This window comes from Streptomyces sp. NPDC059371, from assembly GCF_042751995.1.
In the GTDB taxonomy this organism is placed as follows: domain Bacteria; phylum Actinomycetota; class Actinomycetes; order Streptomycetales; family Streptomycetaceae; genus Streptomyces.
The window spans coordinates 14,537-71,814 of record NZ_JBHYXD010000038.1; the positions used below are offsets into that span (position 1 = coordinate 14,537).

45 protein-coding genes and 1 pseudogene are annotated in these 57,278 nt (G+C 71.4%); 21 read left to right on the forward strand and 25 right to left on the reverse strand.

All coding sequences use genetic code 11. The features are described 5' to 3' along the window. Nucleotides 1–236: 236 nt before the first annotated feature. On the reverse strand, nt 237–1,307 hold the full coding sequence (locus tag ACFXGX_RS21900) for a M4 family metallopeptidase (protein ID WP_384793742.1): 1,071 nt from the start codon (nt 1,305–1,307) through the stop codon (nt 237–239). A 320-nt stretch (nt 1,308–1,627) separates the two neighbouring features. On the opposite strand from ACFXGX_RS21900, the gene leuA reads away from it, so the two are divergent. From leuA to ACFXGX_RS21930, 6 genes and pseudogenes are all read left to right on the forward strand, one after another. Then, entirely contained in the window at nt 1,628–3,370 is a 1,743-nt protein-coding gene (gene leuA / locus ACFXGX_RS21905) for a 2-isopropylmalate synthase (RefSeq protein ID WP_384793745.1), read from the forward strand. Between the two features lie 217 nt (nt 3,371–3,587). Beyond that, a complete protein-coding gene (locus ACFXGX_RS21910; protein WP_384793748.1) occupies nt 3,588–4,283 on the forward strand; it encodes a TerB family tellurite resistance protein in 696 nt (231 codons plus the stop codon). A gap of 166 nt (nt 4,284–4,449) precedes the next feature. After that, the gene (locus ACFXGX_RS21915; protein WP_384793750.1) at nt 4,450–6,531 is read left to right on the forward strand and encodes an MMPL family transporter; all 2,082 of its coding nucleotides are present in this window, start codon (nt 4,450–4,452) and stop codon (nt 6,529–6,531) included. 89 nt (nt 6,532–6,620) lie between these two features. Continuing rightward, nucleotides 6,621–7,805 (forward strand): annotated as a pseudogene (locus ACFXGX_RS21920) (sensor histidine kinase); the annotation flags it as partial. A 356-nt stretch (nt 7,806–8,161) separates the two neighbouring features. Continuing rightward, nucleotides 8,162–8,839 (forward strand): response regulator, encoded by a 678-nt coding sequence (locus ACFXGX_RS21925; RefSeq protein WP_384793753.1) that lies wholly within the window; start codon nt 8,162–8,164, stop codon nt 8,837–8,839. Between the two features lie 200 nt (nt 8,840–9,039). After that, complete coding sequence (locus ACFXGX_RS21930) at nt 9,040–10,251, forward strand: exo-alpha-sialidase (RefSeq protein WP_384793756.1); 1,212 nt, start codon at nt 9,040–9,042, stop codon at nt 10,249–10,251. Nucleotides 10,252–10,265: 14 nt separating this feature from the next. Here ACFXGX_RS21930 and ACFXGX_RS21935 read toward each other — a convergent pair whose 3' ends face one another. Genes ACFXGX_RS21935 through ACFXGX_RS21955 form a run of 5 tightly spaced genes read right to left on the reverse strand, consistent with a single transcriptional unit; the run spans nt 10,266 to nt 16,848 of the window. Next, entirely contained in the window at nt 10,266–11,201 is a 936-nt protein-coding gene (locus ACFXGX_RS21935; protein ID WP_384793759.1) for a dihydrodipicolinate synthase family protein, read from the reverse strand. Then, nucleotides 11,198–12,268: an oligopeptide/dipeptide ABC transporter ATP-binding protein gene (locus ACFXGX_RS21940; RefSeq protein WP_384793762.1), complete on the reverse strand. Its 1,071-nt coding sequence runs from the start codon at nt 12,266–12,268 to the stop codon at nt 11,198–11,200. Before ACFXGX_RS21940 ends, ACFXGX_RS21935 begins: the two co-directional genes overlap by 4 nt. After that, nucleotides 12,265–14,241: a dipeptide/oligopeptide/nickel ABC transporter permease/ATP-binding protein gene (locus tag ACFXGX_RS21945; RefSeq protein WP_384793764.1), complete on the reverse strand. Its 1,977-nt coding sequence runs from the start codon at nt 14,239–14,241 to the stop codon at nt 12,265–12,267. The genes ACFXGX_RS21940 and ACFXGX_RS21945 overlap by 4 nt, the downstream gene beginning before the upstream one ends. Next, nucleotides 14,238–15,200 carry an ABC transporter permease gene (locus ACFXGX_RS21950; protein ID WP_384793766.1) on the reverse strand — a complete coding sequence of 321 codons (963 nt, stop codon included), beginning with the start codon at nt 15,198–15,200 and terminating at the stop codon, nt 14,238–14,240. The genes ACFXGX_RS21945 and ACFXGX_RS21950 overlap by 4 nt, the downstream gene beginning before the upstream one ends. A gap of 19 nt (nt 15,201–15,219) precedes the next feature. Further along, entirely contained in the window at nt 15,220–16,848 is a 1,629-nt protein-coding gene (locus ACFXGX_RS21955) for an ABC transporter substrate-binding protein (RefSeq protein ID WP_384793768.1), read from the reverse strand. 270 nt (nt 16,849–17,118) lie between these two features. Between ACFXGX_RS21955 and ACFXGX_RS21960 the strand changes: the two genes are divergently transcribed. Together ACFXGX_RS21960 and ACFXGX_RS21965 are read left to right on the forward strand one after the other, a co-directional pair. Then, nucleotides 17,119–17,859 (forward strand): FadR/GntR family transcriptional regulator, encoded by a 741-nt coding sequence (locus ACFXGX_RS21960; RefSeq protein ID WP_384793876.1) that lies wholly within the window; start codon nt 17,119–17,121, stop codon nt 17,857–17,859. Nucleotides 17,860–17,986: 127 nt separating this feature from the next. Next, complete coding sequence (locus ACFXGX_RS21965) at nt 17,987–18,463, forward strand: protein phosphatase (protein ID WP_384793879.1); 477 nt, start codon at nt 17,987–17,989, stop codon at nt 18,461–18,463. A 119-nt stretch (nt 18,464–18,582) separates the two neighbouring features. On the opposite strand, the gene ACFXGX_RS21970 is transcribed toward ACFXGX_RS21965, so the two are convergent. Together ACFXGX_RS21970 and ACFXGX_RS21975 are read right to left on the reverse strand one after the other, a co-directional pair. Then, the gene (locus tag ACFXGX_RS21970) at nt 18,583–18,804 is read right to left on the reverse strand and encodes a DUF397 domain-containing protein (RefSeq protein ID WP_384793771.1); all 222 of its coding nucleotides are present in this window, start codon (nt 18,802–18,804) and stop codon (nt 18,583–18,585) included. Further along, a complete protein-coding gene (locus ACFXGX_RS21975) occupies nt 18,786–19,619 on the reverse strand; it encodes a helix-turn-helix domain-containing protein (protein ID WP_384793774.1) in 834 nt (277 codons plus the stop codon). The genes ACFXGX_RS21970 and ACFXGX_RS21975 overlap by 19 nt, the downstream gene beginning before the upstream one ends. A gap of 307 nt (nt 19,620–19,926) precedes the next feature. On the opposite strand from ACFXGX_RS21975, the gene ACFXGX_RS21980 reads away from it, so the two are divergent. From ACFXGX_RS21980 to ACFXGX_RS21990, 3 genes are all read left to right on the forward strand, one after another. Further along, the gene (locus tag ACFXGX_RS21980) at nt 19,927–20,151 is read left to right on the forward strand and encodes a hypothetical protein (protein WP_384793777.1); all 225 of its coding nucleotides are present in this window, start codon (nt 19,927–19,929) and stop codon (nt 20,149–20,151) included. A gap of 68 nt (nt 20,152–20,219) precedes the next feature. After that, complete coding sequence (gene recO / locus ACFXGX_RS21985; protein ID WP_384793779.1) at nt 20,220–20,966, forward strand: DNA repair protein RecO; 747 nt, start codon at nt 20,220–20,222, stop codon at nt 20,964–20,966. Between the two features lie 129 nt (nt 20,967–21,095). Next, entirely contained in the window at nt 21,096–21,941 is an 846-nt protein-coding gene (locus tag ACFXGX_RS21990; protein WP_384793782.1) for an isoprenyl transferase, read from the forward strand. A gap of 148 nt (nt 21,942–22,089) precedes the next feature. Here ACFXGX_RS21990 and ACFXGX_RS21995 read toward each other — a convergent pair whose 3' ends face one another. From ACFXGX_RS21995 to ACFXGX_RS22010, 4 genes are read right to left on the reverse strand one after another with little or no spacing between them, the layout of a single operon-like run. Next, nucleotides 22,090–22,506, reverse strand: a complete 417-nt coding sequence (locus ACFXGX_RS21995) for a transcriptional repressor (protein WP_328555661.1) — start codon at nt 22,504–22,506, stop codon at nt 22,090–22,092. A gap of 58 nt (nt 22,507–22,564) precedes the next feature. Next, complete coding sequence (locus tag ACFXGX_RS22000) at nt 22,565–23,464, reverse strand: metal ABC transporter permease (RefSeq protein WP_384793785.1); 900 nt, start codon at nt 23,462–23,464, stop codon at nt 22,565–22,567. Next, entirely contained in the window at nt 23,464–24,249 is a 786-nt protein-coding gene (locus tag ACFXGX_RS22005) for a metal ABC transporter ATP-binding protein (protein WP_384793882.1), read from the reverse strand. The genes ACFXGX_RS22000 and ACFXGX_RS22005 overlap by 1 nt, the downstream gene beginning before the upstream one ends. Next, the gene (locus ACFXGX_RS22010) at nt 24,249–25,211 is read right to left on the reverse strand and encodes a metal ABC transporter solute-binding protein, Zn/Mn family (RefSeq protein WP_384793788.1); all 963 of its coding nucleotides are present in this window, start codon (nt 25,209–25,211) and stop codon (nt 24,249–24,251) included. The genes ACFXGX_RS22005 and ACFXGX_RS22010 overlap by 1 nt, the downstream gene beginning before the upstream one ends. Before the next feature lie 197 nt (nt 25,212–25,408). Between ACFXGX_RS22010 and ACFXGX_RS22015 the strand changes: the two genes are divergently transcribed. Further along, complete coding sequence (locus ACFXGX_RS22015; RefSeq protein ID WP_384793791.1) at nt 25,409–26,791, forward strand: glycine--tRNA ligase; 1,383 nt, start codon at nt 25,409–25,411, stop codon at nt 26,789–26,791. Between the two features lie 130 nt (nt 26,792–26,921). On the opposite strand, the gene ACFXGX_RS22020 is transcribed toward ACFXGX_RS22015, so the two are convergent. The 4 genes from ACFXGX_RS22020 to ACFXGX_RS22035 form a co-directional block, all read right to left on the reverse strand. Beyond that, on the reverse strand, nt 26,922–27,974 hold the full coding sequence (locus tag ACFXGX_RS22020) for a chitinase (RefSeq protein ID WP_384793794.1): 1,053 nt from the start codon (nt 27,972–27,974) through the stop codon (nt 26,922–26,924). A gap of 117 nt (nt 27,975–28,091) precedes the next feature. Then, on the reverse strand, nt 28,092–28,298 hold the full coding sequence (locus ACFXGX_RS22025) for a hypothetical protein (RefSeq protein WP_355763986.1): 207 nt from the start codon (nt 28,296–28,298) through the stop codon (nt 28,092–28,094). A gap of 116 nt (nt 28,299–28,414) precedes the next feature. Beyond that, complete coding sequence (locus ACFXGX_RS22030) at nt 28,415–29,815, reverse strand: M14 family zinc carboxypeptidase (RefSeq protein WP_384793797.1); 1,401 nt, start codon at nt 29,813–29,815, stop codon at nt 28,415–28,417. Nucleotides 29,816–30,085: 270 nt separating this feature from the next. Then, on the reverse strand, nt 30,086–31,504 hold the full coding sequence (locus ACFXGX_RS22035) for an MFS transporter (RefSeq protein ID WP_384793800.1): 1,419 nt from the start codon (nt 31,502–31,504) through the stop codon (nt 30,086–30,088). A gap of 110 nt (nt 31,505–31,614) precedes the next feature. Between ACFXGX_RS22035 and ACFXGX_RS22040 the strand changes: the two genes are divergently transcribed. Next, nucleotides 31,615–32,604: a helix-turn-helix transcriptional regulator gene (locus ACFXGX_RS22040; RefSeq protein ID WP_384793885.1), complete on the forward strand. Its 990-nt coding sequence runs from the start codon at nt 31,615–31,617 to the stop codon at nt 32,602–32,604. A 22-nt stretch (nt 32,605–32,626) separates the two neighbouring features. Here ACFXGX_RS22040 and ACFXGX_RS22045 read toward each other — a convergent pair whose 3' ends face one another. Beyond that, nucleotides 32,627–34,090, reverse strand: a complete 1,464-nt coding sequence (locus ACFXGX_RS22045) for an MFS transporter (protein ID WP_384793803.1) — start codon at nt 34,088–34,090, stop codon at nt 32,627–32,629. A gap of 96 nt (nt 34,091–34,186) precedes the next feature. On the opposite strand from ACFXGX_RS22045, the gene dusB reads away from it, so the two are divergent. Further along, on the forward strand, nt 34,187–35,353 hold the full coding sequence (gene dusB / locus ACFXGX_RS22050; RefSeq protein WP_384793806.1) for a tRNA dihydrouridine synthase DusB: 1,167 nt from the start codon (nt 34,187–34,189) through the stop codon (nt 35,351–35,353). A 114-nt stretch (nt 35,354–35,467) separates the two neighbouring features. Here dusB and ACFXGX_RS22055 read toward each other — a convergent pair whose 3' ends face one another. Both ACFXGX_RS22055 and ACFXGX_RS22060 read right to left on the reverse strand, forming a co-directional pair. Continuing rightward, nucleotides 35,468–37,405, reverse strand: coding sequence for a glycogen debranching N-terminal domain-containing protein (locus ACFXGX_RS22055; protein WP_384793809.1), 1,938 nt, complete (start codon nt 37,403–37,405; stop codon nt 35,468–35,470). Next, complete coding sequence (locus ACFXGX_RS22060) at nt 37,402–39,072, reverse strand: hypothetical protein (RefSeq protein ID WP_384793812.1); 1,671 nt, start codon at nt 39,070–39,072, stop codon at nt 37,402–37,404. The genes ACFXGX_RS22055 and ACFXGX_RS22060 overlap by 4 nt, the downstream gene beginning before the upstream one ends. A 119-nt stretch (nt 39,073–39,191) precedes the next feature. On the opposite strand from ACFXGX_RS22060, the gene ACFXGX_RS22065 reads away from it, so the two are divergent. The 4 genes from ACFXGX_RS22065 to ACFXGX_RS22080 all read left to right on the forward strand — a co-directional run bounded on the left by ACFXGX_RS22065 (nt 39,192) and on the right by ACFXGX_RS22080 (nt 47,209). Beyond that, complete coding sequence (locus tag ACFXGX_RS22065; protein WP_384793815.1) at nt 39,192–40,418, forward strand: ROK family protein; 1,227 nt, start codon at nt 39,192–39,194, stop codon at nt 40,416–40,418. Between the two features lie 508 nt (nt 40,419–40,926). Next, on the forward strand, nt 40,927–43,668 hold the full coding sequence (ppdK, locus tag ACFXGX_RS22070; RefSeq protein WP_384793818.1) for a pyruvate, phosphate dikinase: 2,742 nt from the start codon (nt 40,927–40,929) through the stop codon (nt 43,666–43,668). Nucleotides 43,669–44,000: 332 nt separating this feature from the next. After that, complete coding sequence (locus ACFXGX_RS22075) at nt 44,001–45,467, forward strand: hypothetical protein (protein ID WP_384793821.1); 1,467 nt, start codon at nt 44,001–44,003, stop codon at nt 45,465–45,467. A 236-nt stretch (nt 45,468–45,703) separates the two neighbouring features. After that, nucleotides 45,704–47,209 carry a hypothetical protein gene (locus tag ACFXGX_RS22080; RefSeq protein WP_384793824.1) on the forward strand — a complete coding sequence of 502 codons (1,506 nt, stop codon included), beginning with the start codon at nt 45,704–45,706 and terminating at the stop codon, nt 47,207–47,209. On the opposite strand, the gene ACFXGX_RS22085 is transcribed toward ACFXGX_RS22080, so the two are convergent. Then, on the reverse strand, nt 47,176–48,180 hold the full coding sequence (locus ACFXGX_RS22085) for a hypothetical protein (RefSeq protein WP_384793827.1): 1,005 nt from the start codon (nt 48,178–48,180) through the stop codon (nt 47,176–47,178). The two genes, ACFXGX_RS22080 and ACFXGX_RS22085, sit on opposite strands and share 34 nt — an antisense overlap. A 217-nt stretch (nt 48,181–48,397) precedes the next feature. Between ACFXGX_RS22085 and ACFXGX_RS22090 the strand changes: the two genes are divergently transcribed. Continuing rightward, nucleotides 48,398–48,532 carry a hypothetical protein gene (locus ACFXGX_RS22090; RefSeq protein WP_384793830.1) on the forward strand — a complete coding sequence of 45 codons (135 nt, stop codon included), beginning with the start codon at nt 48,398–48,400 and terminating at the stop codon, nt 48,530–48,532. Nucleotides 48,533–48,882: 350 nt separating this feature from the next. Beyond that, nucleotides 48,883–49,812, forward strand: a complete 930-nt coding sequence (locus ACFXGX_RS22095; protein ID WP_384793833.1) for an oxidoreductase — start codon at nt 48,883–48,885, stop codon at nt 49,810–49,812. A gap of 75 nt (nt 49,813–49,887) precedes the next feature. On the opposite strand, the gene nirD is transcribed toward ACFXGX_RS22095, so the two are convergent. The 3 genes from nirD to ACFXGX_RS22110 are packed head-to-tail and all read right to left on the reverse strand — an operon-like array spanning nt 49,888 to nt 54,145. Next, nucleotides 49,888–50,250 (reverse strand): nitrite reductase small subunit NirD, encoded by a 363-nt coding sequence (nirD, locus tag ACFXGX_RS22100; protein WP_384793836.1) that lies wholly within the window; start codon nt 50,248–50,250, stop codon nt 49,888–49,890. After that, nucleotides 50,247–52,853, reverse strand: a complete 2,607-nt coding sequence (gene nirB, locus ACFXGX_RS22105; RefSeq protein ID WP_384793839.1) for a nitrite reductase large subunit NirB — start codon at nt 52,851–52,853, stop codon at nt 50,247–50,249. Before nirB ends, nirD begins: the two co-directional genes overlap by 4 nt. Continuing rightward, complete coding sequence (locus ACFXGX_RS22110) at nt 52,853–54,145, reverse strand: NAD(P)/FAD-dependent oxidoreductase (protein WP_384793842.1); 1,293 nt, start codon at nt 54,143–54,145, stop codon at nt 52,853–52,855. The genes nirB and ACFXGX_RS22110 overlap by 1 nt, the downstream gene beginning before the upstream one ends. A 254-nt stretch (nt 54,146–54,399) precedes the next feature. Here ACFXGX_RS22110 and ACFXGX_RS22115 point away from each other — a divergent pair, with 254 nt between their 5' ends. Continuing rightward, entirely contained in the window at nt 54,400–55,182 is a 783-nt protein-coding gene (locus tag ACFXGX_RS22115; protein WP_384793845.1) for a sulfite exporter TauE/SafE family protein, read from the forward strand. A gap of 244 nt (nt 55,183–55,426) precedes the next feature. Here ACFXGX_RS22115 and ACFXGX_RS22120 read toward each other — a convergent pair whose 3' ends face one another. Together ACFXGX_RS22120 and ACFXGX_RS22125 are read right to left on the reverse strand one after the other, a co-directional pair. Then, complete coding sequence (locus ACFXGX_RS22120) at nt 55,427–56,050, reverse strand: class F sortase (RefSeq protein WP_384793848.1); 624 nt, start codon at nt 56,048–56,050, stop codon at nt 55,427–55,429. A 168-nt stretch (nt 56,051–56,218) separates the two neighbouring features. Continuing rightward, nucleotides 56,219–56,737 (reverse strand): hypothetical protein, encoded by a 519-nt coding sequence (locus ACFXGX_RS22125; protein WP_384793850.1) that lies wholly within the window; start codon nt 56,735–56,737, stop codon nt 56,219–56,221. Nucleotides 56,738–57,278: the final 541 nt, after the last annotated feature.

Consider the following 57,278-nt stretch of genomic DNA (forward strand, 5'->3'; position numbering starts at 1 on the left):
GGGTGGGGGGGTGCGTGTCTGTGGGGGGGGTTTGGGGGGGGGGGGGGGGGGGGGCGGGGGGGGGGGCGCTGGGGGGGGGGGGGGGGGGGGGGGGGCCCCCCCCCCCCCCCCGGCGCTCGATGCCCGCGAATCCGCCCGTACGCCGCACTTCGATACGCATGGTGTCCTGTCCGGTACGAGTCGGGCGCCCGGGGCTGCGGCGCTTTCCGTCGGGGCTGCGGCGCTTTCCGCCGGGCCTACGCGGACGGCACCCCGACCTGTTCCCAGGCCTTCGACACCGCCTGCAGTTCCTCCCCCTCGTTGTACCGGGTCCGCGCCGCGGCGAGGGTGAGCCGCGCGAAGTCGGAGAAGAGGGCCTGCTGCGGCAGCTCCCCGCCGGTCAGCACGTCGTACCAGATCTGTCCGGCCCGCTCCCACGCGTTGCCGCCGAGGGCCTGGGCGACGAGGTAGAAGGCGTGGTTGGGGATGCCGGAGTTGATGTGGACACCGCCGTTGTCCCGGCCGGTGCGGACATAGCCGTCCATCGTCCCGGGCTGCGGGTCCTTGCCGAGCACGTCGTCGTCGTACGCGGTGCCCGGCGCCTTCATGGAGCGCAGCGCGGTGCCGGTGACCCGCGGGGCGAGCAGCCCGGCGCCGATCAGCCAGTCGGCCTCGCCGGCGGTCTGGCCGAGTGTGTACTGCTTGATCAGCGAGCCGAAGACGTCCGACATGGACTCGTTCAGGGCACCCGGCTGACCGAAGTACGTGAGGTTCGCCGTGTACTGGGTGACACCGTGGGTCAGCTCGTGGCCGATGACGTCGACCGGGAGGGTGAAGTCGAGGAAGATCTCGCCGTCGCCGTCGCCGAACACCATCTGCTCGCCGTTCCAGAAGGCGTTGTTGTAGTCCTTGTCGAAGTGCACGGTGGCGTCGAGCGGCAGTCCCTCGCCGTTGATCGAGGTGCGCTGGAAGGCGTTCAGGTAGAGCTCGAAGGTCGCGCCGAGGCCGGCGTACGCGCGGTTGACGGTGGCGTCCTTGCCGGGCCTGTCGCCCTCGCCGCGGACCTTCCTGCCGGGGAGGTCCTGGCGGTGGCGGGCGTCGTAGATCGTGCGGTGCGGCGCGTGGTCGTCGGCCCCCGCAGGCGCGGCGACGGCGGGCGCGCCGATGACGGTGGTCAGCCGGCGGTGGGTGCGCTCGTACGCGTCGCGCTCCAGGGTCTGGCGCGCGGGACCGGAGAGCGCGGGGTCCTCGTGCTGGGCGAGCTTGTCGAGGACATGGGGCGGAACGATGGTGCAGTGGACGGGCTCGTGGCCCCCGTTGGTCGTCATGCCCGGCACCCTTGCACTGAGTGATCTGTATGTCACTACGTGCAACCATGATTGGTGAAATGCGAGGATAAGGAGCCGGGGATTCCGGCTGGAAGTGGTATGGCGCACTCTTTGTCCCTTTTGGGGCGCGCGATCCCGCATACTGATACAGCCCTCCGTACGGAGCGCGGCTCCGCTAGGCTGCGGAGCATTATGCGTTTCGGGCTGCTTCTTCTTAGCTGCCGCGGCGAGGGCCTGTAGTCGAGGCCGACCCCCTCCCCGCGGAGTCTGGCGTTGCGCCGTCGGCCGTCCTTTCGGACATCCTGAGGAGCCTACGCATCATGGCGGACAGCCAGCACGCCCGCATCAACCGTCAGCAGCCCACGTCGATGCCGGTCCACAAGTACGGCCGGTACGACCAGGTCGACATCCCCGACCGCGACTGGCCGAACAACCGGATCACCGTCGCCCCCCGTTGGCTCTCCACGGATCTGCGCGACGGCAACCAGGCCCTGATCGACCCCATGTCGCCCGCGCGCAAGCGCGAGATGTTCGACCTGCTGGTCAAGATGGGCTACAAGGAGATCGAGGTCGGCTTCCCGGCGTCGGGCCAGACGGACTTCGACTTCGTCCGCTCGATCATCGAGGACGAGAGCGCGATCCCGGACGACGTGACGATCTCCGTACTGACCCAGGCCCGCGAGGACCTGATCGAGCGGACCGTCGAGTCGCTGAAGGGCGCCAGGCGCGCCAACGTGCACCTGTACAATGCCACCGCGCCGGTCTTCCGCCGCGTCGTCTTCCGCGGCTCGAAGGACGACATCAAGCAGATCGCCGTCGACGGCACGCGTCTGGTCGTCGAGTACGCGGAGAAACTGCTGGGCCCCGAGACCGAGTTCGGGTACCAGTACAGCCCCGAGATCTTCACCGACACCGAGCTGGACTTCGCCCTGGAGGTCTGCGAGGCGGTCATGGACGTCTGGCAGCCCGGTCCGGGCCGCGAGATCATCCTCAACCTGCCCGCCACGGTGGAGCGTTCGACCCCCTCCACGCACGCGGACCGCTTCGAGTGGATGGGCCGTCACCTGTCCCGCCGCGAGTACGTCTGTCTGTCGATCCACCCGCACAACGACCGCGGCACCGCCGTCGCCGCCGCCGAGCTGGCGCTGATGGCCGGCGCCGACCGTGTCGAGGGCTGCCTGTTCGGGCAGGGCGAGCGCACCGGCAACGTCGACCTGGTCACCCTGGGCATGAACCTGTTCTCGCAGGGCGTCGACCCGCAGATCGACTTCTCCGACATCGACGAGATCCGTCGTACGTGGGAGTACTGCAACCAGATGGACGTCCACGCGCGCCACCCGTACGTGGGCGACCTGGTCTACACGTCCTTCTCCGGCTCCCACCAGGACGCCATCAAGAAGGGCTTCGACGCCATGGAGGCCGAGGCGGCCGCCAAGGGCGTCACCGTCGACGACATCGAGTGGGCCGTCCCGTACCTGCCCATCGACCCCAAGGACGTCGGCCGTTCCTACGAGGCCGTCATCCGGGTCAACTCGCAGTCGGGCAAGGGCGGTATCGCGTACGTCCTGAAGAACGACCACAAGCTGGACCTGCCGCGCCGGATGCAGATCGAGTTCTCGAAGATGATCCAGGCGAAGACCGACGCCGAGGGCGGCGAGGTCACGCCGAAGGACATCTGGGCGACCTTCCAGGACGAGTACCTGCCCAACCCCGGCAACGCGTGGGGCCGTATCCAGGTCAGGACCGGCCAGTCCACCACGGACAAGGACGGCGTCGACACCCTGACCGTCGAGGCCACGGTCGACGGCACCGACACCGTCCTGAGCGGCACCGGCAACGGCCCGATCTCCGCCTTCTTCGACGCCCTGCAGTCCATCGGCATCGACGTCCGCCTCCTGGACTACCAGGAGCACACGATGAGCGAGGGCGCCTCCGCGCAGGCCGCGTCGTACATCGAGTGCGCGATCGGCGACAAGGTCCTGTGGGGAATCGGCATCGACGCGAACACGACACGCGCTTCGCTGAAGGCCGTCGTCTCCGCCGTCAACCGCGCGGCCCGCTGACCCCGTTCACCTGGTTCTTTCCGGCCCCGTCCGCCTTTCGAGGCGGGGGGGGCCGGGTCATATCCCGGCCAAATCGTGTGCAGGTCACAAGCAGGTCTCGTCCCAGGTACTGACTACACCTCAACAATGTGGCTAACATCACGCCAGCGCGGCGATGTTGCCGTGGGGGCACCGCCCACGCCTTTGAGGCTGTGGGGGAATTACGGAGGTGTGCGACGTGCTGCCAGGATGGGGACGAAACGGTCGTGCAGTTCAGGTTCCCCGCATCCTGGGCACCCGTACGGCGTGGAGCACCGTCGGCGACGGGGAGTTCTTCTGCCCCGGCTGCGGCGGCGACCGCAACTACCAGCGGCTCACCGGCCGGCGCCGCTTCACTCTTCTGGGTGTTCCCGTCCTCCCGCGCGGCGAGACGGGGCCCGTCGTGGAATGCGCGGCCTGCGGCCGCCACTACGGCGCGGACGTCCTCGACCACCCCACCACCACCCGCTTCTCCGCGATGCTCCGCGACGCCGTCCACACCGTCGCCCTCGCGGTCCTCGCGGCGGGCGGCGGCTGCGCCCGCTCCTCCCTGGAGACCGCCGCCGCGACCGTCCGCTCGGCCGGCTTCGACGACTGCACCGAGGACCAGCTCAGCGCCCTCGTCGAGGCCCTCGCCGCCGACACCGGCCGCTTCTTCGGCGAGCCCTGCGGAGCGAGCCTGGCCATAGAGCTCCACGAGGCCCTGGACCCGCTGGCCCCGCACCTCGCCGCGACGGGCCGCGAGGCGATCCTCCTCCAGGGCGCCCGCATCGCCCTCGCCGACGGCCCCTACACCCCCGCCGAACGCGACGTCCTCGCCACCGTCGGCGCGGCCCTGACGATCTGCTCCGACGACGTGACCCGCCTCCTGGCCGCGGCCCGCACACCGTCGTAGCGGACCGGAAGCCCACCGCCGCACTACTCCCCAGGGAGTAACGACCGCCCCGGCACACCCCGCGCAGTAGGGCCCGGCTCGCTCCCGCGAGCGACGAAAGGCGTCCGACGGGCCGGAAGTCTGGAACTCGGTAACCAGACATCCGGACCGAAGGGAGGCCCTGTCCATGGGGGCCGGAGAGACAAGTACGCCGTCGCGACGGCGGGCCGTGCCGTGGGCGGTGCTCGCGCTGTGGATCGGGCTGCTGGCAGTCGTCGGCCCGTTCGCGGCGAAGCTGTCGGACGTGCAGCACGACCGTGCCGTCGACTATCTGCCGTCGAGCGCCGACTCCACGCGGGTCGCGAAGATCGAGGACCGCCTGCCCGGCGGCGAGACCACCGAACTGGTGCTCGTCTACCACCGCGAGGGGGGACTCCGGCCGGCCGACCGGGCCACCGCGGCCCGCCAGGTCGCCGCGATCACCCGGGTGAACCCGCTCACCGGCACCCCCAGGGCCGTGCCGTCCGCCGACGGCAGCACCCTGATGTATCCGGTCGCCAGCAACGCGCCCGGCACCGACGAGAAGAAGCGCGACGCGTTCGTGAACGACGTCCGCGACGTGGCCCGGGACACCGGCGCGATGAGCGTCGTAGTCGGCGGGCCCGGCGCCCTGGCCACCGACGCGGGCGAGGTCTACAACTCGCTCGGCGGGCCGCTGCTCTACACCACCGTCGCCGTCGTCGCCGTCCTGCTCATCCTCATCTACCGCAGCCCGCTGCTGTGGCTCGTACCGCTCGCCGTCGCGGGCGTCGCGGACTATCTGTCGATGGGCGTCGCCTACGGCCTGAACCAGGCGTTCGGCACGGTCGTCTCCGGACAGAGCTCGGGCGTGATGACGATCCTCGTCTTCGGCGCCGGAACCGACTACGCCCTGCTGATCATCTCCCGCTACCGGGAGGAACTGCGGCGCGTGGAGCGGCCCTACGACGCCATGAAGGAGGCCCTGCGCGGCTGCGGGCCCGCCGTGCTCGCCTCCTCCGGGACCGTCGCGGCCGGACTGTTCTGCCTGCTCGCCGCCGACCTCAACAGCAGCCGGGGCATGGGCCCGACCGGCACCGTCGGTGTGCTGTGCGCCCTCCTCGCCATGCTGACCCTGCTGCCCGCCGTGCTCGTCCTGCTCGGCCGGCGGGTGTTCTGGCCGCTCGTCCCCGCCTACGGCAGCGAGCCCCGGCAACGGCGGAGCCTGTTCGCCGCGATGGGGTCCTCGGCCGGCCGCCGGCCGCTCGTCGTCCTGGCGAGCGGAGCCGCCCTGCTCGGGGCGCTCGCCCTCGGCACCCTGAACCTGCCGGGCGCGCTCAAGCAGGAGGACTCCTTCGTCCACCGGCCCGACTCGGTCACCGCGATGGAGACACTCGCCCGCGCCTACCCCGGGCAGGGCACCCAGCCGATCACCGTGATCACCCCCACCGGACGGGCGGACGCCACGCTGTCCGCCGCGCGCGGCCACACAGGCGTCGCGAGCGCCGAACGCGGACGCAGTGGCGGAGGCTGGACCGAGATCTCCGTCATCGCCCGCGGCGCCCCGCAGTCGGCGGCCGAGACGGCCACCATCAAGGCCCTGCGGGCGGACCTCGGCGGATCGTACGTCGGCGGCCCCAGCGCCCAGCAGCTCGACCTCCAGGACACGAACGCCCGCGACCGGCTCGTCGTCGTCCCGATCGTGCTCGTCTCGGTGCTGCTGATCCTGATCCTGCTGCTGCGCTCGCTCGTCGCGCCGCTGCTGCTCGTCGCCGCCGTCATCGCGGTGTGGGGCGCGGCCCTCGGCATCGGCGGCCTCGTCTTCGGCCCGCTGTTCGGGTTCGAGGGAACCGATCCCGGCCTCGGCCTGCTGTCCTTCGTGTTCCTGGTCGCCCTCGGCGTCGACTACGGCATCTTCCTCATGCACCGGATGCGGGAGGAATCCCGCTCCGGCGCCGAACCGGCCGCCGCCGCGCTCACCGCGCTGCGCACCACCGGAGGCGTGATCGCCTCGGCCGGCCTCGTCCTCGCGGCCACCTTCGCGGTGCTCACGAACATGGGGCTCCTCCAGCTCGTCGAGCTCGGCTTCGTCATCTCCGTCGGGGTGCTGCTCGACACCTTCCTCGTCCGTACGTACCTGGTGACCAGCGCGAGCGTGGCACTGGGACGGAAGGTGTGGTGGCCGGGCGGCCTCTCCCGCGAGCCGGACCCCGAGAAGGCCGGACGACAGGACCCCGTCCCCGTCGGCTGACCCGCAGCCACCGGACGACGGACATCGGGCGCCCCCGCCTCCCGCGGGGGCGCCCCCTCACGGAAGATGAAGCGGTGGACGTCAAACGCATGCTGCACCTCACCGGCTTCGGACACCGGGGCACCACCGATCCGGCGCGGGTCCTGCGCCAGGACGCGCTGCTCGCGGGCGTGCTGCTGCTCCTCGACGTCGCCGTGGCGCTCACCCTGAACACGGACGGCCGCCGGCCGGACGCGCTCGGCTGGAGCCTGCTGGTCGCCGCCCACCTTCCGATGATCTTCCGGCGGCGTGCCCCGCTCGCCGCGTTCCTCGGACTCGTCGCCTGCGTCGCCCCGTACCACGCGCTCGACTTCGACCACAGCGCGCCGCTGCTCGTCTCGATGACCGCGCTGTTCACCGTCGCCGTCACCGGGAGCCCGCTGCGCTCCCTGGTCGTCGGCGGCGGTGTCATCGGGATCATGCTCGCGGTCGAGTTCGGGCATGGCACCGCCGAGGGCACCGAGGCGCTGCGCGTCACCGGCTGGATCGTCGCGTTCATCGTGCTCGGCGTCTACGTCCGGGTGCACGGGCAGTACTTCGCCTCGGTCGTCGAACGCGCGGAGCGCGCCGAGCGCACCCGCGAGGAGGAGGCCCGCCGCCGGGTCGCCGAGGAGCGGCTGCGCATCGCCCGGGACCTGCACGACCTGCTCGCCCACAGCATCACCCTGATCGGCGTGCAGACCTCCGTCGCCGCGCACGTCCTGGCCGCCGACCCCGGCCGTCTGGACCGTGCGGCCGTCGCCAAGGCCCTCGACGACATCTCCGAGACCTGCCGGACCGCACGCGGCGAACTGCGGAGCACGCTGGAGGTGCTGCGCGACACCGAGCACACCGAGCACGGCGGCGGCGACGGCCGGGGCCCGCTGCCCGGCCTCGACGGCGTACCCGATCTGGTGGCGGCGGCCCGTTCGGCGGGCACACGGGTGGAGGCCTCGTCCGTGGTGGGGGCCGACGGTGTGCCCACCGCCGTGGGCGCCGCCGCCTACCGCATCGTCCAGGAGGCGCTGACCAACGCGGTACGGCACGCGGGCCCCGGCGCGAGCGTCCGCGTGGAGCTGGACACGGACGGCTGGGCGCTGCGCGTGCGGGTCACCGACGACGGCATCGGGGACGCGGGGGGCCCGCCCGGCTTCGGTCTGGTGGGGATGCGGGAGCGGGCCCGCAGCGTGGGCGGCACGGTGGAGAGCGGGACACGGGAGGAGGGCGGATTCGCGGTGCTGGCCGTCCTGCCCCTGCGCACAGCGGTGCCGGACCAGAGGCCGGACCCCGACCGTGGATCGGTTCCGGACCGGCGACCCGACCCCGACCGTGGATCGGTTCCGGACCGGCGACCCGACCCCGACCGTGGATCGGTTCCGGACCGGCGACCCGACCTCGACCGTGGATCGGTGCCGGACGGGCGACCCGACCCCGACCCCGACCGTCGATCCGTGCCGGACCAGCGGCCCGACCCCGACCCCGACCGTCTGCCGGTGCCGGACCGGCGCCCGGCGCCTCTGTCCGTACGTGACGCCGGCGCCGTACGGGACGACCGTCACGCACCCGGGAGCGGTCCCGCGGGCGTGGCCGAGCCGGGAGAGGACGGGCTCCGATGACCATCCGGGTGGTGCTCGCCGACGACCAGAACCTCGTACGGGCCGCGTTCGCCATGCTCGTGGAGTCGGCGCGGGACATGGAGGTCGTCGGGCAGGCGGCCACCGGCCGGGAGGCCGTCGAGCTGGCCCGCGCCGCACGCGCCGACCTGGTCGTCATGGACATCCGCATGCCCGACCTGGACGGCATCGAGGCCACCCGGCTCATCGCGGCCGACGAGAACCTCGCCGGGGTCAGGGTGCTCGTGCTCACCACGTACGACACCGACGAGCACATCGTGGAGGCACTGCGCGCGGGCGCCTCCGGCTTCCTGGTGAAGGACACCCGGCCCGCCGAACTACTCGACGCGATCCGCACCGTGGCCGCCGGGGACGCGCTGCTCTCGCCGGGCCCCACAGCCCGCCTGGTCGCCCGCTTCCTGCGCGCCCCCTCCGTCCCCGCGCTCGCCGCGGGCGGTCCCGAGGGGCTCTCCGAGCGCGAGCGCGAGGTGCTCACCCTCGTCGCACGCGGCCTCAACAACACCGAGATCGCGGCGGCGTTGGGGCTCAGTCCGCTCACCGCGAAGACCCACGTCAGCCGCATCATGGGCAAGCTGGGCGCCCGCGACCGGACCCAGCTCGTCATCGTGGCGTACGAGTCGGGCCTGGTGACCCCCGGAGACACGGGCCGGTCCTGACCGGCGGCGGCCGAGAGCCGGGGCCGGGCCCGCCCCGGCGGCAGCGGCCGAAAGCGTGACCGGAACCGACTGACGTCCCATCAGCACACCCTGAAAGCACGGGTATCGCCGCGGCGCGCTGGGCACATTAGGTTCACCGGGACATCCCACGTCCCACGTCGTTCCGTGTCCGATGCAGTCGACGTTGTCCAGGGAGTGTCATGACCAGCATGAGCCGCATGGTCGCGTTCGCCGCCACCGCCGGACTGTTCACCGCCCTCGCCGCCACAGGCCACGCCGCCTCGGCCGCGCCCCGGGGCGCCGGGGGCTGCACCTCCTCCGTCCCGTACACCGCGGGCCAGGACGGGTACGACACCTACCGCATCCCGGCGACCGTCACGACCGGAGCCGGCACGCTGCTCGCCTTCGCCGAGGGGCGGCACAGCGGCGCGGGCGACACCGGGAACATCGACGTCGTCCTCAGGCGCTCCTTCGACGGCGGCTGCACCTGGAGCCCGATGCGGGTCGTCGCCTCCGGAGACGGCGACACCCGCGGCAACCCGGCTCCGGTGGTGGACCCGAAAACCGGCCGGATCGTCCTGCTCACCTCCTACAACAGCGGTGCGGTCACCGAGGCGCAGATCATGCGCGGCGAGGTCACCGCGGAGCAGAGCCGGCGCGTCTTCGTCCAGACCAGCCGTGACGACGGGCGCCACTTCACCGCCCCGCGGGACATCACGGACCAGGCGAAGCTGCCGGGCTGGCGCTGGTACGCCACCGGGCCCGGCCACGCGATCGCACTGCGCCATGGACCGCACGCGGGACGCCTGGTCGTGCCCGCCAACCACTCCGCCGCCCCGCCCGCCGGGTCCACGGACACCGGCCAGGAGGCCAGGTACTACGGGGCGCACGCGCTCTACAGCGACGACGGCGGGCGCACCTGGCGGCTCGGCTTCGTCGACGACTCCTACGACGGGACCGACAACGCCAACGAGAGCTCGGCCGCCGAACTGCCCGACGGCAGGCTCTACTTCACCTCGCGCGACCAGAACGGCACGAGCACGGGCAACCGCCTCGACTCCTACTCCAGTGACGGCGCCGAGACCCTGGACCGCCCCTTCGCCGTCCAGCCCGACCTGAACGACGTCCCCGTCGTCCAGGGCAGTGTCCTCCAGCTCACCGGCCGCTTCGCCCCGCTCCTCTTCTCGGGCCCCTCCGTCCCCACCGTCCGCCAGTCCATGGCCGTCTGGCGCAGCGCGACGGCGGGCGCGGACTTCGACAAGGCGACCACCCTGTCCACGCGGCGGGCCGCCTACTCGGACCTCGTCCAGCTCGGTGCCTCCCGGGTCGGCATCCTCTACGAGACCGGCGACGCGGGACCGTACGAGACCATCGAGTTCCGGCGGCTGCCGCTGAGCGGGCTGCTCGGGTGACGGCGGGCCCTGGCTCAGAGCAGTCCCGCCGAGGCCAGATACTTCCCGACGCGTTCGACCTCGTCCGGCGACAGCGGCACCTGGGGTTCCGCTGTCGCGGCGCAGTCGATGACGCCCCGCAGGGACAGCGCGGCCTTGAAGGCGCCGAGCGCCGAGGAACTGCCGCCCATCCGGGCCGGGTCGCCGACGTCCACCAGGCCGAACAGCTCGCACAGCCGTTCCTGTTCCGCCCGCGCCCGCTGCCAGTCGCCCGCCGCGCACAGCTCGTACAGCCGTACGTAGCCCACCGGGTCCACGTTGGCCAGGCCGGGGACCACGCCGTCCGCGCCGAGGGCCAGCGCCGAGTCCACGACCACCTCGGAGCCGGTGAGCGCGGTGAAGCCGCCGGCGCCCGGGCGGGTACGGGCGCCGGTGACGACCGCGCGGAAGGCGCCGAGGTCGCCGCTGGAGTCCTTCAGGCCGGCCAGGACACCGTCGGCGGCGAGTTCGAGGACCAGTTCGGGGCTCAGCTTGGTGTGGACGGAGGCGGGGAGGTCGTACGCGAACAGGGGGAGCGAGGCGCGGGCGGCGACGACACGGAAGTGCCGGGCGATCTCCGCGGGATGGGTGCGGGTGTAGAAGGGGGCCGTGACGACGATCGCGTCCGCGCCCGCGGCACGGGCGGTGCGCGCGTGGTCCAGGACGCGGGGCGTCGTCATGTCGATGGCGCCCGCCAGGACGGGGAGCTGACCGGCCACGTGCGCCACCGTCGTCTCCACCACCCGCTTGCGCTGCGCGTCCGTCAGATAGGCCACCTCGGACGTCGAGCCGAGGACGAACAGGCCGTGCACCCCGGCGTTCACCAGGTGGTCGATCAGCCGGGTGAGCGACGGGACGTCCACCTCGCGGTCCGGTGTCAGGGGCGTGCAGACGGGCGGTACGACACCGGTCAGCGGGGCGGGGAAGGTCATGAAGGCTCCCGGATGTGCTGCTGGAACGGAACATCGGCCAGTGCGGCGGACTCGGCCTGCGCGACGAGGGTGCGCGTCGACCGGCCCTCCTCGACAGGATGGTGGCACCGGAAGCGGTGGCCGGGTGCCGACGCGGCCGTGAAGTCCGGCATCCGGGTCGCGCACTGCGTGTCCGCCTTCCAGCAGCGGGTGCGGAAGGGGCAGCCGCTCGGCGGGCGCGTCGCCGAGGGCACGGGCCCGGTCAGCGGGATCGGCTCGATGGGATCCAGCAGGCCCGGGGTCGCCGAGAACAGCGCCCGGGTGTACGGGTGACGCGAGCCGTCGGTGACCTCGCCCGCCGGGGACTCCTCGACGATCCGGCCGAGGTACATCGTGATCACCCGGTCGCTCATCCGGCGCACCGTCTGGATGTCGTGGGACACGAACACCAGGGCCAGGCCGAGGCGTTCCTTCAGGTCCAGCAGGAGATTGAGGATCTGCGCGCGCACCGACACGTCCAGCGCGCTCGTCGGCTCGTCGGCCACCACCAGTCCGGGATCCAGGGCCAGCGCGCGGGCGATCGCCACCCGCTGGCGCTGGCCGCCGGAGAGCTGGCCGGGCAGCGCGTCCGCGAGCGCCCGGGGCAGGCCGACCAGGGACATCAGCTCCCTCACCCGGTCGGCCCGTTCGGCCGCGCTGCCGCGCCGGTGCACATCCAGCGGGTCGCGCAGGATCCGGCGCACGGACAGCCGGCGGTTCAGGGCCGTCGACGGGTCCTGGAAGATCATGCCCGTGCCGGCGCCGACCACCGTGCGCCGCTCGTCCGGCGTCAGGGACCACAGGTCACGGCCGCGGAAGGTCACCGTGCCGGACGTCGGCCGCTGCACCCCCACCAGCACCTTCGCGAGCGTCGACTTGCCGCAGCCCGACTCGCCGACGACGCCGATCGTCTCGCCGGGCGCCACGGCGAGATCGGCGCCCGTCAGCGCGTACACCCGGTCGCGGGTGAACACACCGCCGCTGCGCGCCTTGTGGACGACATGCGCGTCGGTGAGCCGGACGAGCGCGTCCCCCGGGGATGTGCTCATTTCACGGCCTCGCTCTCCGTCGTCACCAGGTCGACGGCCGGGTGGTGGCAGGCCGCCGTGTGCGTGGGCGTGCCGAGGAGGTCCGGCGCCGTGGCCCGGCACACCTCGTCGGCCATCGGACACCGGTCGGCGAACCGGCAGCCGGCCGGGAAGTCGGCGGGGGAGGGGACGACTCCCCTGATCTGCGTCATGCGCTCGGCCGCCGACTCCAGGGACAGGACACCGCCCAGCAGTCCGCGCGTGTAGTGGTGGGCCGGGGACTCCACCAGGTCCGCCGTCACCCCCGTCTCGACGATCTGGCCGCCGTACATCACGACCACCCGGTCGGTGACCGCCGAGATCAGCGCCAGGTCGTGCGAGACGAGGACCAGGGCGAAGTCCAGTTCCGCCCGCAGCCGCAGCAACAGCTCCATGACCTGCGCCTGGACCGTCACGTCCAGAGCCGTCGTCGGCTCGTCCGCGACGATCAGAGCCGGCTCGCGGGACAGCGCCATCGCGATCAGCACCCGCTGGCGCTGGCCGCCGGAGAGCTCGTGGGGGTAACTGCGCAGGGTCCGCTCGGGATCGAGACCGACCAGGGCGAGGAGCTCGGCCGCCGGCCGCCTGCCGCCCCGCCGTATCACCTGCTTGAGCTGCGCCCTGATCGTCATCGCCGGGTTCAGGGACGACAGCGCGTCCTGGTAGACCATCGCCATCTCGTGGCCCAGCAGCCGGCGTCGTACCCGCATCGGCTCGCCGACCAACTGGCGCTGCCGGAACCGGACCTGGCCGCGCACCCGGGCGTCCTTGGGCTCCAGGCCCATCACCGTCAGGGCCGTCAGCGACTTCCCGCAGCCCGACTCGCCCACCAGGCCCAGGACCTCGCCCGGGTGCACCTCGAAGCTGATGCCGTCGACGATGTCCACACCGCTGTGCCGGTGGTCGAAGCCGATGGCCAGACGCTCGACGGCGAGAACGGGCTGCCCGTCCGTGACGGGCGGGCGGGCCCGCGCGCGCAGCCGGGCCGCGGCCTGTGCCAGACCGGGCAGTTCGACGACCGTGCCGCTGCCCGGCTCCGGGGCTTCGAGCCGGTCCTCGGCGGGCGGCACCGACACCTCGCGGCCGGCCGGCGCGGCCCATGCGTCGGAGACGCCCTCGGAGAGGATGTTCAGCGACAGCACGGTGACCAGCATCAGCAGGCCGGGGAAGACGGTGGCCCACCAGCCGCCGGTCAGCACCATGTTCTTGCCGTCGGCGATGACACTGCCCCAGGACGGGTCCGGGGGCCGTACGCCCGCGCCGATGAAGGACAGCGAGGCCTCGAACACGATCGCCTCGGCGACCTGCACGGTGCAGAACACCAGGACCGGGGCCGCGCAGTTGACGGCCACGTGCCGGAGCACGATGTGCGGGGTGCGGGCGCCGATCACCTGCTCGGCGGTGACGTAGTCCTCGCCGTACTGGTCGAGCACGTTCGCCCGCACGACCCGGGCCACGGGCGGGGTGAACAGGAACGCGATCGCGCAGATCAGCACGGTGATGCCGCCGCCGAAGACGGCGACGAGCACGGCGGCGAGCGCGATGCCGGGGAACGCCATCACCACGTCCAGCGTGCGCATCAGCGTCTCGTCGACCGCCTTGCGCGAGGTCGCGGCGAGCGCGCCGAGCAGCGCGCCCACGACCAGGGCGAGCGCGGTGGCGCCGAGCCCGATGGCCAGGGACCAGCGGGCCCCGTACATCAGCCGGCTGAGGATGTCCCGGCCGAGGCTGTCCTGCCCCATCCAGTGCCCCGCCGACGGGTGCCCGGTGCCGTCCGTCTGCGGCTGCTGGTCGAGCGGGTCGTGCGGCGCGAGCAGCGGGGCGAACACCGCCGTCACGAGGACCACGGCCAGGAAGCAGACCGCGATCCTCGACAGCGGCGGCAGTCTGCGCCAGCCGCGCAGCCGGATACCGGGCCGGGCGAGGGCTCCCGCGAGTTCCTTCCGCGTGATCATCGGGTCGCTTCCCTCAGTCGTGGGTTGACCAGCAGATACAGGATGTCGATGACGAGGTTCACGACCACGAAGCCGATGGCCGTGGTGAGGACGACGCCCTGCACGACGGCCGGGTCACCGTTCTGCACGGCGTCGATCATCAGCTTGCCCATGCCGGGCAGCGAGAAGATCGTCTCGATGACGACCGCCCCGCCCAGCAGATAGCCGACCCGCAGCCCCAGCACGGTGAGCGGGTTCATCAGGGCGTTGCGCAGGACGTTGCGGCCGACGACCACCCGGGGCGGCAGCCCGCTTCCGATCGCGGTGCGTACGTAGTCCTTGTCGAGCTCCTCGACCACGGACGTCCGGACGATCCGGGTGAGCTGGGCGGCGACCGGCAGGGAGAGCGCGAGCGCCGGAAGCGCCATGGTCTTCAGCCAGCCGGTCAGCGAGTCGGCCGGGTTGATGTAGCCGCCGGTCGGGAACCAGCCCTGGTCGACGGCGAGGTACTGGATCATCAGCAGTGCCAGCCAGAAACCCGGTGCGGCGACCCCGGTCAGGGACACCACCCGGATGATCTGGTCGGGCAGCCGGTCGCGGTGGATCGCGGCCGTCACCCCGCCGAGCAGCGCCAGCACCACCGCGATGCCGAGCCCCAGGAAGGTGAGCTGGAGGGTGAGCGGCAGCGCGGTGGTGACCTGATCGACGACCGGCGCCCTGGTCAGGGCGCTGGTGCCCATCTCGCCGTGCAGCAGGTCCGCCACGAAGTGGATGTAGCGCACGGGCAGCGGATCGAGCAGCCCGCTCTGCTCTCTGAAGTCGTGCAGTTGCTCCGGGGTCGGGTTGGCGCCCTGGAAGAACGCGGACGCCGGATCGACGTCCGAGAACCGCATCACCAGGAACACGAACAGGACGATCCCGAGCATCAGCGGCACGAGCAGCGCGACGCGGCGCAGCAGGATCCTGAGGATGGCGACCACGTACGAACTCCCCTGACGCCTAGACCCACTTGGCTTGCAGCAGGTTGATGCCCGGATAGGGCTGCGGCCTTATCCCCGCGAGCCGGCGCGGATTCCACGCCGTCATCAGCTCGTTGTGCACGACCGGGTAGAGCACGGCCTGTTCGGCGACGACGTCGATGTAGTCCTGGATCATCGTCTTCTTCTTGTCGGCGTCCGGTTCCTGGGTCGCCCGGTCCATGTCCTTGAAGAGCTGCCTCGCGACCGGGTCGCCGGCCCAGCGGGCGTAGCCCATCCAGAGGTTCTGGGGGCCGTAGTTGTAGTGCATGATCAGGTCGGCGTCGAGGCCGAACTGGTTGGGGTTCGAGGCGGCGGCGACGACCTGGTAGTCCTGCTTCTGGTCCATCTTGGTGAACACGGCCGTGGTCTCCTGCGGGGACAGCGTCGTCCGCACGCCGATCGCGTCCCAGGACGCCTTGACGGTCGGCAGGCAGTCGACGATCCAGCTCACGTTCACCGACAGGATCTCGATCTCCAGCCCCTTGACCCCGGCCTCCTTCAGGAGCTTCTTCGCCTTCTCCGGGTCGTAGGAGTAGACGGTCTTCGCGGGCCGGTAGGAGGGGTTGGCCTCGTTGAGGAAGGAACTCGACGGCCTCCCGTGCCCCTTGAGCGCGACCTCGACCATCTTGCCGGTGTCGATGGCGTAGCGCAGCGCCTGACGGACGCGGACGTCGTCGAACGGCTTGTGCCGGGTGTTGAACATCAGGAACAGGTTGTTCATGCCGGCGCCGCCCTGGACGGTCATGCCGCCCTTGCGGAGCTGCGCGATGTTGGCGTACGGGATGTTGTCGGCGATCTGGGCCCCGACGCTCGCTCCGGAGATCTTCGCGACGCGGGGCGCGGCGTCCACTATGGTCAGCCAGTTCATCTTCTTGAAGGCGGCCTTGCGCGGACCGTTGTAGGCGGCGAACGCCTCGAACGTGGTGTTGGACTTCGGGTGGTGCGCGGTCTGCCGGTAGGGGCCCGAACCGATCGCCTTGCCCTTGATCGCGTCGTCCCAGGCGCCCGGCTGCGAGAAGACGTGCTTGGGCATGATCTTCGCCAGGGTGAGCCGGGAGATCCCTTCGGGGAACGGGAACTTGAGGACCAGCTCGACGTTCTGCGCGTCGATCTTGCGGACTTCCTTCAGCCAGGGGGCGAAGAAGCCCTTGGCGAGCGTCTGGGTATTGGGATCGAGTATCCGGCCGAAGACGAAGACCACGTCGTCGGCGGTGACCGGCTTGCCGTCGTGGAACGTGGCACCGGCGCGCAGCGTGAACTTCCAGGAGGTGCCGGTGAGGTCGGCGGGCACCTGGGTGGCGAGCGCGGCGTAGGGCTCGCGGGAGATCGGGTCGGTGTCGAGCAGACCCTCGTAGACATGGTTGTTGGCGGCCATGCAGAAGGCGGACGCGGTCTGTGTCGGATCCCAGCTTCCGTCGTTCCCGTAGCCGATCACGGCCGTCAGCGTGGCGTTCCGTCCGCTGCCCGAACCGCCGGTGTCGTTCGTCGACTCCGGCCCGGACGAGCAGGCGCCGAGCGTCGAGGAGAGGGCGGCGGCCGCGCCCAGGGCCCCGGTGTACTTCAGGAACGACCGGCGGTGCGGCGCCGGAGTGGGGTTCACGTCGCGCACGGTTCCTCCAGCAAGGAGTGGTCCAGTTGAACGGTCCGGTGAGGCGGTGGAGCGGTCGGTTCGGCCGGCCCGGGACACAGGAGATACGACGTCCTACGTCATGGGGGGCAGCGCGACCATAGGAGGGGGCGCGGAGGGGGTCAAGGGCCCGCACACGAATGGCGTATCTTCCACAGGTGCGACCAATGGCGGTATGAAACAGGGGTAGTTGGCCGAACTTGGCGTTTAATCAGCCCGGAGGTGGGACGTCCGATGTCCAGCGAGCGTACGATGCGGCGCATGCCTGAGGAGACCGGGAACCGGCGCCGGCCCGAGCGCCGGGTGAGCAGCCAGATCCAGCGCGAGGTCATGCAACTGATCCTCGACCAGGGGCTTCCGGCCGGTGCGCCACTGCCCACCGAGACCGAGCTGATGAGCGATCTCGGCGTGAGCCGCAACTCGGTCCGTGAGGCGCTCAAGGCACTTCAGGCACTCGACATAGTCGAGATCCGGCACGGCTACGGCACCTATGTGGGTGAGGCGTCCATGACGCCGTTCGTCGACGGACTGACCTTTCGCACACTCGCCCGTCCGGACGATCCGACCGCGGCGCTGGCCGAGATCCTCCAGGTCCGTGAAGTGCTGGAGGAGGGGCTGATAAGCCGGGTGGCCCAGGTGCTGACCGAGGAGGAACTGGACCGGCTCGAAGCCGTCGTCACCGAGATGGAGACGGCGGGCGACGACGGCCGCTCCTTCCCCGAACTCGACAGCCTGTTCCACGAGTTGCTGTACGCCTCGCTCGGCAACCCGCTCGTCCCCCAACTGCTCGGCGCGTTCTGGACCGTCTTCCGGCGGGTCGCCGCGGTGCGCGGCTGGAGCGACGACATCACCCCGGAGGTCACGGCCCGCCGCCACCGCGACATCCTCAGTGCCCTGCGGGTACGGGACGTCGAGGGCGCCCAGCGCGCGATGGCCGACCACTTCCGGGGCATCGAGGCCCGCGCCGCCCAGGGCTCCCGCGGCGTGAGCTGAAGCGGGCCCACGCTCCACGGCCGCTTTCCCTGGGTCCCGTCGGCGCCGGTACCGACCGGTCCGCGCGCCCCGGGTCCGCCCCGGGTTCCGCACCCCCGGCGCGCCCTAGGCTGGACCCGTGCCCGACATCCGACCCCACTCCCCGACCGGCTCCCGGGCCGACAGCGGTCTCTGGGACGCGGACGGCGCGGGGGTGCTGTCCCTGCCCTCCGGCCGGCTGATCCGGGGCCGGGCGCTGCGCCGGCCGCTTCCGGCCGACGGCGGTCCCGTGCCGGCGTACGCCGTGTACCTGCTCGGCGGACAGCCGCCCCCGGTCCCCTGGGAGACCCACTGGCTGCGCTGGCCCGATTTCCGGCTGCCCGCCGACCGGGCGGAGGCCCGCGCCGTGCTCACCGAGGCCTGGCGGCGGGCCGCGGGCGAGCGCGTCGAGATCGCCTGCCACGGCGGCCGGGGCCGCACCGGCACGGCCCTGGCCTGCGTCGCCGTCCTCGACGGCGTACCGCCCCGGGAAGCGGTGGCGTACGTACGCCGGCACTACGACCGGCACGCCGTGGAGACACCGTGGCAGCGCGCGTACGTACGCCGCTTCGGCACACGGGACTGATCCGGCCCCCGGGGGCTGGGCTCCCTAGGGGCGGGTCGCCCGGAAGCGGAGGACGCCGCCACCCGGCTGCACGGCCACGGACAGCTCCTTCGCGGCCGCGTTCCACCGCGTCGTGGGCGTCACGCCCCGCCGGTACTTCCGGCCCCGGCCGTGAACGGCCCGCCGAGGAAGGCGGTCCAGGCGCCCGCGCCGATCAGCAGCACGGGTCCGTCCGGCAGCTTGCTGTCCCGGACGGGGACGAGCCCGGTGACTCCGTCGGCGACTTCGAGGCAACTGCCGCCGTTGTCGTCGCTGTAGGTACTTTTGCGCCACTGAATGAGGCTCAGGTCGTACTCGCGCATCGTCTGTGGTCCTCCGACGCCGATTCGATCAGAGACAGGGACGCGTCCGGCGGCAGCGCGACGGCCCTGAGCAGATCGTATGCGTCCTGCACCCGCTGAACCAGGGCTGGTTCGTCCAGCAGGTTGCCCGAATACACGGCCTCTGTATAGGCGGTCGGCGGGGCGTCGGCGAACTCCATGAGCTGGACCATCCGTCCTATGAGCGGATACGCCCCGACCGAGTACGGCAGCACCTGCACGAGGACCCGCCGCCCTCGCACGAGGCCGATGACGTGGTCCAGTTGCTCCGCCATCGTCGTCGGCCCGCCGACCGGGATTCGCAGCACCTGCTCATGCAGGATCACCCAGTAGACGGGCGCCTTCGTGCCGTCCAGGATGCGTGCCCGTTCGCGGCGGGCGCTCACCTTCTCCTCGACGTACTCGTCGCTGGAGAGCGGGTTCCCCGCCACCATGACGGCCCGCGCATACCCCGCCGTCTGCAAAAGACCCGGCACCAAAGCGGGCGCGAACTCCGCGATCTTCGTTGCCATCCGCTCCAGTTCGACCACCGCCGCGAAATACCCCGCGTAGCGCTTGTCGTCGATGAGCTTGTGCCACATCCGCTCGAAGAAGCCGTCGCCGCCCAGCAGTGTGTCGATGCGCTGGGCCACGTCCAACTGAGGCTTGCGGATGGCCTGTTCGAACTGGCCGATATAGCCGCCGGAGACGAAGACCCGAGCCCCCAGTTCCACTTGCGTGAAACCTGCGTCCTCCCTGCGTCGTTTCAGTTCTGAACCGAAAAACTCCCAGGCGGCCTGCCGCGAACCGTTGGCCATGGGCCAACCCCCTTGCACTGCACCGCGCTTGTAGCGGACGGAACCCTGCCGATTTTAGATGCGGAGCGTCACGATCGGGATGCGAAGCGTGAAATCGACAAGGACCGGTGGGCCAGGTGAAGGAAGAGCACGCACGAGCACAAGCGCCGGCGCACGGACGAAAGCACGGACAGACCCACGTACACACGCCGCCTGACGGGCGGCGGGACTCGGCGCACCGCGTCGAAGAGGCGGAGGAAACTGTGCAGGACTTACGGACGGTGCTCGCGGGGGTCGAGGTCGTGGCCCGGCTCACGGCGGCCCCGCGATGAAGGCGGCGCTGCCGCCGACCGGCTCCTGCGCCGTCGACACCCGCACGGGCAGGGTCGGCGTGGTCATGGGGCACGAGGGGCCGTACGTACAGCTCAGACCGCTCGGCGGTGGCAGGGAGTGGGACTGCCGGCCGGAGGCCGTCCGGGAGGCGACCCCGACGGAACGGATCAGCGCGGCGACCGCGTACGCCAACGCCCGCAGCCGCGGCGAGGTGCCGTGACGAGGGTCCCAGGAACAATGCGACCCGACCGGGCCGGGTGGCGTGTGCCGTAGGCGAGAATGGGCCGCATGAGCCTGTTCCGCGACGACGGCATCGTGCTGCGCACCCAGAAGCTGGGTGAGGCGGACCGGATCATCACGCTGCTCACGCGCGGTCACGGCCGCGTACGGGCGGTGGCGCGCGGTGTCCGGCGGACCAAGTCGAAGTTCGGGGCGCGCCTCGAACCCTTCTCCCACGTGGACGTGCAGTTCTTCGCGCGGGGCAGTGAACTCATCGGCCGCGGGCTGCCCCTGTGCACACAGAGCGAGACGATCGCTCCGTACGGTGGCGGGATCGTCACCGACTACCCGCGCTACACCGCGGGGACCGCGATGCTGGAGACCGCCGAGCGGTTCACCGATCACGAGGGGGAGCCCGCGGTGCAGCAGTATCTGCTGCTCGTCGGCGGGCTCCGCACCCTTTCCCGGGGCGAGCACGAACCGCACCTCGTCCTCGACGCCTTCCTGCTGCGCTCCCTCGCGGTCAACGGCTACGCGCCCAGCTTCAGCGACTGTGCCAAATGCGGCATGCCGGGACCGAACCGCTTCTTCTCGGTCGCGGCGGGAGGAACCGTCTGCGTCGACTGCCGGGTGCCCGGCAGCGTCGTACCCTCGCCTCAGGCCCTCGAACTCCTCGGCGCGCTGCTCACGGGAGACTGGGAGACCGCGGACGCGTGCGAGCCGCGGCACGTCCGGGAGGGCAGCGGGCTGGTGTCGGCGTATCTGCACTGGCATCTGGAGCGCGGACTGCGCTCCTTGCGGTACGTGGAGAAGTAGGCGCCGCCCGGGCAGTCCGGGGCGGCGAAGGCGCACGAGCGCGGTACGAGCGCGCGAGAGCGGCAGAGAACAGCAGGCAGAACGAGACGGGCGCCCGGCGCACGCGAGCAAGAGGGAGACGAGAAGCACATGGTCGTACGCGGGATCCTGGGTGGCCGGCGCCGCGAGTACAAGGCACCGGAACCGCACCCCTCCGGTGCCCGTGCGCCCAAACTCCCCGGTGAGCTCATCCCGAACCATGTGGCGATCGTCATGGACGGGAACGGCCGCTGGGCCAAGGAGCGCGGGCTGCCGCGCACCGAGGGGCACAAGGTCGGTGCCGAGCGCGTCCTCGACGTCCTCCAGGGCGCGGTCGAGGCCGGCGTCGGCAGCATCTCCCTGTACGCCTTCTCCACCGAGAACTGGAAGCGCTCGCCCGACGAGGTGCGCTTCCTGATGAACTTCAACCGGGACTTCATCCGCAAGACCCGCGACACCCTCGACGAGCTCGGTATCCGGGTGCGCTGGGTGGGCCGGATGCCCAAGCTGTGGAAGTCGGTCGCCAAGGAGCTCCAGATCGCCCAGGAGCAGACCAAGGACAACGACGCGCTCACGCTGTACTTCTGCATGAACTACGGAGGCCGCGCCGAGATCGCCGACGCGGCGCAGGCGCTGGCCGAGGACGTGAAGGCCGGCCGCCTCGACCCGTCCAAGGTCACCGAGAAGACGCTGCAGAAGTACATGTACTTCCCGGACATGCCGGACGTGGACCTGTTCCTGCGTCCGAGCGGCGAGCAGCGCACCTCCAACTACCTGCTCTGGCAGAGCGCCTACGCCGAGATGGTCTTCCAGGACGTGCTGTGGCCCGACTTCGACCGGCGTGACCTGTGGCGGGCCTGCGTCGAGTACGCGCAGCGCGACCGCCGCTTCGGCGGCGCCGTCCCGAACGAGAAACTGCTCGCCATGGAGGAGGCCATGCGGGGCGACGGCTCTTAACACCCGCCGCCCGCGGGGTTGTTCGAATCCGGCGTTACGATCACGGCTCATCACCACCGAACCGCGCACCCCGAGGACGTGGACCGGCTGCGAGTGATCCTCGATCGCCGCCTGGCCCGCGTTTGAGGGACCGCGCTCCCGAAGGGGCTCAGCCCTTCGCCGCCGCGCACTCCGCGCACGTACCGAAGATCTCCACCGTGTGCGCCACGTTCACGTAGCCGTGCTCCGCGGCGATGGCCTCCGCCCACTTCTCGACAGCCGGGCCCTCCACCTCCACGGCCTTGCCGCAGACGCGGCAGACGAGGTGGTGGTGGTGCTCGCCGCTGGAGCAGCGCCGGTAGACCGACTCGCCCTCCGAGGTGCGCAGGACGTCGACCTCGCCGGCGTCGGCGAGGGACTGGAGCGTGCGGTAGACGGTGGTGAGCCCGACCGAGTCGCCCTTGTGCTTGAGCATGTCGTGGAGCTCCTGCGCGCTGCGGAACTCGGTCACCTCGTCGAGCGCCGCCGCCACGGCGGCACGCTGCCGGGTGGAGCGGCCCCGGACGGGCGATCCAGCGGTTGTCACCGTTGCCTCCTCGCGTCTGCGCTTGCCCGGCCATTGTGCCAGCCCGGACAGTGCCCGGTCAGACGCCGACGGCGCTCTCCGGTCCGCGGGTGGCCGGAATCGCGCACTCCGCCGGATCCCCGGCGGCCTGCGCGGCGGCCACGGCCCGGGCCCGGCGCCGTGCCAGCGGTGACGCCAGCGCCGTCAGCGCGATGAACGCGCCGATCGTCAGCAGCACGATCGTCGAGCCGGGCGGCACATCCTGGTAGAACGACGTCACCGTGCCGCCGATCGTCACGCTCACCCCGATCGCCACCGCGACCGCGAACGTCGCCGCGAAGCTCCGGGTGAGCTGCTGGGCCGCCGCGACCGGCACGACCATCAGCGCGCTCACCAGCAGCAGGCCGACCACCCGCATCGCGACGGTCACCGTGACCGCCGCCGTGACGGCCGTCAGCAGGTTCAGGGCCCGCACCGGCAGACCGGTCACCCGCGCGAACTCCTCGTCCTGGCTGACCGCGAACAACTGCCGGCGCAGCCCCAGCGTGACCACCAGGACGAAGGCGGCCAGCAGGAAGATCGCCGTCACGTCGGACTCGCTCACCGTCGACAGCGAGCCGAAGAGGTACGAGGTCAGGTTGGCGGTCGAGCCGCCCGCGAGGCTGGTGAACATCACGCCGCCCGCCATGCCCCCGTAGAAGAGCATGGCCAGCGCGATGTCCCCGCGGGTCTTCCCGTACCAGCGGATCAGCTCCATGAGCACGGCGCCCAGCACGGACACGGCCGTCGCCATCCACACCGGTGACGTGTTGAGCAGGAAGCCGAGGCCGACGCCCGTCATCGCCACATGGCCGATGCCGTCGCCCATCAGGGCCTGACGGCGCTGGACGAGGTAGATGCCGACGGCGGGCGCGATGACGCCCACCAGGACGGCGGCGAGCAGTGCCCGCTGCATGAAGGCGTAGTCGAGGATGTCCATCAGCTCAGGAGTCCCGTCCGGATCGGTTCGGCGTCGTGAGCCGCGTGCGGGTGTACGTGGTCGTGGCCGGGCAGGGCGTGCTGGCCGACCGCCTGCGGTGGCGGGCCGTCGTGCAGGACGCAGCCGTCCCGCAGGACGACCGCGCGGTCGATCAGTGGCTCCAGGGGGCCCAGCTCGTGCAGGACGAGTAGCACGGACGTGCCCTGGGCGACCTGGTCGCGCAGGGTGGCGGCCAGCACCTCCTGGCTGGCGAGGTCCACGCCCGCCATCGGCTCGTCCATGATCAGCAGTTCGGGTTCGGAGGCCAGCGCGCGGGCGATGAGGACCCGCTGGTGCTGTCCGCCCGACAGGGCGTTCACGGAGTCCTTGGCGCGGTCCGCCATCCCGACGAGTTCCAGGGCGCGTCGCACGGCCGCGTGATCGGCCTTGCGCAGGATGCCGAAGCGGGCGCGGGACAGCCGGCCCGAGGCGACGATCTCGGTGACCGTCGCCGGCACACCGCCCGCGGCCGTGGTCCGCTGCGGGACGTAGCCCACCCGGTGCCAGTCGCGGAAGCGGCGGCGCGGAACGCCGAAGATCTCGATCTCGCCGGCGCTGACGGCGATCTGGCCGATGACGCTGCGCACGGCGGTCGACTTGCCGGAGCCGTTGGCGCCGAGCAGCGCGACGACCTCGCCGCGGCGCACGGTCAGGTCCATGCCGCGCAGGACCGGGCGCGAACCCAGTTCCGCCCGGACACCACGCAGGGATACGACGGACTCGTTCACGGCGTCCTCCACAGTGATCACTTCGTTCCCAGAGCCGTCTTGAGGGCTTTCAGGTTCGACCGCATGACCTGCATGTAGTCGCTGCCCCTGGACTTGTCGGTGATGCCTTCGAGGGGGTCGAGGACATCCGTCCGCAGCCCCACGTCGCGGGCGATCGTGCCGGCGGTCCGGTCGCTGACGAGCGTCTCGTAGAACACCGTCGTGACGCCGTCGGCCTTCGCCAGGTTCTCCAGGGCCTTCACCCGGTTCGCGCTGGGCTCGGACTCGGGGTCGAGGCCGTTGACGGCCTCCTCGGTGAGTCCGTAGCGCTCGGCGAGGTAGCCGAACGCGGCGTGGGTGGTGATGAAGGTCTTGGTCTTCGTGTTCGCGAGCCCGTCGCGGAAGTCCTCGTCCAGCGCGGTGAACTTCTTCCGCAGCGCGGCCATGTTCTTGTCGTAGTCCGCCGCGTGCTTCGGATCGGCCTTCTTCAGCGCGGCCGACACGCCCTCGGCCACCTGGCCGAAGCGCACCGGGTCGAGCCAGACGTGCGGGTCGGCGGCGCCGGATTCCTCGCCCTCGCTGTGGTCGTGCGCGGCGGCGTGCCCGCCGACCTCGTTGCCGTGCTTCTCCAGCGTGGTCAGCGAGGCCGCGTCGACCTTGGTCTCGACCTCGGACTGGGCGACCGCGTCGTCCACGGCCGGCTGGAGGTTCTTGAGGTAGAACACCGCGTCCGCCTCCTGGAGCCGCGCCGTTTCTCGGGCGCTGATCTCCAGGTCGTGCGGTTCCTGGCCGGGCCGGGTCAGATTCGTGACGCTCACATGCGAGCCGCCGATCTCCTCGGCGAGGTACTGGAGCGGGTAGAACGACGCGACGACGTCGAGTCTGCCGTCGTTCCGGCCGCCGGCCGCGGCGGAACCCGAGCAGGCGGTGAGGGCGCCGAGGCCGAGGGCGATGGCCGCCGCGGCGGCGGACCCCGATATGAGGCGTCGTCGTACGTTCATGACAGTCATTTTCAACAAATCTGGAAACGATTGTCAACAAGCCCTCGTGCGGATGCCCGCGCGCGCTTCGGCAACGGGTATCAAGTGGATCCAACCGGCAGGAAGCGGCCTACCGCGGGAACCGATTTGATGCGGGGGTGGGCGACGCCGGTAACCTGAAGCATTCGCTGCCGTCCGTTCGTAATGAAGAGAGCACCGTGGCCGCCGACAAGATCGATTCCATCGTCAGCCTGAGCAAGCGCCGTGGCTTCGTGTTCCCCTGTAGTGAGATCTACGGGGGACAGAAGGCCGCCTGGGACTACGGCCCGCTCGGCGTCGAACTCAAGGAGAACCTGAAGCGCCAGTGGTGGCGCTACATGGTCACGTCGCGCGAGGACGTGGTCGGTCTCGACTCGTCCGTGATCCTGGCCCCCGAGGTGTGGGTCGCCTCCGGTCACGTCGCCACCTTCACGGACCCGCTGACCGAGTGCACCTCGTGCCACAAGCGCTTCCGGGCCGACCACCTGGAGGAGCACTACGAGGCCAAGCACGGCCGCCTCCCGGAGAACGGCCTCGCCGACCTCAACTGCCCCAACTGCGGCAACAAGGGCACGTTCACCGAGCCCAAGCAGTTCTCGGGCCTGCTCTCCACCCACCTCGGCCCGACGCAGGACAGCGGCTCCGTCGCCTACCTGCGCCCCGAGACCGCCCAGGGCATCTTCACCAACTTCGCCAGCGTGCAGATCGCCTCGCGCAAGAAGCCGCCGTTCGGTATCGCCCAGATGGGCAAGTCCTTCCGCAACGAGATCACGCCCGGCAACTTCATCTTCCGCACGCGCGAGTTCGAGCAGATGGAGATGGAGTTCTTCGTCAAGCCGGGCGAGGACGAGCAGTGGCAGGAGTACTGGATGGAGCAGCGCTGGAACTGGTACACCGGTCTCGGCCTGCGCGAGGAGAACATGCGGTGGTACGACCACCCGAAGGAGAAGCTCTCCCACTACTCCAAGCGCACCGCCGACATCGAGTACCGCTTCCAGTTCGGCGGCAACGAGTGGGGTGAGCTGGAGGGCGTCGCCAACCGCACCGACTACGACCTCGGCGCGCACTCCAAGGCCTCCGGCCAGGACCTCTCCTACTTCGACCAGGAGGCCCAGGAGCGCTGGACCCCCTACGTCATCGAGCCCGCCGCCGGTGTCGGCCGCGCCATGCTCGCCTTCCTGCTCGACGCCTACGTCGAGGACGAGGCCCCCAACGCCAAGGGCAAGCTGGAGAAGCGCACGGTGCTGCGCCTCGACCACCGTCTCGCCCCGGTGAAGGTCGCGGTCCTGCCGCTGTCCCGCAACGCGGACCTGTCCCCGAAGGCCAAGGGTCTCGCCGCGGCGCTGCGCCAGCACTGGAACATCGAGTTCGACGACGCCGGCGCCATCGGCCGCCGCTACCGCCGTCAGGACGAGATCGGCACGCCGTTCTGCGTCACCGTCGACTTCGACACCCTCGACGACAACGCCGTCACGGTGCGCGAGCGCGACTCGATGAAGCAGGAGCGTGTCTCGCTCGACCAGATCGAGGGCTACCTGGCCGCCCGTCTCGTCGGCTGCTGACCCACGCACTGCGCGAAGCCCCCGTTTCCCGGAGAGGGAGGCGGGGGCTTCGCGGTGTCCCGGACCATGGGGTGTCCGGGCGTCCTCTACCGGGCCGTCCCTCGTCCCGGTGTCCTTCGTCCCGGCCTGCTCAGCGGCCCTGGAGCGCCTTCACGTTGTCGCCGAAGGTCCAGTTCTTCGAGCCGTCCCAGTTGACCGACCACGTCATCAGGCCCTTGAGGGAGGTGCCGTAGTGGCGCCAGGCCTGGGAGACGAGGCTCGGCGCCATGTAGCCGCCGCCCGCGCCGGACTGGGCCGGCAGCCCCGGGACCTGCTTGTCGTAGGGGACCTTGATGGTGGTCCCCTGCACTACCAGCCCCTTGTCGAGACAGTCGGTCTGGGCGGTGAAGCCCTGCACGGTGCCCGCGGAGTAGGAGTCACCGGAGCAGCCGTACATGCTGCCGTTGTAGTACTGCATGTTCAGCCACCACAGCCGCCCGTTGTCCGCGTACTTCTTCACGATGGGCAGGTACGCGCCCCAGATCGAGCCGTACGCGACGCTGCCGCCCGTGACGTAGGCGGTCTCCGGCGCCATCGTCAGCCCGAAGTTCGACGGCATCCGGGACAGCACCCCGTCGATGATCCGGATCAGATTGGCCTGCGACGCGGAGAGCCGGCCGATGCTGCCGCTGCCGACGAGCCCGGTCTCGATGTCGATGTCGATGCCGTCGAAGTTGTACTTCCGCAGGATGGGCACGATCGTCGCGACGAAACGGTCGGCGACCGCGGACGAGCTCAGGTCGATGCCGGCGGCCGCCCCGCCGATGGACAGCAGGATCGTCTGCCCCGCCGCCTTGGCCGCGCACATCTCGGCGGGCGTGGCGACCTTCACGCCCGTGTCCATCCCGTCCTCCCACAGCGCGGTGCCGTCCGAGCGGATGACGGGGAACGCCGCGTCGACCACGTTGTAGCCGTGCGCGGCGATACGGGAGTCGGTGATCGGCGTCCACCCGAAGGGCGGATGCACACCGTTGGCCGCGCCGTCCCAGTTCTCCCAGTACCCCTGGAGGACCTTTCCGGCGGGACGGGACTTCACGGCGCAGGTGTCCGCGGCGAAGGCGCCGGGCGCACCCGCGCCGTACAGCGGGACGAGGACGGCCGCGGCCAGTGCCACGACGAGCGGACGCAGTCTCCGGCGCATCATGCGAGGCCTCCCGGTGGGGGTGCGGTGAGGTGTCGTAGGCATGACAGTCGCGCGGTCCAGACCTTTCGTCAAGAGGTCTGGACCAAAGTGGCCGGAGGCTCGCCCCGGTGCCTCGGTTCAGGCCTCTTTCGGGTCGACCGTCGCCTGGTGTTCCTCGGCCAGGTGTTCCTCCGCCTTCAGCCAGGGGAGGAACTGGGTGTTTTTGCGCCAGCCGCACGTCTCGCATCGGATGGTGCGCTGGACGCCCGCCCGTTGCACGTGGACGGTGTGTTCGCGGCCGTGCTGGTCCCAGCGGCTCACTTTGCTCGCGTTGATCTGAAGCATGACACCTCCTGGTTCTCCCGCTTCGTCTGCGCAGCAAGGAGTGTGCAGCATGGTGAAGATCAACGGGGGTTCTTCGGCGGTGACTTCGGTGGGACCGGGCGCGATCGCGCTCGCGGTCACGACGGGGCGAGGTGCCCCTCGGCGGCCTCGACGGCGGCCGTGGTGACGTTGACCTGGTGTTCTATCTGCCGGTCCACCGGTACCCAGGTCGCCGTGAAGCTCGCCGAGTAGGCGGCGCACCAGCGTGCCACGAGGGCTTCCAGCTCGGTGCGTTGGGCCGCGGTCCCCGGCGCGGGCGCGTACTCCTCGAGGAGGCGCAGCAGCATGGCGGCGGCCCGGAGCGGGGTGCGCCGGGCGAAGCCCTCGATGCTGGCGGTACGGGCGCGGGAGAGGCCGGGGAGCGGGGTGAACGACGGGTGCGCGGGGTCCCAGCTGTCGGCCAACGGGCCGCACACACGCAGCGTTTCGGCCACGGCCCGGCGCATGCTGAAGGCCGGATCGGGGCCGGGGGCCGGGAGATGGGGGCGGGCCCGTTCGTAGTGGCCGCGGACGGTGTGGGCGTAGTCCCGCAGCCGGTCCGCCCAGTGCCGCAGCCGTTGTTCCGGGGCGGGATGGGGGGCGAGGTCGGCGAATCCGGCGGCGGCCCAGACCGGTACCTCCAGCACCGCGGTGACGCCGCCGTGGGCGTGCGGGGCGAGCCAGGTGGAGCGGTGGGCGTTCTCCGGGAAGGCGGTGGGGCGTTCGGGCGCTCCGGGCGGCGGCAGGACGAAGACGCCGGGCGCGCTGGTGGGCCAGTGCAGGGCGTCCAGCGGGGCCCTCTCGACCGGGATGCCGAGCCGTTCCGCGGAGACGGCGAGGGTCTGGTCGAGTCCGGGGACGTCCCGGGTGAGCTGGGCGAAGGTGCCGCCGATGTCCGTGCTGTGCAGGGAGATCTGGATGTAGGGCCGCAGCCTGCGGATGACGTCGAGCAGAGCGCGGCTCTCCGGCAGGAACCGCGGGCGGGGAAGCGCGGGTGCCCATTCGGGCTGTTCGTCGGCGGTCGGTCGGAAGAAGGACCGGTAGTGGCCGAACAGGGTGTCGGCCCGGTGCCCGCCTTCGTTGAGGCGCGCTCCGTCCGGGTCGAGGCACAGCACCAAGTGCCATACGGTGCCGGGCCGTTCGCCGTCCAGTGCGCGGTGGGCCAGCGCCAGAAGGGTGCCCCCGCCGACGTACTCGTTGGGGTGTGCGCCCGCGACCACGAGGGCGTGCCGTGGCCCCTTTCCGACGCTCAGCATCCGCAGGGGGAGGCCGTGCCGGGAGTGGCCGATCGTGCTCAGCCGGCACAGGCCGGGATGGCGGGCGGTCAGGGCCTCGGCGGTGCGGGTGACGTCGGCGGGCGTGGGATAGCTCAGTGTCCGGAATTGCTGTCGTCCCGGGTCTTTCTCCGGTCCAGCGCGCGGATCTTGATCTCGGCCACGGAGTCTCCTCGGATCGTGGATCGTGGATCGCGGGTAGGCCGGACGGAACACGCCGGCCATCGCCGGGCACGCTCCGTTCGACTTCGGTGCGACTCAGTACGACATGACGCACCACTGGTGTCAACAGCCCCTGAGGGGAAGGCGACAGCCTCATGGCCAGTGCATATGCCGCTGGCCGGGCGGAGGGGTACCCCGCGGTTCGAGGAGTACTCCACGGGGCGGGGCCGGGTACAAGCCCCCGCGGGGCGGGGCCGGGCACCGGTACGGGGGGTGGGTACCCGGTGCGCCGGTCCGCCGGCGAGTACGGGCGGCGCCCGGGGGCCCGCCGGCTCAGTGGATCTCGCGGGGCAGTCGCAGGCTCAGGGCCACGCCGGCCAACTGGGCCAGGAGGGTCGTCACCAGGGCGTCCCGCATGCCGTGGGAGGTGGCGAGTGACAGGAACAGGGTGCCCAGGGTGGCGACCCCGACGGCGAGCGCCGCCTGCTGGGTGGTGGCCATCACGCCGCTGCCCACGCCGGCCCGCGCGGGCGGCACCTCGGAGAGGATGATCCGGATCAGGACAGGGAGCTGGAGCGCCTGGCCCGCCCCGGCGACGGCCGCTCCGGGCAGCAGTTCCACCATCCCGAGGTCCGGCCACGAGCGCCAGGCGGCCAGGGTGATGAGCCCCAGGCCCACCGCCTGGATCAGTCCCCCCGCGGTCACGACCCGCGTCCCGTAGCGGGCGATCAGCCGGGGCCCGCACAGCGAGGTGACGAAGAAGACGACCGCCATGGGCGCGAGGGCCAGCCCCGCCGGGACCGGACCGAGCCCCTCGCCGCGCTGCAGCGCCACCGCGATCACGAACATGAAACCGCTGAAGCCGATGGAGAACGGCACGATCATGATCAGGCCCCGGCGCAGCGAGGTCAGCTCGAACAGGCTCGGCGGGACCAGAGGGGTGCGGCCGAGCCGGTCCGCACGGCGTTCGACGAGGTAGAAGGCGGCGGCGGCGAGCGGGAACAGGGCCAGTGACACCCAGGTCCACAGCGGCCAGCCCGCGGCCCGGCCCTCGGTGAGCGGGGCGAGCAGCGCCAGCAGCGCGACCGCGAGCAGGATCGTGCCGGGGGCGTCGATCGGCTCAGGGCGCTGCGAGCGGGTCTCGGGGACGGCACGGCGGGCCAGGACCAGCCCGAGCACGACGACGGGCACGTTCACCAGGAACACCGAGCGCCAGCCGGTGCCCGCGATGTCGGCCGCGACCAGCAGTCCGCCGAGGATCTGCCCGGCGACCATGGACAGCCCGGCCGTGGCCCCGTACAGGCCCATCGCCTTGGCGCGGCGGGGCCCGGAGGTCGCCGACTGGATGGTGGCGAGGACCTGCGGCAGCATCGCCGCGGAGGCCGCGCCCTGGGTGACCCGCGCCGCCACCAGGGTCCACGCGGTGGGCGCGAGCCCGCAGGCGAGCGAGGTCAGGCCGAAGGCCGCCATGCCGCCGAGGAAGAGCCGACGGCGCCCGAACAGGTCGCCGAGGCGTCCGCCGAGGACGAGCAGGACGGCGTACGCGACCCCGTAGCCGGCGACGACGAGTTCGAGGACGGCCTCACTCGCGTTCAGGTCCTGCCCGATGGTCGGAAGGGCTACGTTGACGATGAAGAAGTCGATCAGGGGCAGTGCCGCGCCGAGCAGCACCGTGAAGAGTCCGAGGCCGCCGAGGTCGGGTGGCGCGGCGGGGGCGCGGACGGTGGTCGTGAGAGTTCCGGTTTCGGTCACGTCCTCCAGACTTCTCCTGTACTCAGACAGGTACCAGAGTCTCCTTATCCTGGTACAAGCACTACCTGGCAACAGGCTGAGCCGAGCGGCAGGCTGGAGGCATGACGACGATGACCCGGGAGACACCCTCCACCCAGGCCCCGCCGCAGCCGACGTCCCCCGGCCCGGAACGGGCCGTGTCCCGTGCGGGTGAGATCCGGCGGCACGAACTGGCCACCTTCCTGCGCAGCCGCCGCGAACGCATCACCCCCGAGCAGGTGCAGCTGCCCCGTGGCCGTCGGCGGCGCACGCCCGGCCTGCGCCGCGAGGAGGTCGCCCAGCTCTCCGCCGTCGGAGTCACCTGGTACACCTGGCTCGAACAGGCCCGCGACATCCAGGTCTCCGAACAGGTCCTCGACGCGCTGGCCCGCACCCTGCTGCTGGACACCAGCGAGCGGGCCCACCTCTTCCAGCTCGCCGGAGCGGTCGACCCCACGCCCGCGGCGCAGTGCGCGGTGATCACCCCGGCACTGCGCCGGATCCTGACGAAGCTGGAGCCCGTACCGGCCTGCATCCAGAACAGCCGGTACGACATCCTGGCGTACAACCGCACCTACGCGCGGCTGATGATGCGCGACCTCGGCACGGTCCCGCCCGCCGACCGCAACTGCGTGCTCCTCGCCTACACCAACGCGGAGTGGCGCGCGTCGATCGTCCTGCTCGACGAGACCACGCGGCTGATGGCCGCGAAGCTGCGCGCGTCGATGGCCGGGCACCTGGGGGAGCCCGCCTGGAAGACCCTGTTGAAGCGGCTGCGGGCCGAGTCGGCCGAGTTCCGCGAGAACTGGGACCGGTACGAGGTGGCCGCCACCCGCGGGAAGACGAAGAAGTTCCTGAATCCGTACGTCGGCCTGGTCACCGTCGATCACACGGACCTGTGGCTCGCCCCCGACCTGGGTGCCCGGATGGTGACGTACCCGCCCCAGGACGAGGAGAGCCGCGAACGGCTGGAGAAGCTGCACGCCATCGCGCTGGAGTCCGAAGCGGAGTCGGGCCCCCAGGACCAGGACGGGGACGGGGCCGAGGCGCGGCCCCGGGTGAAGGCGGCGGGAGCGGCCTGACCGGGCCGAGCCGCCCCTCCCGTCAGGCGGCGGACGTGTCCTGCGCCCGCACCCCCGCCGCCTCCCGGATCTCCGGGGACTCCAGCAGACGGGCCGTGCGCTCGGCCGACGCGCGGGCCCGGCGTCCGCTGCTGAGCCAGCCGAGGGCGAGGACGGCGACACCGCAGCCGGTGATGATCCACCAGCCGGGGAGCGAGGCCGCGACGAAGGTCTCCCGGTAGGCGGAGGCCTGGATGCCGGAGGCGAGCGCCGCGCCGATGACCGCGACCCCGAGGGTGCCGCCGATCTGCCGGCTGGTCGAGGCGACGGCGGCGGCGACGCCCGCCTGCGAGCGGGGCATGCCGGAGACGGCGGTGTTGGTGATGGGCGCGTTCACGAAGCCGAAGCCGATGCCGAAGAAGACGTAGGCGATCACGAGCGTGACGTTCGACGTCTCCGCCTCGAACGCCGCGAACAGCACACCGCTCACGGTCATCGCGACCCCGGCGATGAGCAGGGACGGCCGGGGACCGCGGTTGCCGACCAGGCGCCCGGACACGGGAGCGCAGACGAAGCACAGGAACGCCATGGGCAGCATCCACAGACCCGCGTGCAGGGCGTTCAGACCGCGCACGTTCTGCAGGTACAGCGTCGACAGGAACAGGAAGCCACTGAGGGCGGCGAACGCGCTCACCGCGATGACGGTGGCCCCGCTGAACGGCACCGAGCGGAAGAACCGCAGGTCGATCAGGGGTTCGTCGCGCCTCGGCTCGTACCACAGGAGGCCGAGCAGCGCGGCGAGCGCGATCACGCCGAAGGACAGGGTGTGGACGATCCCGGAGGTGGGCGCCTCGATGATCGCGTACGTGAGGGAGCCGAGCAGGGCGATGACGAGGAACTGGCCGACCGGGTCGGGACGGCGGGCCTTCGGGGCGCGGGACTCGGGGACGAAGCGCAGCGTCAGCAGGAGCGCGGCGAGGCCGACGGGAAGGTTGATCCAGAAGATGGACCGCCAGCCCACCGTGTCGACGAGCAGTCCGCCCACCAGCGGTCCCGCGGCCATGGAGATACCGACCACAGCACCCCAGACGCCGATCGCGCGGGCCCGCTCGCGCGGGTCCGTGAAGGTGTTGGTGATGATCGACATCGCCACCGGGTTCAGCATCGAGCCGCCGACGGCCTGGACCATCCGGAAGACGATGAGGGTGTCGAGGTTCGGGGCGAGGGAGCAGAGCACCGAGCCGATGGTGAACAGGACCAGGCCCGTCATGAACACCTTGCGCCGGCCGATGCGGTCGGCGGTGGAGCCCGCGAGCATCAGCAGGGAGGCCAGTACCAGGGTGTACGCGTCGATGGTCCACTGCATGCCCGCGACGCTCGCGTGCAACTCCTGCTGCATCGAGGGCAGGGCGACGTTCAGGATCGTGACGTCGAGGCTCACGATCAGCAGACTCATGCAGCAGATCGCGAGCACCAGCATCCGGCGGCGGTGGCTGAGCTCAGGCATGGCCTCAGCGTACGGCGTTGTCGATAGTGTGTCTAACTAATGACCACTACATGATCTTTCGCGCGAGCATCCGGCCCGGTACGCCACAATGGGGGAATGCCCACGCCCACGTCCACGGTGGACTCCCCGCTGAACTCCTCGCTCTCGATCGGCCCCCACACGGCGCAGCCGCCCGTCGTCCTGGCCCCCATGGCCGGGATCACGAACGCGCCGTTCCGCACGCTGTGCCGCGAGTTCAGCGGCGGCAAGGGCCTCTTCGTCAGCGAGATGATCACCACGCGGGCGCTGGTCGAGCGCAACGAGAAGACCATGCAGCTCATCCACTTCGACGCGACCGAGAAGCCGCGCTCGATCCAGCTCTACGGTGTCGACCCCGCCACCGTCGGCAAGGCCGTCCGCATGATCGCGGAGGAGGACCTCGCCGACCACATCGACCTCAACTTCGGCTGCCCGGTCCCCAAGGTCACCCGCAAGGGCGGCGGCTCCGCCCTCCCGTACAAGCGCCACCTGCTGCGCGCGATCCTGCGTGAGGCCGTCAGCGGAGCCGGGGACCTGCCCGTCACCATGAAGATGCGCAAGGGCATCGACGACGACCACATCACCTTCCTGGACGCGGGCCGGATCGCGGTCGAGGAGGGCGTGACGGCCATCGCGCTGCACGGCCGTACCGCCGCCCAGCACTACGGCGGCACCGCCGACTGGGACGCCATCGCCCGGCTGAAGGAGCATGTGCCGGAGATCCCCGTCCTCGGCAACGGCGACATCTGGTCGGCGGACGACGCGCTGCGGATGGTGCGCGAGACCGGGTGCGACGGGGTCGTCGTCGGGCGCGGCTGCCTCGGCCGGCCCTGGCTGTTCGGCGACCTGGTGGCCGCCTTCGAGGGCCGCCCCGACGCCTACGCGCGACCGACGCTCCGCGAGGTCGCGACCGTCATGGTCCGCCACGCCACGCTCCTCGGCGAGTGGATCGGCGACGAGGCGCGCGGTGTCATCGACTTCCGCAAGCACGTCGCCTGGTACCTCAAGGGCTTCTCGGTGGGCTCGGAGATGCGCAAGCGCCTCGCGATCACCTCGTCGCTCGCCGAACTCTCCGACGGGCTGGCCGAGCTGGACCAGGACCAGCCGTGGCCGTCGGGCGCCGACGGACCGCGCGGCCGTACCTCGGGCAACAACCGGGTCGTCCTGCCGGACGGCTGGCTGAAGGACCCCTACGACTGCGCGGGCGTGTCCGAGGACGCCGAACTGGACACCTCCGGCGGCTGATCCGCCGGTGGCCCGGTGCGCGCGCCGCCCGCACGCGCACCGGACCTGCTCTCGGGATCCGGGCCGGAGCTTCTCGGATCCGGGCCGGATCTTCTCGGCTCCGGACCAGAACGTCTAGGCGCCGCCCACCGCCGCCAGCAGGGCCAGCGGTGCCGCCGCCGAGCGGGACTCCCGTACGCAGGCGTGCGGGTAGGGCACAGGCTGGGCATGGGTGTCACGGCCGTAGCCCGCGATGACCTCCGGCAGACGGTGCCCCGCCGCCGTGGCCGCGTCCACGAGTCCGTGCGCCACCGTACGGGCCTCGTCGTGCAGTCCGTACCGCGCCAGCCCCAGGGTGATCAGGGCGTTGTCGTGCGGCCAGACGGAACCGCGGTGGTACGACAGCGGGTGGTACGCGGACTGGCCCGCGGCGAGCGTGCGCACCCCCCAGCCGGAGAAGAAGTCCGGTTCGAGGAGCCGCCGGCCGACCAGTTCGCCGTACTCCTTGTCCAGCAGGCCGGACCACAGCAGATGCCCCGCGTCCGAGGCGAGCGCGTCGACATGCCGGCCGTCGCCGTCCAACGCCAGGGCGGGGAAGGCGTGTTCGCTCATCCAGAAGTCCCGCTGGAAACGGTCGCGCAGGTCGGCGGCGGCCTGTTCCAGGAGCGCCGCGTAGACCTCGTCGTCCCAGACCGTGCGGGCCAGTTGGGCGGTGCGGCGCAGCGCGTCGTACGCGTATCCCTGCGCGCCCGCCGCCATCACCGGCCCGGTGGGACGGCTGCCGTCGGCCGAACAGATGGCACCGGGGGAGTCCTTCCAGTTCTGGTTCGCGAGACCGCCGCCGTCCGCGCGGTACACGAGATAGCCGCGTGAGGTCAGCCCGCCGTGGTCCAGCATCCAGCCGATCGCCGCACGGGCGTTGGGCTCCAGACGACGGGCCAGGGTCACATCGCCGGTCTGCTCGGTGTAGGCGCCGAGCAGCACCAGGAACAGCGGCGTCGCGTCCACCGAACCGTAGTAACGCCCGTACGGCACCTGCCCGAAGTGCGCCAGCTCGCCGTGCCGCACCTCGTGCACGATCTTGCCTGGCTGGGCGACCGCGCCCGCCCCCACCTCGACCGCCTGGGTGGCGGCCAGCGCGGGCAGCGTGGCGGCGGCCAGCTGCGGCCGGTAGGGCAGGGCGAAGAGCGAGGTGAGCAGGGCGTCGCGGCCCAGCAGGGTGAGGAACCAGGGGACCCCGGCCGCGGGCACCCGCAGCTCCTCGCCGTCCGGGCCCGTCGCCGGCACCTGGAGGACGGCGAGGTCGGACAGGCCGCGCGCACAGGCCGCGGCCAGCTCCGGCCAGCCGGTCGGGAACGGCACCCCCTGCGCGAACTCGTCCTCCAGGGCGAGGAGTCGCTCGCCCGCCGCGGCGGGCGAGGAGGGAACGCGGGGCTCGTGCGCGGCGCCGTGCGGACGCGCCGCGACGCGCAGCGCCAGTTCCGCCGAGCCGTGCGGTTCGAGGTCGAGGGTCCAGACGAGCCGCCGCGCGCCCGTGCCCGTCTCCTCCACGCCGTCCGGCGCGGGCTCGGAGGTGACCGTCGTACGGGACCGCCACTCCCCGCGCCGGTAGCTGAACTCGACCCCGTCGTCCAGGACCTGCCGCTGGCGCACGACGCCCGTCTTGGCGTACGTGCGGTGGTCGGAACGCAGTTCGAACTGATCCGTGAAGTCGGCGTCGGCGGTGACCGCGATCCGGACCGTGGTGGCGGTCGAACGGTTGCTGGTGACGCGCAGCGCCTCCACGAACGAGCCCTCGGCGACGGCCTGTTCACGGAAGAGCGTGTAGGCGGGCGGTTCGTTGCGGCCGCCGCGCGGCACCAGGACACAGCGTGCCGTGTCACCGTCCGCGACCGGCGTGAGCGCCTCGGGCACCGCGCCGTCCACCGTGAGCTGCCAGCGGCTGAGGTGCCGGGCGTCCCGTACGAACAACCCGTCCGGAGAGCTGCCGCCCCGCACTCCGCTGATGTCCCCGCCGTCGCCCACGGCGGCGAACGTTCCACCGTGCACGAGCAGATGATGCCGGTCCGTCATCCCCGGTCCCCTCCCTTGGCGTCCGCCCTGAAATCCCATGCGCGCTGTCCCGCACCGCCGGCGCCGGTGCCCGGTGCCGTGTCGGTCAACGCGCCGCGCCCCTGCGGGGACACGACTTGTGCCGTTCCGGAGGGCTCGTGCAGCAGATCGAGCGTCAGCGCCGCCGTCCAGCTGAAACCGAGTGCTCCGCAGGCCTCGCCGGTGAACGGGTCCACGTACTCCGCGAACCCGGACTCACCGGCGGTGTCCAGCAGGGCGGCCCGCAGCGCGTCCGCCCGTCCGTGCTCCCCGTGCAGCCGCAGCCCGCGCTCCAGCAGCCAGTTGGTGTTGAACCAGGCGGGCCCCCGCCAGTAGCGGTGCGGATCGAACGCCTCGCCGGTCAGGTCGTAGCTCGGCGCGAGCCGTGCCGCCCCGCCGAGGCCGAAGCGCGGCCCGCACGCGGTCCGTACGAGCGTGGCGGCGATGTCGCGCGGCAGCGCGGGCAGGATGAGCGGCAGCAGCCCGGCGACACTGCGCTCGCGGATCAGCGCACCACTGTGCCCGCCGCCGCTTCCACGGCCCCCTGAACCTCCGCTCCCGCTGCCGCTTCCGCCGGCCCCGCCGCTTCCTTCGGCGGTGCCGCCGCTCCGCTCGTCGCGGCAGAAGAACATGCCCTCCGCCGGGTCCCACAACCGCTCCACCAGCGCCGCCGTCAGCCGTTCCGCGCGCGCGTGCCGGGCCGTCCCCGTCGCTCCCAGTTCCCGCGCGATCTCGGCCAGCGCGTGCTCCGAGGCGATCAGCAGGGCGTTGAACAGCGGGTCCTCGACCGCGAACTCGCCGCCGCCGTCCGCGTATCCACGGTCCCGGTAGTCCGCCGCCAGCCGTACGTACCGCCCGTAGTCGAGATCCGTCGGCCGGTCCTCGGGAGCGCCGTGGTCGAGGTCGGCGCGCCGGAAGGAGCGGGCCAGCGCCGGGGAGACGCGACCGAGCGGGGCGTCCCAGCAGGGACTGTTGTCCATGCCCTGCTCCCAGGGATGGACCACGCTGGCCAGACCCCCGCCGCCCAGGTCCCTGCGGTGCAGGAGATAGCGGTGCCAGGCCGCCAGGCGGGGATACATCCGGGAGAGGAACGAGCGGGCCCTGGACAGTCCCGGGTCCGCCCGGTGCACCAGCCACACCGCGAGCGCGTGCACCGGTGGCTGCACGATGCCCGACGTCTGTACCGTGCGCGGGGCGCCCGCGGCGCGCCCGGCGGTGGAGGAGCGCCAGAAGTCGGGGCTCGGGAAGTACGCGTCGAGCGGGACGGAGGGGTTGAACACGATGTGCGGCACACGCCCGTCGGCCCACTGCGCGCCGAGCAGGGTCTCCAGCTCCGTCTGCGCCCGCACGGGGGACAGATGCCGGAGGCCGATCGCGATGAACGCGGAGTCCCAGGACCACTGGTGCGGATACAGGCCGCGCGAGGGCACCGTGGACGTTCCGGTCCAGTTGCCCTCCAGCACCCGGGAAGCCCTGAGGTGCAGCGATCCTGACGGTCCGCCGGGATCGTATACGGGTGGTCCGCTCCGGACGACGCCGTCCGCGTGGGGCGGGGAGGGCGGGCCGGAGGCGTGCGCCGGAGTGCCGGAGCTGCGCACGGGGGTGACGGGTCCCCTGTGCAGGGCGGTGAGCTGGGTTGTGCTGTCCACTCAGGTCTCCCCGAAGACGTCCGGCCGGCCGGTTCGGCAGCATCTGCCGTAGGGTTACGTCTATTTAACACGCAAAACTCAATATGTAATGCAGAGTTGGGGAACGCAAGAGGGTGCGCATGACGGAAAGGCGGGGAGTGACCGTGAAGACCGGGAACCAGGCAAGCGCCGGAGAACTGCTCGAACTGGTGCGCAGCGGGCGGGCCACCACGCGCGGAGCGCTCCAGCGGGCCACCGGTCTGTCGCGGGCCACGGTCGGCCATCGCCTGGACCGGCTGTTCCGTGCGGGCTGGCTCCGTGAGGGTGCGGGCGGTCCCGTCGACTCGCCGCTCGGCGGACGCCCCTCCATCACCCTGGAGTTCGACGACGAGCACGCCGTCGTCCTCGCCGCCGACCTCGACACCCGGCACGGCCGCGCCGCCGTCCTCACCCTGACCGGCGAGATCCTCGCCGAGCACGCGGGCCCCCTGGTCGTCGACGACGGACCCGAGGCGGTCCTCGGCGAACTCGGACGCTGGTTCGCCGAGCTGGTCGGGAAGTCCGGCCGGAGCGCCGACGCCGTGTGCGGCATCGGGCTCGCGGTGCCGGGCCCCGTCGACAGCGAGACCGGCCGCGTGGTCCAGCCGCCGATCATGCCCGGCTGGGACGGCTACGACATACGGGGACGGCTGGGCCGCGCCTTCGCCGAGCACGCGGGCACCGGCGCCGCGCGCGTCCCCGTGCTGGTCGACAACGACGCCAACCTCATGGCGTACGGGGAGCAGCGCGCCGGCTATCCGGACTGCTCGGCGTTCGCGCTGGTCAAGGTCTCCACCGGTATCGGCGCGGGCATGGTCGTCGGCGGCACCGTCTTCCGGGGCATCGACGGCGGCGCAGGCGACATCGGGCACATCCGGGTGGGCGCCGACGCGCTGTGCCGGTGCGGCTCGTACGGCTGTCTGGCCGCCGTCGCCAGCGGTGGCGCGGTGGCGCGCCGGCTCGCGGAGTCCGGGGTCCCGGCCGCGTCCGGCTCGGACGTGCGCGAGCTGCTGGCGGCCGGGCACCCCGAGGCGACGGCGCTCGCGCGGGAGGCGGGCAGGCGGGTCGGGGACGTCCTGGCCACCGTGGTGACCCTGCTCAACCCGGGAGTGCTGATGATCGCCGGGGATCTGGCCGGCACCCCCTTCCTCACAGGCGTCAGGGAACTGCTGTACCAGCGGGCGCTGCCGCGTTCCACCGCTCATCTGGAGGTGGTGACCTCCCGGCTCGGGGAGCGGGCCGGGCTCGTGGGCGCGGGTGCGCTGGTCGTGGAATACCTGTACGCGCCGGAGCGGGCCGAGGAACGGCTGGCGGCGCTCGGCGTGTGACCGGCATCCGTGTTGCCGGGCGTCCCTGTGTCCGGGCTTCCGCGAGATCGGGCTTCCGCGAGATCGGGCATCCGTGTGAGCCATCCGTGTGTCGTGCCCGTATCCCCGTGTGTCGTGCCCGGATCGTGGTCCGCATCATGAAATCTGACCCCTCCGGGTGGCGTGATTCTCGCCACCCTTGATAGGGGTCACGCTCAGATGAGCGGATCATGAGCGGCTGCACTTCCCTAAGGGGTGGCACTCAGTGCCACCCTCTGATCGTTCATCGATTAAACTCAGACGTGCTGAACAGTGCTCACCTGAGCGGTATAGGTGCCTTGTGGGGCCTGACTCGTTCAAGAAGTGAAAACATCCGGGCCCGATGACTTGCCAACCCTTGACTTTGGATCTGGTGGCGGACGAGTGGTTACAGGCGCATGACGCGCAAGTGGACGTACCCAGACGCCTTCGATCTGGGTATGTTCCCCGTCGTCAGGGCAGCCACCGCGACGTCGAGGAGTCGAGACTCGTGTCGGAAAACAAAGATCCCCACGTAGCCGAAAGCGGCGCTGGTGGAGCGAAGTTCGTTTATGACTTCACCGAGGGCAACAGGGACCTCAAGGACCTGCTCGGGGGCAAGGGTGCCAACCTCGCCGAAATGACCAACCTGGGTCTCCCCGTCCCGCCCGGCTTCACCATCACCACCGAGGCGTGCAAGACGTACCTCGACAGTGGCGAGGAGCCGGCGGCACTGCGTGACGAGGTGAGTGCGCACCTCGAGGCCCTCGAAGCCAAGATGGGCAAGAAGCTGGGCCAGGCGGACGACCCCCTGCTCGTCTCCGTCCGCTCCGGGGCCAAGTTCTCCATGCCCGGCATGATGGACACCGTCCTGAACATCGGGCTCTCCGACAAGTCCGTGCTGGGCCTGTCCCGGCAGGCCGGCGACGACCGCTTCGCGTGGGACTCCTACCGCCGCCTCATCCAGATGTTCGGCAAGACCGTCCTCGGCGTGGACGGCGAACTCTTCGAAGAGGCCCTGGACGCGGCGAAGGACCTCAAGAAGGTCACCGTCGACACGGACCTGGAGGCGGCCGACCTCAAGAAGCTCGTCACCAAGTTCAAGAAGATCGTCAAGACCGAGGCCGGCCGGGACTTCCCGCAGGACCCGCGCGAGCAGATGGACCTCGCCATCCACGCGGTCTTCGACTCCTGGAACACCGACCGCGCCAAGCTCTACCGCCGTCAGGAGCGCATCCCCGGCGACCTCGGCACGGCCGTCAACATCTGTTCGATGGTCTTCGGCAACCTCGGCCCCGACTCCGGCACCGGCGTCGCCTTCACCCGCGACCCCGCCTCCGGCCACCAGGGCGTCTACGGCGACTACCTCCAGAACGCCCAGGGCGAGGACGTCGTCGCCGGTATCCGCAACACGGTCCCGCTCGCCGAGCTGGAGTCGATCGACAAGAAGTCGTACGACCAGCTCATGCAGATCATGGAGACCCTGGAGAACCACTACAAGGATCTCTGCGACATCGAGTTCACCATCGAGCGCGGCCAGCTCTGGATGCTCCAGACGCGTGTCGGCAAGCGCACGGCGGGCGCGGCCTTCCGCATCGCCACGCAGCTCGTGGACCAGGGCCTGATCGACGAGGCCGAGGCGCTCCAGCGGGTGACGGGCGCCCAGCTCGCGCAGCTCATGTTCCCGCGCTTCGACGAGGACGCGAAGGTCCAGCAGGTCGGCCGGGGCATCGCCGCGTCGCCGGGCGCCGCGGTCGGCAAGGCGGTCTTCGACTCGTACACCGCGGTGAAGTGGTCCCGCTCCGGCGAGAAGGTCATCCTCGTCCGCCGTGAGACGAACCCCGACGACCTCGACGGCATGATCGCGGCCGAGGGCATCCTCACCTCGCGCGGCGGCAAGACCTCCCACGCGGCCGTCGTCGCGCGCGGCATGGGCAAGACCTGTGTCTGCGGCGCCGAGGAGCTGGAGGTCGACACCAAGCGCCGCCGGATGACCGTGCCCGGCGGGCACGTCGTCGAGGAGGGCGACCTCATCTCGATCGACGGCTCCAGCGGCAAGGTGTACCTCGGTGAGGTCCCCGTCGTCCCGTCCCCGGTCGTCGAGTACTTCGAGGGCCGGATGCACGCCGGAGCCGACGACGCCGACGAACTGGTCGAGGCCGTCCACCGGATCATGGCCTTCGCCGACCGCAAGCGCAGCCTGCGCGTACGCGCCAACGCCGACAACGCCGAGGACGCGCTGCGCGCCCGCCGTTTCGGCGCCCAGGGCATCGGTCTGTGCCGTACCGAGCACATGTTCCTCGGCGACCGCCGGGAGCTCGTCGAGCGGCTGATCCTCGCGGACACGGACGCCGAGCGCGAGGAGTCGCTCAAGGGCCTGCTGCCGCTCCAGAAGAAGGACTTCGTGGAGCTGTTCTCGGCGATGGACGGCCTCCCGGTCACGGTCCGTCTCCTTGACCCGCCGCTGCACGAGTTCCTGCCCGACATCACCGAGCTGTCGGTGCGCGTCGCGCTCGCCGAGTCCCGCAAGGACGCCAACGAGAACGACCTGCGCCTGCTCCAGGCGGTCCACCGCCTGCACGAGTCGAACCCGATGCTGGGCCTGCGCGGTGTGCGCCTCGGCCTCGTCATCCCCGGCCTGTTCACCATGCAGGTACGGGCCATCGCCGAGGCGGTCGCCGAGCGCAAGAACGCCAAGGGCGACCCCCGCGCGGAGATCATGATCCCGCTCGTCGGCACGGTCCAGGAGCTGGAGATCGTCCGCGAGGAGGCCGACCAGGTCATCGCGGAGGTCGAGGCGGCCACCGGCGTGCAGTTGAAGCTGGCGATCGGCACGATGATCGAGCTGCCGCGCGCCGCGCTGACGGCCGGCCAGATCGCCGAGGCGGCGGAGTTCTTCTCCTTCGGCACGAACGACCTCACCCAGACGGTGTGGGGCTTCAGCCGCGACGACGTGGAGGCCTCCTTCTTCACGGCGTACCTGGAGAAGGGCATCTTCGGCGTCAGCCCCTTCGAGACGATCGACAGGGACGGCGTCGGCTCCCTGGTCAAGTCCGCGGTGAAGGCCGGCCGCGAGACGCGCCCCGACCTGAAGCTCGGCGTCTGCGGCGAGCACGGCGGCGACCCCGAGTCGGTCCACTTCTTCCACGAGGTGGGACTCGACTACGTCTCCTGCTCCCCGTTCCGCATCCCGGTCGCCCGCCTGGAAGCGGGCCGCGCGGCCTCCAGCTCGACGGGCAGCGACCACCGCTAGCCCCCGAGCACCGGACCCCGGGTCCGCCGTCCGTCCCCGACCCTCAACACCGATGGGCGGCGGCCCCGGCCCACGAGAAAGGGCGACACCCTGTGCGGGGGTGTCGCCCTTTCGGGGTTTTCTGCGGGGGCTGTCAAGCTACGGCGCTGCCTGGGCGCGACAGGTCGACGACTGTGATCATCCGTGTCCGGCCTCCTGGACCACGTCACAGCGTGTCCGGCAGCGTGGACACCCGAGCCCGGCCGGCCGCAACCATTTCCGCACCTCGCGGGTCACACCTGCGAAGTACGGCGGGCTGGGACCCCCCGGCGCACAGGGAGGGTTTCGGTCGGATGGCACGAAGATCACGGATACGCCGCGCGGTCGCGGCGGCGGCGGGTGCGGTGGCACTGGTGGCGGGGTTGTTCGGCACGGGTCCGGCCCGCGCCGACGCGGCGGAGGCGACGGACGCCGCACGAGGGATGACGGTCCGGTTCGTCGAACACGAGCTCTTCATCGGGACGGAGCCGGCGAACGCGTTCGTGGCCTACCGGTGGAAGGTGGCAGGCGAGGGCGCGGCACACCACGTCCACCTGGCCGTCGACCTGTCCGGAGTGGCCGACTTCGCCGAGCCGGCACCGTCGGAGCACTGCGACGGCGACCTCTGCACGCTGGACCTGGCGTCCGCCACCTCGGACTACCACGCCATCACGCTGGTGCCGAAGCCCGGTGCGGCCATCAGCAGCAGCGGCACCCTGACCGTCTCCGGCACGGCGTCGGACGCCACCGTCACCGGCGACCACGTCACCCTGACCAACGGCAAGACGCAGCTGAAGGTGAGCGAGTCCGCCGAGCAGCTGGACCAGGTGCCGGGCGACATGCTGACCTTTCCGCTCGACGTGTGGAACACCGGACAACTCCCGGCTGCCAAGGGGGTGGAGCTGCGGATCGACACCACGGCCGGGCTGCACCTCCAGGGCTCCTGGGCCAACTGCCGCGACGTGTCCGCGAGCGGCCGCGGGGGGCACATCGTGCACGAGACCCTGTGCGACTTCCCCACCCCGGTGGAGCCCGGCCGACAGTACGCGTTGTCGTCGCCGCTGCGGGTCAAGGTCGGCGACGAGGCCCTGCACGACAAGATCTACTACGACGTCACCCCGCTCGCCGACGCCGCCCCGGCGAACGGCCCCGGGACCCCGCTGACCCTGGTCCCCAATGGCGCGATGCCGTCCGACGGGAACCACGAGCCGTCCTTCACCACCTACGTCGACAGCGTCAACCACGCCGACTTCGCCGTCACCGGGGACACCGCCACCGGGCGGCGCGGCGGTCACGCCACGCTGCACGTCACCGTGGTCGACCGGGGGCCGGCGCTGGTGGAGGACCTCCTCGACGACGAGACCGGCCTCACGGTCCTCGTCAAGCTGCCGCCGGGCACGAAGGCCACGAAGATCCCGCACGACTGCTACCCGCCGGGCACGGACGGGTCGTACCACGGCCCCCGGCTGGGCTGGACCACCTACGAGTGCTACTTCGGCGACCCCGCCCCGGGAGACAGACACGTCCTGTCGTTCACCTTCGCCATCGGCCCCCGTACCCCGGCCGTCTCCGCGGGCCAGGTCCAGACGCAGGAGTTCTTCGAGGGGTTCGACCCCGACGCCTCCAACGACAGCGCGGCGCTGACCCTGCGGCTGGCGCAGGGCGGCTCAGCGGCCGGCGGGTCCGGGGGCGGCTGGATCGCCTGGGCGGCAGCCTGCGCGCTGTTGCTGGCCGGTGGTGTGGCCGTAGCGCTCTTCCGACGGTCCCGCGGCGGGAACTGACACGTCGTCCGGGGGTCCGGAGGGGCCCCCGGGGGCCCCTGGTCGGGGGATTGGTCTTGCACCCTTGTGCCGGGGTGCCGCCCTTTCGGGCGTTTTCGGTCGCCGACGACAACGTGTGCGTCGGCTGACGGCGGACGGACGCGCGTGCCGCGCCCCGGGCTCATGGGGAGCCGAATGGGGAGCCGAACGGGGTAGCTCCGCGTGCACCGGGTCCTCGCGGGTTCCAGCCTGGGTCCATGAGCATCCGTCCCTGGGTCGTCGTCGAGCCGCCGGACAGCCGTGGGCTGCGGCGGGTCGTCGTGGGCGGAGAGACGGTGGGCCATGCCTGGTCGGCAGCCGGACTGCGGAAGATCCTCGGGCGCCTCGGTCATCCGGAGGACCTGGATCTGGAGGATCCGGTGATCCTCTGCTGGCGTGGAGGCGACAGCGGGACGTGGCCCGACCGCGCGGGGAGACGGCACGCGGTCACCGTGCTCATGGTGGCCGGGCTGCTCGCGTCCATGGCTCTCAGCGTGGCCGTCGGGTGGCCGGACGCCTTCGGGGCCCTGACCTTCGCGCAGCGGATCAACGGGGTCCTGTTCGTCCTGTCGGGCGCGGTGCTGGGCGCGGCGGCCGTCGCGGCCATCGACTACGGGGGGAAACGGCAGTTCCGTGCCTCCGGGGCGATCGTCCTGCTCGGCGTGCTCATCGCGCTGGCCACCGACAGCCTGCTGCTGTTCATGTGGTTCCAGGAAATGGAGTTCACGCCTTGTGTGCCGGTTTTCATGTCCCTTTGGTGCTGGTCGCTGTGGGCCCTGTTTCTTCTTGTGCGGAACAGATCGTGGAAGGAAATTCCACAGCCCAAGAGGTTCGCGGCCGGAGTGGTCGCCACAGCGCTCCTGACCGGCCTCAGCCTGGCTTACTCGACCATGTACCAGCCCGCGGCGGCCCCGATGCACCTCACTCTGAAGGCGGAGTTCGGGCGGTCACGGGTGGATCGTTCGCTCGGGTTCCTCCAGGTCCCGCTGACGCTTCACATGAAGAACACCGGAGGGATTCCGGTGTACATCCTGAATGACAGCTACAGAGTCTCCGGCAGAGGGGCCGTGTACTCCAAGAAGCCTGCCGACCGTGACCTCATGCGGGACTGGCGCGAGAGTTCGGGCCTGCGGGGAGAAGACTCGGGAGAAGCGGAGCTCTATGTCCGCAAACTCACGTACACCACGATCAGCAGCGGGCATTTCTACGGCCCGGGCAACCGGCTCGAGATCGGGGAGGAGTACCAGCGCAAGCATGTGGTCCAGCTTCCCAAGGACGCCAAGTACGACATCCTGAGCATCGACCTGACGATCTCGTACATGAGGAAGGACCGAGGGAAGCTCGGCGTGGAGGAATTCAGAATTCCCCATTATTCATGGGATGCGCACGCCGGGCGATACTACTGCCCCCTGGAAAAGGGGTGTTTTCCGCAGATCATTTACCATGGGAGACTGTGGCACAACGACAACCTCGTGAATCTGACGCGCAAGCCGCGCTATGTGACGGCGATCTGGTCCCCGAAACGCGATCCCGATTCGTTCATCTCGCCGTTCGATTTCAAAGGGGAGACGGGTCTGGGGCAGAAGGAGAAGAGAGAGCTGGAAAGATACGGGGTCGCGAGGGCGCACATGAGTTACGAGGTCTCCCTCGCGGAGCTGCTGGCGCCGCCCCCTGTCCTGCTGCCGCCGGGCTATTCGAGCCAGGTGCCGACGGCGACCCCGTAGTCCTCGTCGAGGTAGGCGGCGGTCGACTGGCAGTAGGAAGCCCGCTCGCCGATGGTGGACCACAGATCTTCCCTCGGAACGACCTTGGCGAGTTCGGTGATGAGCGGTGCGATCTTGATCGGTGCGCGGACGTTCTTGTTGTTCTGCAACTCCGCGAGGACGTCGAGCAGGAGGTTGCTCTTTTCCTTGGACTTCCAGAAGTCCTTGACTCCATCCGGGCGCCAGCTGCCGGGAACCAGTTCCTTCAGCTCCTCGGGGAGTTCGTCCCCGGCCGAGGACCGGAATATGGCGGTGGTGCAGGTCTCGGCCGCCTTGCCGAGAGGGTCCTCCGGCCGTCCCTGGGCCGCGGCCGCCTCCTCCTGCTTGTCGCTGATACGAGCGGACCGATCCCGCATGTCCTTCTCGGCTTCGGCCCGGTCCTTCGACGACGACTCGGGATTGTTGAACACCTGCAGCTTCTCGTTCTGCTCGTACACGAGCTGAACGAGCGCGTCCCGGTGCTTCGGAGGCATCGCCGCGGCAGCACTCGCCGGGGACGTCTCCGGGGTGGCGGCGGCGTCTTCCTGCGCGACGCCCATGTGTTCCTCGAACCCCCGGAGCGAGGCCGTCTGATGGCCCCCCGTGACCGCGCTGCTCAGCCCTTCCGTAATCGTCAGCAGCTTTCCCCGCAGCTCCGCCGGAGTCCGGGAGTCACAGATCATGTCCAGCGCGGACGTCGTGCGCTGCATGACCAGGAGGACGGAGGAGCGCGTCCGGGACGGCGCCTGCGCGTCGTATCCCACCTTCAGCGCGGAGGACACCTGCTTCACGAGTGCGGTGAGCTGTTTCCGGAGCTGCGGAGAGGTGCTGTCGTCACCGGTGGCCGTCAGCGCGACGGTCAGATGCTCGACGCTCTCGATGACGCCCTGGCGGTCCCGCAGCGACGTCTCGGGGTCCTTGACCGCTTCGAGCGTGGTGGTCAATTCGTCCACAGTCGGGGCGAGTTCCTCGGGAACTTCTCCCTTCGTCGCGTTCAGACGCGTGATGGTGCCATCGATCTGTCTCTTTTGTTCCGCGAGGGGGTCGGTGTCCCCGCCTCGCTCCGTGTCACCGGAAGCCGGCGACTGTGACGACTGGTCAGAGTTCGGTGTGTGCTCCTGATCCGTCGACGTACCACTCGGTGTGGAGGTGGTGCCGCTGGGCGTAGGTGTGCCACTCGGTGTGGAGGACGTGGCGCTGGGCGTGGGCGTGTCACTCGGCGTCGACGAGGGAGGCGGACTGTCCCCCGGTGAAGGGGGCGGTGTTGTCCCGACCGCCGACGACCTGCTCGCGGTGGGGGTCTGAAGCGCTGCTGTCGCACTTGTCAGACCGGCTGGAAATGCGAGTGCCGCGGCCAAGAGGGATGCGTTGACGCTGTGGACGGCACGTCGCCTGGAGGTTCTGGCCATGGTGGTTCCAGATGCGCTTCGCGGGGGTGATTGATTCATCCGTTGCGGACCGGGCCCACATATCCACTGTTCACCCGGTCGTTGCGCCCCGCAACGCGGGCACCGGGCCCGGTGTTGTCCTTCGGAACGCGGGGACTTCGAAAGCGATCAGGGCGGACGCGCGGTACGGGATCCGGAGGGGTGTGTGCCGGGCGGACCGGCGTCCGTAGTCTGGGGCCGACGGCGAGGCAGTGGGAGGAGTGGGACATGGGTGGCTGGGGCGCGAAGGACATACCCGGGCAGCGGGGGAGGGTCGCCGTTGTCACCGGGGCCAACAGCGGGCTCGGTCTCGTCACCGCGCGCGAACTGGCACGTCGCGGGGCCCGGGTGGTGCTCGCCTGTCGCAGCGAGGCCCGCGGCAGGGCGGCGGCCGAGCTGATAGCCGACGAAGTTCCCGGCGCCGAGGTGGAGTTCGGCCGGCTCGACCTCGGGGACCTCGCCTCCGTAAGGGAGTTCGCGGACTCCTTCCCCTACGACCACCTCGACCTGCTCGTGAACAACGCGGGCGTGATGGCGCTGCCGTACGCGACGACGGCGGACGGGTTCGAGACGCAGTTCGGGGTCAATCACCTGGGGCACTTCGCGCTCACCGGGCTGCTGTTCCCGGCGATCGCGAAGACCCCCGGCGCGCGGATCGTCACCGTGTCGAGCATGATGCACGCCCTGGCCGACCTCGATCCCGACGACCTCGACGGCGAGAAGGGGACCTACCGCAAGTGGATCGCCTACGGTCGGTCCAAGACCGCCAATCTCCTCTTCACGCACGAGCTCGCGCGGCGGCTGTCCGCCACCGGGTCCGATGTCGTCGCGGCCGCGGCGCACCCCGGGTACGCCTCCACCAACCTGCAGACCGCCGGGCCCCGGCTCGAGGGGCGCAAGGGCGCCGAGCGGCTGATGGAGATCGGCACCCGCGTCCTCGGGCAGAGCGCCGAGGCCGGGGCGCTGCCGACGCTGTACGCGGCCACCGCACCCGGCGTACGGCCCGACACCTTCGTCGGACCGTCCTTCGCGATGTGGCGCGGCTCGCCCTCGACGTCCTGGCGGGCCGGCCGGACCCGCGACGACACCCGCGCGGAGCTGCTCTGGGCCGCCTCGGAGCGGCTCACGGGTGTCGTCTACGAGGGTCTCAAGGGCTGACGGCCGCACACCCCGGGTCCGGATGCGCCTCGCGGGCCCGGCCGGCACTCCGGAGCGGGGTCCCGGACCGGCCGGTCAGGCGGCCCGCACCTCGTACGTCGCCACCCGTACGTCCTCGTCGTCCAGGCACCGCCCGGACTCCAGGTCGAAGCGCTGCTTGAGCAGCGGGGAGGCGACGAACGGGCGGCCCCGGTGGGTGCCGGTCAGTCCGCGGGAGAGCACCGCCGCCCCGCTGAACGGATCACGGTTGTCGATCGCGTACGCCCGTCCCGCCCGGTCGGTGAACAGGGCGACCTGGCGGCCGTCCGGGAGGAGGGCGGCGACGCCCCGGCCCGGAGTCAGCAGGGACAGCTCGCAGACCGTGAACCAGTCGTCCTCCAGCAGGAGCTGGAGCGTGAGGGCCGTCGCCGGCCGGGTCGTCTCGGGGGCCAGGGTCATCGCTGGGCACTTCCTTCCAGAGCCTCAAGCGGGCGGTGTCCGATGGTCAGCAGGGGCAGGTCGGGCTTGATCTGGTCGCGCTCGGGGACGAAGCCGACGACCGGGTCCGGGGTGTCGGGGGCGTTCACGAAGGACACGAACCGGCCCAGCTTCTCCGGGTCGTTGATGGTCTCGGCCCACTCGTCCCGGTAGTTCGCGACGTGCGCGGTCATCAGCGACTCCAGCTCCTCGCAGATGCCGAGCGAGTCCTCCACGACCACCTCGCGGACGTGGCCGAGGCCGCCGGGAATCCGCTCCAGCCAGGTCGAGGTGCGCTCCAGACGGTCCGCGGTGCGGATGTAGAACATCAGGAACCGGTCGATGAGACGGACCAGTTCGGCGTCCGACAGATCCTGCGCCAGCAGATCCGCGTGGCGCGGGGTCGCGCCGCCGTTGCCGCCGACGTACAGGTTCCAGCCGCTGGAGGTGGCGATGACGCCGAAGTCCTTCGACTGGGCCTCGGCGCACTCGCGGGCACATCCCGAGACCGCCGACTTCAGCTTGTGCGGGGACCGCAGACCCCGGTAGCGCAGCTCCAGGTCGATCGCCATCCGGACCGAGTCCTGCACCCCGTACCGGCACCAGGTCTGCCCGACGCAGGATTTCACCGTCCGCAGCGACTTCCCGTACGCGTGCCCGGACTCGAAGCCGGCGTCCACCAGCCGCGCCCAGATCAGCGGGAGTTGCTCCACCCGCGCACCGAACAGGTCGATCCGCTGGCCGCCGGTGATCTTCGTGTAGAGCCCGAAGTCCCGTGCCACCTCACCGATCACGATGAGCTTCTCGGGAGTGATCTCGCCGCCGGGGATGCGCGGCACGATCGAGTACGAGCCGTTCTTCTGGAGGTTGGCGAGGAAGTGGTCGTTGGTGTCCTGGAGCGCGCCCTGTTCGCCCTCCAGGACGTAGCCGTCGGCGCCGATCGTGGGCGCGAGGGAGGCGATGATCGAGCCGACGGCGGGCTTGCAGACCTCGCAGCCGTCACCGCCCCGGGCGTCCGCACGGCCGTACCGGTCCAGCAGCGTCCGGTACGAGGTGATCCTGAGCGCCAGGACGATCTCGTACAGCTCCTCGCGGGTCTGCCCGAAGCAGCCGCACAGGCCCTTGTCGACCTCGACGCCGCTCGCCTCCAGCTCGGCGGTGACGAGCTGACCGAGCACCTTGACGCAACTGCCGCAGCCCGTACCGGCCTTGGTGCACTTCTTGACCTCGGGCACGGTGGTGCAGGAGTGCTCGGTCACCGCGCCGCGGATCGCGCCCTTGGTGACGTTGTGGCAGGAGCAGATGACCGCCTCGTCCGGCAGCGCGGAGGGGCCGAGCTGTACCGGGGAGCCCGCGCCCGCCGGCAGGACCAGGGACTCGGGGGACACCGGCGGGACCGAGCCGGTGAAGGCGCGCAGCGTGCCGTACGCCTCCGCGTCGCCGATCAGGATGCCGCCGAGCAGCGTGCCGTCCCGGCCGATGACCAGCTTCTTGTACAGGCCCGCGCGGGAGTCGGAGTAGACGACGTCCAGGCAGTCCTCGGTGGTGCCGTGCGCGTCGCCGAAGGACGCCACGTCGACACCCAGCAGCTTGAGCTTGGTGGACAGGTCCGCGCCCGTGAACGCCTTCTCGTCCTCGGCGATGGTCGCCGCGGCCGTCTCCGCCTGCTCGTAGCCCGGCGCCACCAGGCCGTACACCCGGCCGTCGGCCGCCAGCGCGCACTCGCCGATCGCGAACACCCGGGGGTCGGCGACGGTACGGCACTGCTCGTCGACGCTGATGCCGCCGCGCTCGCCGACCGTCAGACCGCAGTCGCGGGCCAGTTGGTCGCGGGGGCGGACACCGGCGGAGAACACCACCAGGTCGGTGGCGAGTTCGGAGCCGTCGGAGAGCTTCATGCCGGTGACCGCGCCGTCCTCGCCGACCACGATCTCCTGTGTGCCCACACCCGTGTGGACGGACAGGCCCATCTCCTCGATCGTGCGCAGGAGCGCGGCCCCGCCACCCTCGTCGACCTGCACCGGCATCAGCCGGGGCGCGAACTCCACGATGTGGCTGGTGAGTCCGAGGCCGTTGAGCGCGCCCGCCGCCTCCAGGCCCAGCAAACCGCCGCCGACGACGGCTCCGGTCGTCGCCCGTGACTTCGCGTACGCCTCGATGGCGAGCAGGTCCTCGATCGTGCGGTAGACGAAACAGCCCTCGGCGTCCTTGCCGGGGACCGGCGGGACGAAGGGGAAGGAACCGGTGGCCAGCACGAGGGTGTCGTAGCCGACCGTCAGCCCGGACCTCGACGTCACGGTGCGCGCGGCCCGGTCGACCGACTCGGCCGGGTCGCCGACGTGCAGTTCGATGCCGTGCTCGCGGATGAACTCCATGTCGGTCATGGAGAGGTCCTCGGGGGTCTTCCCCGAGAAGTACGAGGTGAGGGCGACGCGGTCGTAGGCGGGGCGCGGTTCCTCGCACAGCACGACCACGCGGTGCGTGGCGGTCAGGCCGCGTTCGGCGAGCGCTTCGAGGAAGCGCTGGCCGACCATGCCGTGGCCGACGAGCACGATCGTGGGGGTGGCCCCCGGGGTGGCAGTCATCAGGAGCCTCCATCGTTGGTGAGCAGGTGGAGCAGGGGGGCGCCGTCCGCGGGGAGCGGCTCCGCTCCCTCCCAGGCGCGGGCGAGCGCGCCGACGGTGCCGAGTTCGCCGACGAGAACCCCGCCGACGAGGCGGTCGTCGCGGACGACGACCTTGCGGTAGGTGCCGCGGGTGGCGTCCGTGAGCTGGACGACGTCGTCGCCGGGGCGCGGGTCGGTCTCGCCGAACGCCGCCAGGTCGAAGGGCGCGAGCCCGGTGTGGGTGAGACCGCCGGGGGTGGGACCGGCGGCGGTGCGATCGGAGGGAGCGGGACCGGCGGGGGTGTCCCGTCCGGTCAGGGTGAGCCGGGTCAGGGAACGGGTGCCGGTGTAGCGGGCGTTCGCGTCTCCCGCGAGCAACTCGGCCAGCTTGTCCGCCTGTTCGAGGGCGGGGGCGGCGAGTCCATAGAGGGTCCCGTCGTGCTGGGCGCAGTCGCCGACGGCGCGGATGTGCGGGTCGCTGGTGCGCAGTTCGTCGTCGACGAGGACACCCTTGTGGACGGCGAGCCCGGCCTCCTTGGCCAGGCCCGCCCGAGGGCGCACCCCGCAGGCCAGTACCACCAGGTCGGCGTCGAGCGCGTAGCCGTCGGCCAGTTCCACCGAGCGGACCGCGCCGCCCAGGCAGCGCACGTCCCGCACCCGGCACTCGGTGTGCACCTCGACGCCGAGGTCCAGCAGATGCCGCAGCACCAGCTTCGAGGCGTTCGGGTCGAGCTGGCGTTCCATGAGCCGCTCGGCCTGCTGGGCGAGGACCACCTGGGCGCCGCGCACGGCGAGCGCGCGGGCCGCGGAGACGCCCAGCAGACCGCCGCCGACGACGACGGCCCGTACTCCCGGCCGCAGCGCCTTGGACAGGCCCAGGCAGTCGTCCAAGGTGCGGAACGCGTGGACGCCCTCGGGCAGTTGGTGGTCGGCGGTGAACAGGCCGCGCAGCGGCGGCAGTACCGGGTTGGAGCCGGTGGCCAGGACCAGCGTGTCGTATGCGATCTCCGTGCCGTCCGCGCAGCGCACGGTCCGGGCGAGGCGGTCGATGCCGGTGACCCGGGCGCGGACCAGCTCCGGCGGGGCCGGGAGCGAGATCACCTCCGGCTCGTAGCGTCCGGCCAGTACCTCGGCGAGCAGCACCCGGTTGTAGGGCCGGTGCTCCTCCTCGCCGACGACCAGCGCGGACCCGCCGAGCTCACCGATCCGCCGGGCGAGCCGGACGCCCGCGAGGCCGGCGCCGATCACCACCACACGCGTATTCGAGGTCATGACCACACCGTGCGGTGCCGGTGTTACCCGGTGGCATCACCCCTGTTTCCCGGGAGGAACGCTGCCCTCAGCGAGGGCGGAGCGGTGGTGTGAGGGTCCGGGGAGGGGCGGAGGGGGCCGCGGGGAGCGCCGGACCGGGCCGAGGGGAGGGCCGGAGGAGCCGAGGGTGGACCGACCCCGGCGAACCTCTGGAATCGCTCAAGCCTTCCGGGGTCCGTGCAGCGCGCACGCATCCGTCCCATAGGGTCGCGATCATGCCCGACATATCGCTGACCATGATGCTTGTGCTCTGTGCCGCCGCCCTGGCGGCCGGCTGGATCGACGCGGTGGTCGGCGGCGGAGGGCTGCTCCTGCTGCCCGCCATGCTGCTCGGGCTGCCCGCGGGCACGCCGGCGGCGTACGCGCTCGGCACGAACAAGGCGGTCGCGATCGTCGGCACCACGGGCGCCGCGGTGACGTACGCGCGCAAGACACCCGTGGACGTGCGCATGGCGGTACGGATCGGCCTCGCGGCGCTCGCCGGTTCGACGGCGGGCGCGTTCGTCGCGGCCGGGCTGAGCACCGACGTGCTCAAGCCGGTCGTCATGGTCGTCCTGGTCGCCGTCGGCACCTTCGTGATCCTGCGGCCCGCCTTCGGCACGGCGCCGCCGGCCACCCCGGTCAGCGCGCGCCGCGTCCTCGCCGCGATCGGTCTCGCGGGCCTCGGCATCGGCTTCTACGACGGGCTCATCGGCCCCGGCACGGGCACGTTCCTCGTGCTCGCGCTCACCGCGCTGCTCCACCTCGACCTGGTGACCGCCTCCGCCACCGCCAAGATCGTCAACTGCTGCACCAACGCGGGCGCCCTCGCGACCTTCGCGTGGAAGGGCACGGTGTTCTGGGAACTGGCCGCCCTGATGGCCGTGTTCAATCTGGCGGGCGGCATGGTCGGGGCGCGGACCGCGCTCAAGCAGGGCAGCGGCTTCGTCCGGGCGGTACTGCTGACGGTGGTGTTCGCGCTCGTGGCGAACCTGGCGTACCAGCAGTGGCTCGCCTGAACCCGGAGCGCCCGAAGCGGCTCGGCCGGCCGGCAGCCGCCTGCCCGGCCCTCGGCGGCAGGCGGCAATCCACTCGGCCTGTGACCTGCCGGCCTGCGACCTGCCGGCCTGCGACCTGCCGGCCTGTGATCTGCCGGCTCGTGATCTGTCGGGTCGTGACCTGTCGGTCCTCGGCCTGACCCGCCCTCGGCCTGACCCGCCCTCGACCCGACCCGTCCTCGGTCGTGCTCCGGCCCGTTCCGGACTAGTGGCTGCTGCCCGTGAGGTGGGCGAAGACGACCACGTTCCCCTGGTAGCCCGTCGTCCGCGAGTAGCCGCCTCCGCAGGTGATGACCCGCAGCTCGGGCCGGTTCGCGGCGCCGTACACCTTCGCGTCGGGGAAGGAGCGGGAGTCGTACACCGCGACGGCGTCGACGGTGAAGACGGCCGTCCTGCCGTCGAGCCGGTCCACCTCGACCGTGCTGCCCTTGCGGAGCGAGCCCAGGTCGTAGAAGACGGCGGGGCCCTCCGCGTTGTCGACGTGCCCGGCCACGATCGCGGTGCCGCGTTCACCGGGGCTGGTCCCCGCCTCGTACCAGCCGGCCAGGTTCTTCTTCTGCGCGGGCGGCACGTCCAGGCTGCCCTGCGGGGTGAGGCCGAGGCCGATCAGCGGGGCGTCCACGCCGATCGCGGGGATCCGGATGCGGTCCGGCGGGGAGTGCGGCATCGAGGGGGCCACGGACCGCGCCGGTTTCCCGGAGGCCGCCGACTGCGCCGCGGACGGCTGGGGCGGCGGGTGCGCCTCGGCGCCGCGGCCCAGCAGCCAGGCACCCGAGCAGAGGGCGACGACCGTGACCGACGCTATGACGGCATTGCTGACCCGGCGCACGCGAGCCTCCTCACGGGATTCCTTCCGGGGCGGGACCGGCCGGCGCCCGCGACGGCCGTGGGGTGTGCTGAAGGGGCCGGTCCCTTCCCCCTCCGGGCCGCGAGGGGCGTCGGGCCACGGAGGGGGAGGGGACGGCGGTACCGGCGGACGGACAGCGGAGGGTGCCCGTCAGATCCCGTCGCCTCTCGCCCGGCGATGCAGGAGCCAGGTACCGCCCGCGGCGGCGACGGCCAGCGCCGCCACTCCCGCCGCGGTCTGTACGGGGTCGGGGCCCAGCGCGCCGCCGACACCCGTGTCCACATGCCCGCGCGGCCGGACCTGCTCGCGCGTGGCGGCCAGCGTCACCAGCAGGTCGCCGGTGACGCGCCGGCCGTGGGAGCACGTCGCGACGATCTCGTACGTCCCTGGCTGCGCGCTGGGCGGAACCTGGAACTGGCCGATCGCGTCGTGCTCGTGCGCGCTGGCGGCGAGCGTGAAGGTACCGCCGCCCACCGCGTCGGCGTCCCCGCTCGCGGTGCCGTCCGAGCCGCACGCGGCCGTGTTGACGGTGACGTCGGCGCCCGGGACGACACTGGAGGGGAACACCTCCAGACTTCCGGTGTCCCCGCCGTACACGGGCGCGGCGGCGAGCCCCGCGACGGCGACGGCGAGCGCGGTACCGGTCAGCAGACGGGCGGTACGTCGCATCGTGCCAGCTCCTCCGAGGGGGCGCGGCCCGCGGCACCCCCAAGTGCCGCAGCGTCGGTCGCACCCCTGCCTTTCCGAGGTAAGTGGCACATGACCGGGGCCGCTCTCTGATGGTGTGTCAGAAATGATGTGAACGGGTGTCAGGAGGGCGGCCGGAAGGGGGAGGGACGTCCGGTATTCCGGCAGGTCACCGGTCTGTGCCCGGTGTACCGCGCACGGGAATCGGAAGGGGCCGGGGGCGCGGGTGTGAATGGGTGACCGGGTTCGCCCGCCGCTGCTTGGACCGTCTGCCCGTCTGCCCGTCTGCCCGTCTGCCCGTCCGGCCGTCTGCCCGTCTGCCCGTCCGGCCGTCTGCCCGTCCGGCCGTCTGCCCATCCGGCCGTCCGTCCGGCCCGCTGGTCGGGGGCGGGTGTGCGGACCGGTCCTGGGCGTCGGCCGGGAGGCGTGTCAGGGTGTGCGGCACGTCACACCGCGACATCCGGAGGGCGCGATGATTCCCCGGGGGTCCGCCGGTCTTCACCGATGTGACCCGGACGCGTGC

Bases quoted from the DNA above. Each gene is read 5' to 3' on its own strand.
- ACFXGX_RS21960 (WP_384793876.1), top strand. From the start codon at position 17,119: ATGCGGCGCATGCCTGAGGAGACCGGGAACCGGCGCCGGCCCGAGCGC.
- leuA (WP_384793745.1), top strand. From the start codon at position 1,628: ATGGCGGACAGCCAGCACGCCCGCATCAACCGTCAGCAGCCCACGTCG.
- ACFXGX_RS21935 (WP_384793759.1), bottom strand. From the start codon at position 11,201: ATGACCTTCCCCGCCCCGCTGACCGGTGTCGTACCGCCCGTCTGCACG.
- ACFXGX_RS22000 (WP_384793785.1), bottom strand. From the start codon at position 23,464: ATGGACATCCTCGACTACGCCTTCATGCAGCGGGCACTGCTCGCCGCC.
- dusB (WP_384793806.1), top strand. From the start codon at position 34,187: ATGCCCACGCCCACGTCCACGGTGGACTCCCCGCTGAACTCCTCGCTC.
- ACFXGX_RS22055 (WP_384793809.1), bottom strand. From the start codon at position 37,405: ATGACGGACCGGCATCATCTGCTCGTGCACGGTGGAACGTTCGCCGCC.
- ACFXGX_RS22075 (WP_384793821.1), top strand. From the start codon at position 44,001: ATGGCACGAAGATCACGGATACGCCGCGCGGTCGCGGCGGCGGCGGGT.
- ACFXGX_RS21915 (WP_384793750.1), top strand. From the start codon at position 4,450: ATGGGGGCCGGAGAGACAAGTACGCCGTCGCGACGGCGGGCCGTGCCG.
- ACFXGX_RS21980 (WP_384793777.1), top strand. From the start codon at position 19,927: ATGAAGGCGGCGCTGCCGCCGACCGGCTCCTGCGCCGTCGACACCCGC.
- ACFXGX_RS21900 (WP_384793742.1), bottom strand. From the start codon at position 1,307: ATGACGACCAACGGGGGCCACGAGCCCGTCCACTGCACCATCGTTCCG.
- ACFXGX_RS22095 (WP_384793833.1), top strand. From the start codon at position 48,883: ATGGGTGGCTGGGGCGCGAAGGACATACCCGGGCAGCGGGGGAGGGTC.
- ACFXGX_RS22080 (WP_384793824.1), top strand. From the start codon at position 45,704: ATGAGCATCCGTCCCTGGGTCGTCGTCGAGCCGCCGGACAGCCGTGGG.
- ACFXGX_RS22030 (WP_384793797.1), bottom strand. From the start codon at position 29,815: ATGGCCGGCGTGTTCCGTCCGGCCTACCCGCGATCCACGATCCACGAT.
- ACFXGX_RS22065 (WP_384793815.1), top strand. From the start codon at position 39,192: ATGACGGAAAGGCGGGGAGTGACCGTGAAGACCGGGAACCAGGCAAGC.
- ACFXGX_RS21925 (WP_384793753.1), top strand. From the start codon at position 8,162: ATGACCATCCGGGTGGTGCTCGCCGACGACCAGAACCTCGTACGGGCC.
- ACFXGX_RS21970 (WP_384793771.1), bottom strand. From the start codon at position 18,804: ATGCGCGAGTACGACCTGAGCCTCATTCAGTGGCGCAAAAGTACCTAC.
- nirD (WP_384793836.1), bottom strand. From the start codon at position 50,250: ATGACCCTGGCCCCCGAGACGACCCGGCCGGCGACGGCCCTCACGCTC.
- ACFXGX_RS22125 (WP_384793850.1), bottom strand. From the start codon at position 56,737: ATGCGACGTACCGCCCGTCTGCTGACCGGTACCGCGCTCGCCGTCGCC.
- ACFXGX_RS21940 (WP_384793762.1), bottom strand. From the start codon at position 12,268: ATGAGCACATCCCCGGGGGACGCGCTCGTCCGGCTCACCGACGCGCAT.
- ACFXGX_RS22115 (WP_384793845.1), top strand. From the start codon at position 54,400: ATGCCCGACATATCGCTGACCATGATGCTTGTGCTCTGTGCCGCCGCC.
- ACFXGX_RS21990 (WP_384793782.1), top strand. From the start codon at position 21,096: ATGGTCGTACGCGGGATCCTGGGTGGCCGGCGCCGCGAGTACAAGGCA.
- ACFXGX_RS22010 (WP_384793788.1), bottom strand. From the start codon at position 25,211: ATGAACGTACGACGACGCCTCATATCGGGGTCCGCCGCCGCGGCGGCC.
- ACFXGX_RS22110 (WP_384793842.1), bottom strand. From the start codon at position 54,145: ATGACCTCGAATACGCGTGTGGTGGTGATCGGCGCCGGCCTCGCGGGC.
- nirB (WP_384793839.1), bottom strand. From the start codon at position 52,853: ATGACTGCCACCCCGGGGGCCACCCCCACGATCGTGCTCGTCGGCCAC.
- ACFXGX_RS22045 (WP_384793803.1), bottom strand. From the start codon at position 34,090: ATGCCTGAGCTCAGCCACCGCCGCCGGATGCTGGTGCTCGCGATCTGC.
- ACFXGX_RS21975 (WP_384793774.1), bottom strand. From the start codon at position 19,619: ATGGCCAACGGTTCGCGGCAGGCCGCCTGGGAGTTTTTCGGTTCAGAA.
- ACFXGX_RS22020 (WP_384793794.1), bottom strand. From the start codon at position 27,974: ATGATGCGCCGGAGACTGCGTCCGCTCGTCGTGGCACTGGCCGCGGCC.
- ACFXGX_RS22025 (WP_355763986.1), bottom strand. From the start codon at position 28,298: ATGCTTCAGATCAACGCGAGCAAAGTGAGCCGCTGGGACCAGCACGGC.
- recO (WP_384793779.1), top strand. From the start codon at position 20,220: ATGAGCCTGTTCCGCGACGACGGCATCGTGCTGCGCACCCAGAAGCTG.
- ACFXGX_RS21930 (WP_384793756.1), top strand. From the start codon at position 9,040: ATGACCAGCATGAGCCGCATGGTCGCGTTCGCCGCCACCGCCGGACTG.
- ACFXGX_RS22040 (WP_384793885.1), top strand. From the start codon at position 31,615: ATGACCCGGGAGACACCCTCCACCCAGGCCCCGCCGCAGCCGACGTCC.
- ACFXGX_RS21945 (WP_384793764.1), bottom strand. From the start codon at position 14,241: ATGATCACGCGGAAGGAACTCGCGGGAGCCCTCGCCCGGCCCGGTATC.